Below are 56,165 nucleotides of genomic sequence, written 5' to 3'. Positions count from 1 at the left end.
CAGCGAAACAGAGACTATCGCCAAGGCGGTATTCAACGTTTTCGTGATCCTTTTCGCTCTGGCTCTCGACTACCGCAGAAGGCAGCGTTGAGGCGAAACGGACGGCGGCGAGCGCTCTGGATGTGCCGCCGCCGATCCAGGCGATGGTGTTCCGCTCAACTGCAGGAGCGCCCGCCCAGGCATTGTCAGTGTCTCTTTAGCAATTCCCGATCGGGATCTCTCGACGCTTGACACAGAAGATAGCCTGCGAAGTGGCACCGACAGATGGATGGCTTGTGTTGATCGAGGGGATTTCGAAGTAGAACGATCGGTAACAAGGAACGCAACGCCGAGTGCGCTATCGCCAGCTCTGCAGGCCAACATCGATCGATTGACAAAAGAATGGATGGATCAGCCCATTCGTGAGGACCAGGGCTCGGTGCCGCATGAGCTGAATAGTCCGGTGCTTTGGAATTCCACGATCTCGTCAGTTGCGTCGCTGATCGGTGCCCTGACAGCAACGTTTATCGCGGTGCGAAAGGAGAGGCGCGAAAGCACGCGCGCCTCGCTTGAGAACGAGAAGCTAGAGCTCGAAAACACCAGGCTGCGCCGGGAGCTGGAGGCGAAAGGGGCAGCCGACGAGCCGCCAGCATGACGGCTTGCACATTCGGGAATTGACGCGGCGGATTAATCCGAATCCCACTTTGTGCAGAAGCCGTTTTTGTCGACCGCTAGACACTTCTTTTTGCTTATCGGGAGTGAATCATTCCCGCCGTAAATTATCACGTCCGAATCGGCGGCGGGTTTCTCCTGAACATTGGCGCTGGCCGATACACGCTCCGTTTTGACGGTAGAGCCTTGATCGGGCTGCGCTGCGAGGGCGATGACCGGGAGTATCGCGGGCAGGACGAGAAGTGCTAGCTTCATGACCAGATCCCTCATTTGAATGGGGATCCAAGTGTAGCGGCGCCTGCTTACGCCTCCCCTACGCTTTGTGCGCTGCCGCACGATACGCGGCTCTTACCCGGCTGCGGTCGACGAATTCGTGAAGAACGAAGACGGTAGCGACCGGCTGCAGATCAACGCGCAAAAACAGCGTGCACTGTAAGACCTGTGACATAAGGACCCGACGCAGAACATTGTGTGGGTCACGCCGGAAGGCGGCGGCGGACCGCCCACGTTGCGCGATTTCGCTTCCGCAGCGGCGGTCAGTCTCGTGCGTAGCGAAAGTCATACTGCCTGTGGGGTGGCGGACGGTCGGCATAATTTAAATTTGTTTTCCTAAATTTTTCTGGCTGATAGACGTGGACTCCCGTGTAGCTCGTGATTGATTTCATCGTCTGATTGCTACACGAGTGATGCTCCCGTCGTATCTGCGAAGCCCGGCAGGTGGATAAGAGGGCTGGTGCACCGATCGCGTTGGAGCAGGCGAAGTGCAGTGCACCCATCGACGCACGTTAGAATAGTCGCGCGTGACCCATGTCGTGACGCGAGCGACGCATGGGCACAGCGAGTTTCGACCCTCGACCCTCGTCGCGCACATGCGCCATGCGAACCCATGCGGAAACTTCCCCCACTGAGTGCACTCAGGGCCTTCGAGGCCGCCGCGCGCCACCGCCACTTCGGCCGGGCCGCCGAAGAGCTGTGCGTCACGCACAGTGCAATCAGCCATCAGGTGCGTGCGCTCGAAGAGGCGCTCAAGACGACGCTCTTTGAAAAGCAGGGCCGCCAGGTTCAACTCACCGACGCGGGCCTGCGCCTGCTGCATTCAGTCGAGCAAGCACTCGACATGATGGCCGAAGCATGCAGCGACGCCGCGCACCCGGGTATGCGCGGCTCGCTCAAGATATCGGCGCCCGCCGAGCTCGCGCATCGCTTCTTCCCGCGTGTGATCGGTGAGTTTGCGCAGCGCTACCCCGGGCTTACGGTGCATCTGCTGGTGCATGACAGCGAGTCCACAGAAGTCAATCCGGCGGCAGATATCACGATTCTCTACGCGATGAGCGACGCCGACTGGACACGCTACTGGGTCGCGCCGTTTCGAGCGATCGAATTCTTCCCGGTGTGTCACCCCGGTCTGGTCGAAGGGGCCGACAGCCTTCAATGTCCTGCTGATCTTGCACGCTTCTGCCTGCTGCACGACGACTCCGACGGCAAGACCTGGGCCACCTGGCTCGGCATACACGCGGCCGCACTATCTGCGCCGTCGCGCAACCTGCACTTCGCCCACTCGGGCATCGCCATCGAGGCCGCGCTGCAGAAAGTCGGCGTGTGTCTCGCCGACGTGCTCACCGCCGGCGAGGAACTCAAGACCGGCCGCCTGATCCGGCCGTTCGCCATGACGGTGCCTTCGCCCGGCAACTACTACCTGGTTGCGGAACGGCGCAAACGCAAGGAACCTCGGCTTTCGGCGTTCATGCAGTTCGCCGGTCTCACGCCATTCTTGTGTGAATTCAACTCACCTATTACAGAGAATTGATCATTAGTCGGCAAAAAAATCTCAACCTACGATGACGCCATGCATGCCGGTCTTTCACCGGCACGCCTTCCACCACATGGAGCGAACGCATGGCACGTACCCTCAGCACCCTTCCGCGCAACGACGGCTTCCGCTGCCCCGGCGAGTTCGAGGCCAAGGCCGGCTGCTGGCTCGGCTGGCCCGAACGCCCCGACGTCTGGCGCAATGGCGGCAAGCCCGCGCAAAAGGTCTGGGTGGAGATCGCGACGGCCATTGCCGAAAGCGATCCTGTTACCGTGTGCGCGTCGTCGCGCCAGTACGCGAACGCGCGCGCCATGCTGCCGCCACACGTCCGCGTGCTCGAGATGACCGTGAACGATTCCTGGTTTCGCGACAGCGGCCCGGCCTGGCTGCTCAACAACCAGGGTGAGGTGCGCGGCGTGGATTTCCAGTTCAACGCCTATGGCGGCCTGAACGGCGGCATCTACTTTCCGTGGGACAAGGACGACCAGATCGCCCAGAAGATACTCGAGGCCGAACGCACCGACCGTTACCGCGCACCCATCATCGCGGAGATGGGCGGTATCCAGTGCGACGGCGAGGGCACGGTCCTCACGACCGAGCAGTGCCTCCTGAATGTCAATCGCAATGCGCCTATGGGCAAGGAAGCCGTGACGCAGCATCTGCTCGACTACCTTGGCGCGAGCGAGGTCATCTGGCTGCCGCGCGGCTGCAAGTTCGACGAAACCGATGGCCATATCGACGATCTCGCGTGCTTTGTCAGCCCGGGCGAGCTCGTCATGCAATGGACTGACGATCCCGCCGATCCCCAGTTCGAGATCTATCAGGAGGCCTGGGCTATCCTCAGTCAAGCGACGGACGCGAAGGGGCGCAGGCTGAAAATCCACAAGATGCAGGCTCCGGCGGTGCTGGAGTGGACCGGGGAAGAGGCCGCGGGCCTCGATCACGGCGACGCCGCCATGGCACGCGTGGCGGGCACCCGCATCTGTGCCTCGTACATCAACTACTACGTGGGCAATAGCGTCGTCGTGGTGCCCGAGTTCGGGGACCCCAACGATCTGCCGGCACAGCGACTGCTGGCCGCACTCTTCCCGAAGCACCGGATAATCGGCATCCCCAATACCCGCGAGATCCTGCTGGGCGGCGGCAATATCGCCTGCATCACCTCGCCTCAGTACGCCGCGCAATTGCGCTAAGGGCGGCGCTAAAAGGCCACGTCGGCGCGTGAGACGCGTGAACCTCACGCGCGAGGAGCACGGCCACGCGCTGATGAAACAGCACGACATTCGGCCGATCTGGCCACCCCTGGGAGAAGGTCATGAATCAGTCTCTATGCAAGGCTGCGGTTTGCTGCGCGCTGCTGGGCTCGAGCGCAATAGCGATGAGTGCGGGGCAAGTGCTCAACGTCTATAACTGGTCCGATTACATCGGCGAGAACACGGTTGCCAATTTCGAATCGGAAACGGGAATCAAAGTGAAGTACGACGTTTACGACAGCAACGACACGTTGCAGACCAAGCTGCTGGCCGGCAACACGGGCTACGACGTGGTGGTGCCTTCGGCGAACTTCATGGCGAAGCAGATCAGCGCGGGCATTTACCAGCGGCTCGACAAGTCGAAGCTGCCGAATCTCGTCAATCTCGACAAGACCATCATGGCGATGGTGCAGGACGCCGATCCCGGCAACCGGTACGGTATTCCGTGGGCGTGGGTGACGATCGGCCTCGGCATCAACGTCACACGCGTCAAGGCCGTGCTCGGCAACGACGCGCAGATCGACGACTGGAACCTGCTCCTCGATCCAAAAATCGCGGCGAAGCTCAAGCAATGTGGCGTCTCGGTGCTCGACGAGCCGACCGATGTCTTTCCCGAGGTGCTGCACTACCTGCATAAGGACCCGGCCAGCACGAATCCCGCCGACTATCAAGCCGCCTTCGATGTGCTCAAGCAGATTCGTCCGTATATCGCCCAGTTCAACTCGTCGGGTTATATCAACGATCTTGCGAGCGCGGACATCTGTCTCGCGCTCGGGTACTCCGGCGACGTGAACATCGCGAAGCACCGTGCGCTCGAAGCGCACAAGCCCTACCAGATCAGCTATGTGATTCCGACAAGTGGCGCGCCGGTGGGGTTCGACATCATGGCGATCCCGAAAGACGCACCGGACCCCGAGGCGGCTCTCGCGTGGATCAACTTCATCGAGAAGCCGGAAATCAATGCGGAGATTACGAACAAGGTTTATTACCCCACCGCCAACCTCGCGGCGCGCAAATACGTGAATCCGGAGCTCGCGAGCGATCCGGGCATCTATCCGCCGGAGTCGGTGATGAAAACGTTGTATCCGCTCAAGCCAATGCCAGCTGAAATTCTTCGGCTTGAACATCGGTTATGGAGTCAACTGAAGTCGGGGATCTAATGTCCGGAGCGAATAGCGGCCGCGGGCGACCCGGCGCACGAAGTCAGCGTGCAACCGAACGCGCAAACGAACGCGGCCGCAGCCCCGCGTGGAACCACTCGATCATCGTGACGATGTCGAACACGGGCACGCCGAAGCGCTCGCTGAGCAGTGCTGAGTAAGGCGCAAAGTTGCTGCATTCGCTGACGATCGCGCCGGTCTCCGGATGCGCGCAGAGCAGCCGCTGCGCGCACGCGAGCAGATCTGCAGCCTGTTCGTCGAAGCTGACGCTCGGCGCATTGGTGAGACTGTTGCGAAAAAAACGGCTGTCCTCGTCCAGCCCCGCGACCGGCAGATCCTCCGGCGCGTGCGCGGCGCGCAGGTGCAGCGGTGTCAGCGACGCGGCGCGCGCGGTCAGGATGCCGACCCGCTCACGTTTTGGCAGCAGCGCCGCGATCGACGGAATCTGCAGCAGTGCGGAGGTTGCGACCGGCACCGCACAACGCTCGGCGAGCGCCGCCTGAAACGCGACCAGGAAGCCGCAACTGGTCGCGATGCCGTCGACGCCCAGCGCAACGAGTTGCGCTGCCGCGTCGACGAAGCGCTCGAGCAAGGGCGCGGCGGCCTGCGCGTCGCCGCCCGTCGCGGCCATCACCTGTGGGCCGGTGACGCCCTTCATCAGTCCATACTGCACAGCGAACGGCCAGGTGGCGCCGTGGCCGATGTCGCCCGGCAGTCGCTGGAAACCCGTGTCGAGCATCAGGATGCCGATCCCGACGCCGTGAATCGTGCGCGACCGCCTGTGCGTCGCGCGCGCTGGCGTGACATTGCCGCAGGCTTTGCCGGCCGCGCAGGACGGTTCTCCGGCAGAGGCGTCCGGGTGGCCTGGATGCGATGGCGTCATCATGGTCAGTTCACGAAGCAGGCACAGCTGTTGAGCGAGGCCGGCACCGGCAACCGGAGATCGGCCATCTTGCGGCGGTTGATCAACGTTTTGTAGTCGGCCGGCGCCGCGCGATTGATCGGCAGGGCGTTGTATAGCATGCCGAACTTCTTTTCTCTCGAGAATACGCGCTTTGCGCAATCGAGCACTGCGCGATAGTCGGTGACGCTCGACGCACCGTTGATCCGGTTGCTGCCGTGCTGCCAGTCCGACACGATGCCCGCCTTCACCGGGTCGGTGACCTGCGAAAACGCCGGTGGAATCGCGGCGTCGCTGACGTTATGTACGCCCGCCTGCGTGACTGGCGTCTGCGCACTCGCTTTGCTGGACGCGAGCGCGGCGAGCGACAGCGCGGTTGCGGCGACGCATGCAGCCGGTGCGCTGAGACGCCGGACGATCTGACGTGCTCGGATGCGGCTCGAATTCATGGCGTGCAGGTCTCGAAGGGAAGGGGCGATGCGCGGGGCAGTCGCGGCGGCGGCCTGCTACTGCCACTCTCGCCCATGTGGGTGCCGGCGCCCATCTCGCCAAAAAAGCAGTTCCGTTTGCCTACGATTTCCGGCTGTTTCACTCTGTCTTCGCATTCGCAGTCGAAGCAGGCAGGCAGGACGCCGCGCCATCTATTGCGATCACCTCATCTCTCCACCGACGATAAAAACCGCGAAGAGTGAATTGACACCCGGCGCAGGAGATGGCGTCGGCAAACTCCTAGTGAAGCGATTCTCAAATGAAGGAAAACGGTTCTAACTATTTTGATGCGATTGTCATGGATGGCGTCACTTTCTAGGCTCTGGTCCTGCGAACGCGTTCGTGCATGAACGCGCCGTGCACGACCCGAACCATGCAGTTTCCGTTCCTCAGCGCCTTATCACCGGACTATCGAGATGAAACGTATCTGTACCACGGCCTTGCTACTTTCAGTGGCCTGTGCCGCCCACGCGCAGAGCAGTACGACGGGTTCCAGCGTCACCCTGTACGGGGTCATCATGGAGGGCCTCATCTATTCGAACAACTCGCTCAAAGGCGCGTCGCTGGGAACGGCAAACGGCCCGAGCCGCTGGGGTTTCCGCGGTGTCGAGGATCTGGGCGGCGGCACGCGCAGCGTGTTCGTGCTCGAGGGCGGTTTCAATCCGAACACGGGGGCATCGGCGCAAGGCAATCGCGAGTTCGGCCGCCAGGCATTCGTCGGCCTGCAGGACGACGGCTTCGGCGCGTTGACCTTCGGACGCCAGTACGATCTCACCCAGGACTGGCTCGCACAGTATTCGTCGCCGCTCATGTGGAACGGCTACACCGCGACTGTGGGTGACAACAACAACTTCAACTACCAGTTCCGCACGAACAATGCTGTGAAGTATGTGTCGCCGTCGTACCGGGGCCTGCAGGTGGGCGCGATGTACAGCTTCGGCGGCGTGGCGGGCAGCTTCGGCAATCAGAGCGCGCTCGGCTTCGGCGTGAACTATGCGCAGGGCAGCGTCAAGCTGTCGGCCGCGTACATGCGCATGAATCATCCGGCGGCGGCGGCCAGCGAGGGGCTCTGGAATACTTCGCAGTTCGCCTCGATTTCGCCCGCCTCGCCAACCCTCTCCTATGCGATCTCGCCCTCCAGCATGGAAATCTACGGCGCGGGCGGGCAGTATGCATTCACGCAGAGCACCTTCGCTGGACTCGTCGTGACGCACAGCCGCTACGACAACCTCGGCGTCGCGCAGCTCGGCCTGAGCAACGGGCGGGCGAGCTATACCAACATCGAAGCGAACGTCAGTCACTTCTTCACGCCGGCGTATCAGGTCAATTTCGACTACGTGTATACCCTCGGCGACGTGCAGCCGACCGACTTTCGCCCGCAATATCATCAGTTCTCGTTGATCAACAACTATTTCCTCTCGAAGCGCACCGCACTGTACCTCGTCGGCATCTTCCAGCTGGCGGCGGGCGATGCCCAGCACGCCAATATCGAGTATGCGAGCGGTGGCGGTGGTGCATCGTCGAGCAATCGCCAGGTCGCGGTCACGGCGGGGATTTACCACCGGTTCTGAGCGCGTCGCGCCGGGTAGCTGCGAAGCCGTATGCATCCCGCGTCGGCCTGGGCGGGATGCGCATTGGAGGATGAGTCACATGCCGAGGAGCAGATGAATCAAGAAAGAACAGCAGGCGACGCCCCGCGCAACGGCACGGCGCCCGTTGATGCGCAGCCTGCAATGAGCGGTGCGCGAATCCTGGCCGATACGCTGGCAGCCTTCGGCGTGCCCGCCGTCACGTACATTCCAGGCGAGGGTGTGCTGGAAGTCATCGATGCACTGGCGGTCCACGCACCGCAGATCGCGCTCGCGAGCTTTCGCCATGAAGCCGGCTGTGCCTATGCTGCACAGGCGATCGGGCAGTTAAGCGGGCAGCCGGGCGTATGTGTCGTCGCGCGCGCGCCAGGTGCACTGAACACGACGCTCGCGGTACACACCGCCTTTACCGACAGCGCGCCGATGATCCTGATCATCGGTCAGGCGAGCCGCGCGATCTCCGGCCGTGAAGCGATGCTCGGCTACGAAGACTTTCCTGAAACATTCGGACCCCTGACAAAATGGGTCGGCACGATCGATGCACCGGAGCGGATTGGAGAGATGCTCGCACGTGCCTGGAGCATCGCCATGAGCGGACGACGTGGACCGGTGGCACTCGTGCTGCCGGAAGACGTGGCGCAGGCGCATGCGCGCGCGCCGGTGCCGATGTTGCCGTCCGTGCCACGGCCTTCCATCGGGGAGGAGGACCTCACTACGCTGCGCGACCTGCTGCGGCAAGCGAGCCGGCCATTGCTGGTCGCGGGCGGCACCGGCTGGCAGCAGCGTTCGCTGGCGCGGCTCGCCGAGCTCGCACATCGGCACGCGATACCGGTGGCGACCACGTATCGGCGGCGCGATCTGGTCGATCACGACGACGACGCCTTCATCGGCGAAATCGGCATCGGTATCGATCCGGCGCTTGCGGCGCGTGTGGCCGAAGCGGACCTGCTGATCGTGCTCAATGGCCGCCTCGGCGAGCTGAATACGCTCGGAGAAGGGTTCAAGGGCTACGCGCTGATCGATCCGGATCCTGCCCGGCGTGAGCATGCCCAGCGGCTCGTGCATGTCCACGCCGACGCAGGCGAACTGAACGCCGTCTATCACGCCGATCTGGCGCTGCTTGCCGATCCGAATGCGGCGGTCGATGCCTGGTATCGCGAGAGCATGGCCGAGGCCGGGATGGCCCAGGCCGGGATGGCCCAGGCCGATCCATGGATCGCACCGGGCAGACTCGAGGATCGCCGGCAGTGGCTCGCGGACGCGCGCGCGGCACGGCTCGCTTTCGTGTCGGGCGGGCGCTGCGAAGGCCCCGTCGATCTGCGTGCTGTCTACGCGACGCTGAACGACGCGCTAGAGAACGACGCGATCATCACGTCCGGCGCGGGCGCGTACGCGGTCTGGCCGCAGCGCTATTTGAAGCATCGCCGCTACGGGACCCAGCTTGGGCCGAAGAGCGGGGCGATGGGTTATGGCCTCGCGGCGGCCATCGGCGCGGCGCTCGTGTCCGCGCCGGAACGCCAGATCGTTGCGATTGCCGGCGACGGCTGCCTGACGATGCACGTGGAGGAGCTGGAGACGGCAGTGCGCCTTGGCGTGTCGCTGCTCGTGCTGGTGGTCAACAACTGCGCGTACGGCGCGATCGACGGCGCGCAGCGTCGCATGTTCGGTCGCAGTGTCGGCACCGAACTCGGCATGATCGATTTCGCTGCGCTCGCGAAGGCTTTTGGCGCACAGGGATGGGTGGTCGAAGAGACGGCCGGGTTCGCCCCTGCGCTTGCCGAAGCGCTCGCGCGGCCAGGCGTGAAGCTGATCGAACTGCGTGTGCCGCGCTCTGTCGGCAAGCCGCTCGTGTAAACCCTGAACGTAATTTCGTGTGAGATGACTGAAAAACTCTATTCAGCGGACACGCTTGCGCGCAATCCGTCCATCGTCGCCGAAAGGCAACGCGGCAATGGCGCGAGCGTTGTGGTGATCGGCTCCGGCATTGCCGGCCTCACGGCGGCGTACCGGCTCCATCAGGCCGGTCTGCGTGTAACGGTGCTCGAGGCCGCCGATACGGTCGGTGGCCGCATGGGCGACCGGCGCTCTGGCGAGATCGCTTTCAACAGCGGCGCACGGCTCGTCTATCCTTTCGGGCGCGCATTCAACCGTCTGATTGCCGATCTTGCGCTGGGCGACGCGCTGATTCCCCTGCGCAAACTGAGTGCGCGCTGCGTGACATCGCGCGGCGACCATCTGATCGAACTGATGCCGACGGCGCGTTCGTTGTTGACGCCGGGCCTGCCCATGGGCGAGCGCCTCGCGCTGATCGCACATGCCATGCGGATGCGAGGACAGAGGGGCCGCGTCGATCCGGACTGGGCGATCAGCGCGCTCGATGTGGATCCCGCTGCCGACCAGTTGACGCTCGCCGATTACATACGCGGCGAAATTGGCCCGCATGCGCTTGCGAGCCTCGTCGAGCCGGTGTTTCGCTCGACACGCAGCTTCAATCCGGAGACGCTGTCCTCGCTGTTTTATCGCACCACGGTGCCGCATCTCGTGGGTGAGGACACGGTCCATACGCTGCGAGGCGGCATGGGGCTCGTCTGCCATACGCTCGCCGGGCAACTGGAGGTGCGAACCGGCGCGCGCGCGGTCTCGGTCGAGCACCGGTGCGAGGCCGATGTCGTGCGAGTTGCGGTGACGCTTGCGGACGGCGCGACGCTCGAGGCCGACCACGTGGTCTGCGCGGTTGAAGGCTCGCTTGCGGGCGCGCTGATCCGTACGCCTCAGGGCGCGGAGCGCGAGATGCTGGCCGCAGTGCGATACAACGCGCTCGGGGTCGTCCACTATGGCTTCGCACAGCCGCTGCCCGCGCTGATGCAATTCGCGTCGCGCGACTTGCCGAGCCGCATCTCGACGTTCCAGCAGATGCCCGCCGCGCCCGCGAGCGGTCGTCCGCTCACGCAGCTGTATTGCCAGTTGACGCCCGAGGCCGTGGAGGAGGCGCAACAGCGCGGCTGCACCGACGACATCGATACGTTGATCCGCGCGGAGTTGCGCGCGCGCATTCCGGATTTCGATCGCCACGTCGTGGCTGTTGTCAATCAGTGGATACCACGCAAGCTGCCGTTATTCGCACCGGGTTACGGCGAGCGACTGCGCGCATTCTGGCGCTGGCAGGAAGACCCCGCGCGCGCGTCCGGGCGGCCGGTCGTCTACTGCGGTGACTGGACTTCGCAGGCGCTCCTCACCGGAGCCTGCGCGAGTGGCGAGCGCGCCGCGGCAATTGTGCTCGAGCGCGTCGCCAGCCAGGCAAAGCGAACGATTTCTTAGCGAAACGGCAATAGCTGCGGCTTGAATAAGTTCAAACGCAGTCTCGATGCTACAAATTCCCCACCTAGGACAGCGACTGGACCCATGCTATGAACGAATCGACCTCTCCATCTTTTCACACGCCCTTTCCGCAGCAGGCATGGCGGACGGCGCTCATCGCGGGCCTGGCTGCATTTGCCGGCTGGCTGACTGCGCCCGCGCCAGCGAGCGCACAGGCCAGCCCGCCGGTGACGGTCGGCATTGCAAACCTCGGACCGCATCCGTCGCTCGCCAGAACCATCCAGGGGTTCAAGGACGAGATGGCACGCGAGGGCTACGTGGAGGGCAAGACAGTGAACTACGCGTATAGCGATGCGAATTTCACGCAGGCGCTCATGCCGCAGATGTTTTCGCAGCTCCAGTCGAAGCATCCCGCCCTGATCCTGACCCTGACGACGTCCGTGTCGCAGGTCGCGTTGTCCGCCGTCGCCGATCGCCGCATCCCGCTCGTTTTCGCGGAGGTCACGGACCCGGTCGCGGCAGGGCTCACGCCGGCCTGGACCCACGGCAGCGACCGGTTCACCGGCGCGTCCGATCTGCAGGACTTCGATGCGGTTCTTGCGTTCGCGAAAAAACTCTTGCCGGGCGTGAAATCTTTCGGAGTGCTTTATGACTCGGGCGAGGCCAATGACGTCGTGACGACGCGGGCGCTGCAGGCAGCCGCCGCGCGCGCCGGGCTCGAGTTCAAGCCGGTCAGCGTGGACAGCGTGAACGACATCACGCAGCGCGCGCAGTTGCTGAACGGAGTCGGATTCGTCTATCTCACCGGATCGAACCTTGTGCAATCGGCCATTCCCGCGGTGGCCGCTGCTATGCAACGGATGAGGGTGCCGGTCATCAGCTCGGAAACGGAGTTGATCAAGAAGGGCATGGCCGACGCATCGTATGCGGTGTCGTACGAGTCGGTTGGCGCAAACGCGGCGCGGGTGGCGGTGCGGGCCCTGAAGGGCGCGCCGACTTCGACGCTGCCGGTCATGAAACCAGCGAAGACAGACTACGTCACGTCGATCAGCCGCGGCCAGTTCGCAAAACTGGGCCTGTCCGTTCCCAAGTCTTTCGAGGATTGCCAATGCCAGATCAACTGAAACTACGGCGCTCTGCCAGGGTGATGACGATGGTTGAAAAGGATAGCCCGCTCCTGTCCGTCGAGCGGGTCAGCAAGACGTTCCATGCCGGCACTGTCGACGAGCGCATTGCATTGACCGACGTGTCGCTCAAGCTCATGCCCGGCGATTTTGCGGTGGTGGTGGGCGGCAATGGCGCGGGCAAGTCGACCTTCCTGAACATGCTCGCGGGCGAAGTGATTCCAGACGAGGGCGTGGTCTCGATCGATAGCCGCGAGATTACCGCGCTGCCAACGCACCGGCGGGCGAAGTACATCGCCCGCGTGTTCCAGGACCCGTCGATCGGCACGGCCGCCGCGCTGAGCCTCGAGGAAAATCTCGCCGTCGCGAACCAGCGCGGTCTTGCGCGCAGCTTCGGGCGTGGGCTCACGCGCGCACAGTCCGAGGCGTTTCGCGAGCGCATCGCGTCATTCGACCTGGGTCTGGAAAAGCGCATGAAGGCTCAGGCGTCGCTGTTGTCCGGCGGCCAGCGACAGGCGCTTTCGCTGCTGATGGCGGTGCTGCAACGACCGCTGTTGCTATTGCTCGACGAGCACACGGCTGCACTCGACCCGCGTACCGCCGCGACCGTGATGCGCGTGACCGAGCAGGTCGTGCGCGAAGCGAAACTGACCACGTTGATGGTGACGCACAACATGCAGCACGCACTCGATTTCGGCAACCGTCTCGTGATGATGCGCGACGGGCGCATCGTCGGCGATCTGACTGGCGAGGCGAAACGCGCGATGACGATGGAGCGCCTCATGGCGACCTTCAACGAAGAGCCCCCCATGACACGAACGGTGAACGCATGAACCTGATCAGTGGCTTTATCGGACTTTTCCCCGTTGGGATGATGCAGGGTCTGACCTATGCGTTGATCGCGCTCGCGATCATGATCCCGTTCCGTATTATCAACTTTGCGGACATGACGGGCGAGGGCTCGTTCCCGTTCGGCGCCTGCGTGTGCGCGAAGCTGCTGATGATGGGCTTCAATCCGGTGATCGGACTGCTCGGCGGCACGCTCGCCGGCTTCATGGCAGGGCTGCTTACCGCCTATATCCACGAGAAAGCGAAGATCAACACACTGCTGTGCGGCATTCTCGTGCTCTCGATGCTGTACTCGGTCAACATCCGCGTGATGGGGCAGCCGAACTCGGCACTGTTTGCCTATGCGAGCGTCTTCTCGTGGCTGCCGGACGCGGGCGGCGGCTATCTGCCGCGTATCCTGATGCTCGGTGCGATCGATACGGTGCTCGGCGCAGGCGTGCTCTGGTTCCTCGACACGCAGCACGGGATGGCCATGCGCGCAATCGGGTCGAGTCCGTCCATGGCCAAGGCCCAGGGCATCAACGTCAAGGTTTATACGCTGGCGGGTCTGGGTCTCGCGAATCTGTTCGCGGCGCTGGGTGGTGCGCTGCTCGCGCAGAACCAGGGCTTCGCCGACGTGAACATGGGCTTTGGCGTGCTGGTCAACGGGCTCGCGGCGTTGCTGCTCGGCGAGGCGATCATTGGTAACCGGTCGATGGTGCGCCAGGTGCTCGCACCGATCCTGGGCTCGATCGTCTACTTCCAGCTGATCTCTATCGTGCTCGTGATCGGCTTCCAGCCGTCGGACCTGAAGCTCGTCACGTCGCTGTTCGTACTCGGCACGCTGCTCACGATGGCGCAGCGCAAGAAGCGTGGCGGCAATCGCCGGAAATCAGCCATGGCGAGGGTGCAGGCGGGTTGACGGCACACACGGCGGGCTTGCACCGAACCTGCCATTACGTCTGATCAGCAAAGCCCGGCATTGCAGAAAGGATCTGCAATGCCGGGCTTTTCGTGTTGTGGGGAAGTGAAGGGAATCGGTGTGCGTGCCGGCCGTCCACGCGCTTAGCGGCCATAATGCGGCCCAATGCGCGCGTGACCGGCTCGAGAAGGCTAGCGAGCGGCGGACAGTCCTTGCCAGCGCAGCATGGCCGCGGGCGGCTCGATATGCAACTGGTCGAGCACGCGCATGACGGTGTAGTCGACCATCGCATCGAGGCTGTCGGGCTTCGCGTAGAACGCCGGCAGCGGCGGCATCACCGTCGCGCCCATCTCGACCGCAAGGGTCATGTTACGCAGATGCGCGAGCGTGAGCGGCGTCTCGCGCGCGAGCAGGACGAGCTTGCGGCGCTCCTTGAGCGTGACGCTCGCAGCCCGGGAAACGAGGTTGTCGTCGAAGCCGTGCGCGACGGCTGCCAGCGTCTTCATCGAGCACGGCGCGATCACCATGCCGTCGTGCTGGAACGAGCCGCTGGCGATGCTGGCGCCAACCTCGTTCTGATCGTGATAGACGCTCGCCATGTCGCGCAGCGCGTTGCGCTCGAGGCCGGTCTCGTCGAGCAGCGTCATCCAGCCCGCGCGCGACACGACGAGATGCGTGGCCACGCCGCAGCGGCGCAGCATCTCGAGCAGCCGCACGCCATACACGGCACCCGTCGCACCCGTGATCGCGACGACGACGCGTTTTTGCGCGGCGCCGGTCACGTCGCCGCCCGCGCCGAGAAATGCGGCAGGTAGTCTTCGAGGACCACCTGCTCAGTTCCGGGAATGGTCTTGCGCTCGAACTCGGCCTCGCGGCCCCACGGACGCGTGGCGTCGATCGCGAGACGGCCCCAGTGGTCCTTGTGCGGATCGCGGTAGAAGCCCGGCACGTCATGGAGCACCATGGTGCGCGTATCGGCGCGCCCGCGCGTGAGAAACGCCCAGATCACGTCCTCCATGTTGTAGATGTCGACGTCCTTGTCCACCACGATGACGAGCTTGTTGTAGTCGAGGTGCGAGCCGAGCGCGGCCAGCAGCGCGTGTTGCGCGTGGCCTTCATACTGCTTGTCGAGCTTGATGACCGTGTTCATCACGGTGGGCCGGCAACTCACATCGAGCACGCCGCGCACCTGGCCTGAAATGGCCTTGTAGATGCGCGCGGCGGTGGCGGCCTCGAGCGGGCGAAGATCCTCATGCGAGCCGCAGATCAGCCCTTGAAAGACCGCGCCTTCGCGCCAGCCAACGTGGGTGACTTCGAATACATGGTTCTCGCCGACTTCGACGTAGTAGCCCATGAACTCACCGAATGGACCTTCGGGGCGTCGCACGTTCGGCAGGATGCGCCCTTCGATGACGATCTCGGCCGAAACCGGCACGTCGAGATCGATCGTGCGCGCCGGGCGCATCGCAATCGGGCCGCCGCGCATGGCGGCAGCAAGCGCAAGCTCGTCGCCGTCGGGCGGCAGCGACACGCATGCGCTCATGAATATTTCCGGGTCTGCGCCAATCAGGATGGCCGCTTCGAGCGGTTCGCCGCGCGCTTCGGCCTGCTGCTGAAAGCGCGCGAGATCGTGGGTGCTGCCGAGCCGGATGCGCAGTTCGTCATCCGAAATGACCATCGAGCGATGGAACGACAGATTCGTACGGCCGGTATTGGGGTCTTTCGCGAGGAATACCCCGGCGGTGATGTACGGCGCGCCGTCGCGCGCGTGATACGTCGGGATCGGCAGATCCGAGAGCTTGCCCGTGATCCAGTCGGTTGGGGGCGCGGCGCGTTCGGTTGGCGCCTCGAGTGTCGTGGCGAGCGAAATCTCGCGATCGAGCCGCGCGCAAAACGTTTCGTTGGGTTCGCAGCGGATGATCTCGCACAGGCGCTGGTGGTCGGTGTAGAGGTTCATCAGCACGGGCAGGCGGCTGCCCCGAACGTTTTCGAATAGCACAGGCTTCGTCGTTTCCTGCTGCAGCCGGCGGGCGACCGCGGCGATTTCGTAGCGCGGATCGACCTCGCGCTTGACGCTCAGCAGTTCGCCGCGCGAGCGCAGGCGGGAGAGGTAGTGTCTCATCGTGTGGCGGCTTCCGTTCAAAGAGGGGGCGAAATCATTGACGGCACACCGCGCGATGGCAAACAGGCGTCCTGTCGCCGGGCGGTGAGGCCGATCTTCGACTTATACCCGCGGTGATGCGGCGGCAATGCATCGATCGGGGCGCCGAGCTAGGAAATGCGGTTTTTATCTGCGAGATATTCGCCGGGTCCGCGTTGCGCACCTATCCGGCGAGCGGGATAATGCCAGACGGCCGAGCCGGCCTTTACCGGGAGCCCGATATGCCGACGTCATCTGGTCTGTTCCGTACCACGCTTGCCGGACCCGAGTCTCGCCTGACCGAGGCGTTCGACCATTTGCGCACGCGGCCCGACTGCATCAGCGTGCCGGAATTCGGCCTGTACGGCGCCGTGGTGCCGGTGCCGGGCGACGCGGAAGAGGGTGTCTGGCGCATGGCCAGCATTCGGGACGAGATCTTCCTCGTGATTTCCGACTGCAATTACGCGCACAGCCGCTCGGAGAGCGTGCTGCCCGAGTCCTTCGTGGAGTTCCACTTTTCGCTGGCGGGGCCGGCAAGCGTCGACTTCTCCGATACGGGCACACTGCAGGTCAACGCGCCGAATCTGCTCGTGTGCCGGCAGGGCGCCGACGTGCGCTACGAGGTGACGTGTGGGCCAGGCCCGTGGCAATCGGTCGGGCTCTATGTCACCCAGCGCTATTTCGACCGCTTGCTGCACGCGCTTGGCAGCGAGGCCGACCGTATTCGCGCGGAGCTGGCAGCAGTCAGGTTCGATCAGATCTATAACCGCCAGATGCCGTTCAGTGTCGAGGCGCTGCAAATTGCCGGGCAACTGCTCGCCTCGCCGTACCGGGGTGCCAGACAGATGCTCTATCTGGAAGGCAAGTGCACCGAAATCCTTTGCGCATGCATCGAGATGTGGCTGGCGCACGCGCACGCCGATAACCCCGGTGAGACGCTTTCGGCCCGCGATTTACGATTGATCGAGCAGGCGCGGGAGATGATCGTCGGCGACATGCGTCTCGCGCCCACGATTCCCGAACTTGCGCGCGCGGTCGGGACGAACGCCTCGAAGCTCAAGCGCGGGTTCAAGTTCCTCTACGGGATGACGATCTTCGAGTATGGTCACCGCTGCCGGATGAATCACGCGCTGCGCCTGCTTGTTGAGGAACGTCAGCCGGTCGGGCAGGTCGCGCTGGCGGTCGGCTATCAGCACCAGACGAGCTTTACAGCGGCATTTCGCGACTACTTCGGCTTCGCGCCGAAGGATGCGCGCCGGCTCGCCAGTCCGATCGCGCCCGGATCATCCCAGGCCGTGTTGCCGCCGGCGAACGGGGTTGCGGCAGTACGCGAGATTGCGCATCGCGGACCGGAGAATGACGTGCCGCGCAGGGCTGCGGGAACGCGCATGCCGTCTGACGAGGCGTGAGCGCTGCCGATGCGTTTGCATCGCGCATTTTGATTTAGGAAAACGGCTGTATTGCCCCTGCGCGCGTATTCTCCGCGTTCTTCCGTTGCTAGCATGAATCGACATCGCCTGAGCCGCGCAGTCGACCGCGCGTGTCTGGCGATCATTTCGCAACGGAAGGAAAATACGATGACCTCTATTGCTGTACGCAATCCTCGGACTGGCGTGTCCGACTACGAAATCGAGAATATGGGTGCCGCGCAGATCGGCGCGGCGGTTGCCGAAGCGCGCGACGCGCAGCGCGCGTGGGAGGCGGGTGGTTTGCCACATCGCACGGCGGCGCTGCTCGAATGGGCCGCCCAGCTCGAAGCGCATCGTGACGACATCGTCACGGCGCTGTCGATCGATACCGCGCGCCATCGCATCTCCGCCGAAGAACTGGGCGCCGTGGTGCACTTCATCCACGGCTTTTGCGAACACGCCCCGAACGTGCTCGCGACGCCGTTTCGCAAGCTCGACGCGCATCCGGACGTCGTGTTCAAGGTCACGTATCCCGCCTACCCGGTTGTCGGCGTGATCAGCCCCTGGAATTTTCCGCTGGTGCTGTCGTTCATCGACGCGATTCCGGCGCTCGTGGCAGGCGCAGCAGTCGTGATCAAGCCGAGCGAAGTCACGCCGCGCTTTGTCGAACCGCTGCGTCGCACGATCGAAGCCGTGCCGGCGCTGCGCGGTGTGATCACGCTCGTCACCGGCGCAGCGGAAACCGGGGCGGCGCTCGTCGCGCAGTCGGACGCCGTGGTGTTTACCGGCAGCGTGCCGACGGGGCGCAAGATCGCGGGCACGGCGGCACAGGCGTTCATTCCCGCTTTCCTCGAGCTAGGCGGCAAGGACGCGGCCGTGGTCCTCGCGGGCTCGGACGTCAAGCGCGCGGCCACCAGCATCCTGCGCAGTGCGCTCTACAACTCTGGTCAGGTGTGCTACGCGATCGAGCGGGTCTATGCCCACGAATCGCTTTACGACGCGCTCGTCGACGAACTGTGCACGCAGGCCGCGAGCCTGCGGCGCAGCTACGCGGTGGGTGATGGCGGGCATTATGGTCCGATGATCTTTGAGCGCCAGGCCGCGATCATCGACGCGCAACTGCAGGACGCGCTCGACAAGGGCGCCTCGATCAAGCTCGGCGGCAAGAGCGAAACGGTGGACGGCGCCGTCTGGATCGATCCGACCATTGTCACGAACGCGGATCACCACATGAAGCTGATGACGGAAGAGACGTTCGGCCCGATCGTCCCTGTGATGCGTTTTTCCAGCGACGCGCAGGCTGAGCAGTTGATGAACGATTCTATTTATGGCCTGAGCGGCGCGGTGTTCGGTCCCGACACGCATACTGCCGGCGACTTCGCAACGAAGATGGAAGCGGGCGGCGTCAGTATCAACGACACCGAATTGCCGCGCGTAATGATGTTCGATGGCGAGAAAACGGCGTTCAAGCAATCGGGCATGGGCGGTTCGCGTTATGGTGCGACGAGCATCATGCGTTATGTACGCAAGCGTGCGCTGCTTGCGAATGAAGGAGCGATTGCCGGCCTCGACAAGCTCTCGGAAACGGCAGACTAAAGCGCGGGCCGGGCACGATTCGATCGTGCCGATTCTCCCTGGACCAGAATCGTTGAAACGGTTCTGGTTTTTTTATTGGGCGCTCGAGCAGGCAACTGAGGGTGCCATGGTGGCGTGTGGAGTCCGTCATGAGCTACCGAAAACGAAACAGCCCGATCAGCATTTGCTGATCGGGCTGCCTGGGTCCAGCTCGCTAGATCGAATACCGGCCTACATCGACTTGACTGGCACGTCGTGCATGTAGCGCAGGCCGACTACGAATGCCACGGCCAGCGTCACGATCGGATAGGCCACGCCGGCAATCATATTGCCCGTGCTGGCTGCAAGTGCGCTCATCACCAGTGGCAGGAAGCCGCCGAACCAGCCGTTGCCGATATGAAACGGGAAAGAAACCGCGGTGTAACGGATGCGTGCCGGGAAGAGCTCGCTCAGGTAAGCGGCCATCGGACCGCTGATCATCGCCGTGCAGGCTAGCAGGATCATCAGCAGCAAAGTTACGGCAACGTGATTGATGCGGGCAGGATTGGCCGATGGCACCCAGCCGGCCGCGACCAGCGTGGCCTTGTAATGCGCTTCGTCGAACCCCGTCAGGGTGGTGGTGCCAACGTGCGTGACGACGTCATCGGTCCCTTCTGCGGGCAGGCTGCTGTAGTTCACGCCGGCGCGGGACAGAAACTGCCTGGCCTGGTCGCAGGCCGACAGCTGTGTGTTCGGCGTAACGAAGAAGTGCACGTGACAATCGCGGGCGGCGACCGTGATGGGCACGCGCTGCTGAAACGCCACCAGGTCCGGATTCGCATAACGACCCAGCGACGCAAACACGGGATAGCACGTCACAAGCGCCAGGAAGCAACCGCATAGCATGACTTTGCGCCTTCCGATCCGGTCAGACAAACTGCCGAATACCACATACAACGGTAGCGTCACGATCAGGGCGATTGCCATCATGCCGTACACCTGCAGGGCATCGACATGAAGCGGCCCCGATAGCAGGACGAGCGGTGCGACCGATGCGGCGATGGAGGTCACGCCGAGCGGCATGGTGCCTCCAAGCAGCGCGACGAACATGGCCCTGAGGTTACGCGGCTCCGCGAAGGCTTCGGTGAGCGGGGCTTTCGACACCTGACCCGCGGCCTTCATTTTCAGGTAGACAGGTGACTCGTCGAGCTTGAAGCGAATCCAGATCGAAATGGCCAGCAGGATCAGGGAAAATCCGAACGGTATGCGCCAGCCCCATTGCGCAAACTCCTGGGGGCCGATCAGGGCGCGCGCGGCGAAGATCACCACCGTGGCCAGCAGGAATCCCGCGGAACCTGTGATCTGAATCCAGCTCGTTTTGCAGCCGCGTACGCGCGGTGCGCAATGCTCGGCGATGTACACGGTCGCGCCACCGAATTCGCCGCCCACCGCGAGTCCCTGTATCAGGCGCAATGCGACCAGCAGTACCGGTGCGGTCCAGCCGATGTGCGCGAAGGTCGGGAGCACGCCAACTGCTGCCGTGGAGACACCCATCAGGATGATCGTAAGCAGGAAGGTATTCTTGCGTCCGGCCATGTCGCCCAGCCGGCCGAAAACCAGTGAACCCAGTGGGCGCACCGCGAATCCTGCGCCAAACGTTGCGAGACTCGCCAGCAAGCCGGCAGTCTGGTTGTCCGGCGGAAAAAACCAGGCACCGAAATAGGTTGCAAGGCTGCCGTACAGGAAGAAGTCGTACCATTCGAACACGGTACCCAGCGATGCGCCGAGCACGACCCATCGGGATGCGTGGGCTTCCTCCGTGGTGTATCGCGCGGGTGCGGTTGAGTCCATCTCGTTGCTCCTCGTCTCCATGTGATTGATCACGACGGATGTCGTGTTGCGTTGACACGACTATGATTGCCCTGGGCCTGCACGCACAACCCCCGCGCGGACCTTACACCCGAATCCCTAGCTTTCTGGTCTGATCGGATGTGCGGCGTCACTCCTGCTGCTACCAGAGCAGGCCCCACTTCGAGGATTCGCAAAGGGGAGACACCGTAATTAATTGGCTCTGCCAGGCAACATCGATATCAATGCACGCAGATCGCTGGGTGCTTGCCCACCCGCGTTACAGCTCCCAATAGCGATCCAGCCCGGACAGATCGGAGTAAAAGTCCAGAAACGCCCGAACTTTGGAGGATGTCGTCTTCTTCTGTGGGTGGACGCCCCATATGGCGGGAGGAGTAAGCGTCGCCCGCGGATCGCAACATCGATCCCCGTGGTCACGAAATTCAGAATTTCGTCGGTGACGACGACGTCCGAGTCGATGTCCGGATAATGAGGCGTCAGGACTGTCGCAGCGCGTCCAGCCCAGAACGGGCGAAGTGCCAGCGTTTTTGCAGGCGGTATCTGCACAAATCGGCTGCCCGCGCGCCCGTTCCCCAGTTCTACACCGCTGTGACTGCGGACATCAAACGACAGGGCTCGCGATGGTCGCCGCCACGCGCACGGCGAGAATGCGCCGGATGGTCGCCAGGGACTGTTCCGCCACCGGACTCGGGCCTTGCCGCCGCGGCAAACGAAACTCGGGAGTTTTGACGCCCAGCTGCCTGCAGACCGCGGAAAGGTACGGTTTGCCTGGTCCCGCGCATCGTGCGACGGCGGCGGCAAAGGCTGCGTCGCCGACATGCCGGCGCAGCCATTCGAGCGTTTGACGGTCCTTTTCGTTATAGACCCTGACCAGATGCTCCATTCTCGCCTCCCGAGAGGACTGTATAAAAACACAGTTACCTGTAAATTTATACAGGTTTTAGGCTGATTGCAACCACCGGTGATCGGCTATGAGGGACGACGGCCGTGCCACGTCCCAGCGCATGACCTTAGCCGTGGGCGGTAACGAAAATATGAAATGGGCTCGCGCAGCCATCGCCCAGCTCCGTGAGCGAACCCTGTGATGGCCGGGACCGGGATCTCCCCGGGGGCCAATTCGCATTGATGCCTTGCGCGGTTAGCCAACGGTGCAGCCAGAAGCCGTTGCGGCCCGCCTGTTAGCAGCCCAGCACCAACGCGACCGCGTGCGGATGGCAGTGGGCTCTGGCCCTGGTAATGCTGTTCGGGACGCAAGCGGTGTCGCCGGCCGGCACCACGCACTGGCTGGGCGCACTTACGCCATCACCGAGTGACAGCTTCCGGTTCCTTTCACCGGAAAGCAGGGCGCGGTCACCGGGATGTTGTAGAGCCTCAGTGGACCCAGGTCATCCGTGGTGCGGCAGGGTCGGGCGCGTCGGGGTCGTCGACGATTGGCACGAGGCTCTTCGCGTTGACGGGGATGCCCGACAATGCGCGCGGCGGCGAGACGTCCGCGCCCTTGCAGGTGTAGCGCCGGGGAATCTCGCCGCCTTCATGGAAAACCTGTGAGGTGAGGGTGAAGGCCATTGTGTGCCGCCCGGCGTCAGTCCGCGCCGCCCGCTAGTGCCTGCGATGCATCCAGCGCATATGATGCGCGTCGAGCCAACGGCTCAGGCTCTCTCCGGGGTGATCGCGCCGGTAGCGACTGGAGAGGGCCCATGCAACGACAACCAGAACCACCAGGCCAACCCAAAAGCTGATCATTGACTGAGTCATGGCAGCCTCCTTCTGGAATGCGACCATGCCTGAATTGTAGTCATTGCTGGCCAGACTGGCTCAACCCGGATTCGGCGGGTCATTCTGGAGGAGGTGCGATGCCGGACGAGGAGGATCCGGTCGATGCCAAAGCCCTGGTGGCGCCCTGACCGGAACGCATGAACGCGTGGCGACCCTGCTGGCCAGAGCGGGAATGACCAACCCGTGCATGCGGCTCGGCGAACTAGCTGAAGCACTCGATGCCATGCGGGTGGCCATCGCGCCGTTTGCGCTTGCGGGCCTCGGCCACGCGCGTCGCGTACCGCGAGTCACGCCATCGCGCGTGGCCGATAGCCGTTGAAATACAGGTTCAGCAGCAACGCGCTGACTGAAGCAAGCACGATGCCGCTGTGCGTGAACGGAAACAGCCAGTGCGGCAACCAGGCCAGCAGGCCGGGATTGATCAGCGGCACCATGCCGATGCACACGCTGACCGCCACGATCAGCAGGTTGTTGCGGCCGCTCTCGTGCCGGTAGTCGACGTCGACCAGCACCTTGATGCCGGTCGCCACCACCATGCCGAACATCACCACACCCGCGCCGCCGAGGACGCAATGCGGAATCAGCGCGAACAGCGTCGAGAGCTTCGGAAAGAGGGCGAGCACGATCATGATCGCGCCGGCGCACACGCAGACCCAGCGGCTTTTGATGCCGGTGACGCCCACGAGCCCGACGTTCTGCGAATACGTGACATAGGGAAACGTATTGAAGATGCCGCCGATCAGCGTGCCCAGGCCGTCCACGCGCAAGCCCCTCACGACGTCGGCCTGGTCGACCGGCTTGTCGACCATTTCGGCGACGGCCAGCATCATGCCGGTGGTCTCGACCATCACGACGATCATCACGATCGAGAGCGCGACAACGGGTATCAGATGAAACGTCGGCATGCCGAAGTGAAATGGCGTGACGAATTCGAACCAGCTCGCGCGCGAGAGCACCGAAAAATCGACCTTGCCCGCGAAAGACGCGATGGCGAATCCGATCAGGATGCCGAGCAGCACGGCAATATTGCGCAAGAAGCCGCGCGCGTAGCGGGTAATCGCGAGTATCGTCACCAGCACGATGAGCGAGATCGTCAGGCTGAGCGGATCGCCCACCTTCGCGCCGCCCGCCATCCAGTTGATGCCGACCGGCACGAGGTTGATGCCCGTGACGGTGATGACGGTGCCGGTGACGACCGGCGGAAACAGTGCGACCATGCGCCCGACCAGCGGGGCCAGTGCGATGGTGACCACGCCGGCCGCAATCACCGAGCCGAACAGGCCGGTCAGCCCGATGGCGGGGTCGGTCGCCATCACGGTCATGGGCGGCACCGCCGCAAACGTCACGCCCATCATCAGCGGCAGGCGAATGCCGAACTTCCACAGGCCGGCGGACTGGATCACCGATGCGATGCCGCATGCGAACAGATCGGCGCTGATGAGCATGGCGATGGCGTCCATCGGCAACTTCGCCACGCCGCCGATCAGGATCGGCACGGCAATGGCGCCCGCATACATCACCAGTACGTGCTGCAAGCCAAAGGCGAGGAGCTTGTTGGCGGGCGGCACCTCGTCCACGGGCGCCGTCCCGGTGCGGGGCGGCGCGCTGCTGCGGGCGGCAAGATCGGATTGCTCGGCTGCTGTTTCCATTTGCTTCGTCCTCCTGATAGCTGCTCCCTACGACGCGAGCGGCGTCGCGGCGCCGCCCGTCGTCGATGGGGCTGTCTCCTGATGCCGCGTTCAGACAACGGCTCCTCGTGCGGCGCTTATTGAACGGCTGCCAACTCCCGTTCGAGCTGGTCATAGGTGTCGCGAATGAAACGCGCGACCGCCACGCTGCTCTCGAACGTGTTGTAGCCCACGCCGAGCCCGTAGTCGGGGAGATTGATGTAGTCGACCGTCATCAATTCGAGCGGGCTGTCATCGTGCGTCAGGTGATGGCGGATGGTCTTGCGCACGACTTCCCGTGTTGGCTCGAGCAGCCACGCATGCCAGTCGTCGTACCATTCGCCGGGATTGGGCCGCACGTAAGGGTATTGCACGCCGCGCCCCGGTTGGCCGTCGTCGCCCTTGGCCCAGCGGTTCAACGGCCCGTTGGGCACGGCGGGGCGGTTCTGTTGCCACCAGACCATGTTCATGCCGAGCCAGCTATCGGCCAGGTTGCCGGGCTCGAACGGGTCGAGCACCACACGTCCGTACTTGACGTCGTCGACGATGCCGGAGATGGCTTGTTCATCAGGATTGCCAATCTTGAAGATGCAATGGCTATAGTCCATCACGAAGCGGAACGGCACGCCCCGTTCCCGAACTTTCTCGGCCACCACCGCGACGCGCCGGAAGTCCTCCGACCACATCAGGATATGCACTTCGAAGCCGATCTGGATCCCGCATCGCTCGCCCGCCTCGTGCGCGCGCAGATATAGATCGACGAGTTCCTCGTCGGTCACCACGTGGCCGTCGGCATGATGCGTGAGCACCATCATGTTGTGATAGCGCACGCCCGCGGCCGCGGCGTTGGACAGGTTGTGCGCGAGCACGCCGAGCGGATCCTCGCCGATCCGGTAGGTCCACGCGGAGCCGAGCACCGGGAAGTCGTATTTCTCGACCGCCGCAATATACTCGCCGACCTTGTCGGCCAGCGGCAGCCGGTCGAAAAAGTCGAATACGCCCGACTCGACCACCATGCGAAACTGGGTGTCGACGGGCAGTTCCTGCAAAGAGACTGGGCGCGATGGCGACGAAGGTTGCACGCCACGGCCGGCGCAACCGAGCTTGATGCGAGGTTTCATCTGGCTTGTCTCCATCATGCGGCCCGCACGGCAGCCGTGTTTTGTTCGTCGCGTACCAACTCTATCAGCCAGCGGCGGTACGCCTGGGTCACGGCATCGGCACCGCGCACGGGCAACTCGAGTCGTACTTCGTCGCCGACGATCGGCACGAGCTTGGGCTGCTGCGATTCGATCACGGGCTTGTCCTGCTCGAGGACTTCGGCTTCGAATGCGAGGAAGAAGTCGTCGTGCTCGGGCTCGGTGCCGAAGTCGCGCGCAATCCACCAGAAGCTGCGCGTCTGGGTGGCGGAGATGGGGCAGGCAGCCATCAGCAGTACGTAGTGCTTGCCGTTCTCGAAGGTGCGGCGCAAATGCACCGTATGGGGCATGGTGACGTGGTACGAGTTCGCCACCGAGATCCAGTCCTCGCCTTCGATGCCGAGCAGTGCGCGCTTGCGGCCCACGCTCGGCTCCTTGAGCGCGGCCCGCTCGAAGCGCAGCACGTGGTCCGCCCGCCACGGCTCGACCGTGTCGACCTCGGGCCGCGAGCGGCTGCCGATGCTGCCGTCGTGCACGAACGCGAAGTGGGAGAAGTCCACGAAATTCTCCAGCCGGCGCGGCGCGCTGGTTTCCCAGTCGTAGGCGGGCCCGCGAACGAGGCGATAGGCGGGGTCGTCGAATTCGGGAAACTCAGGCACCGGGAATTTCGGCTCGGCGTCGAGGCATACCCAGACGATGCCGGCCGATTCGCTCACCGGAAAGGCGGGCACCGTGGGCTTCATGACAGCGGTCAACGAGTCGCACGCGGGAATCTTCACGCAGTGGCCTTGCGAATCGTAGCGCCAGCCGTGGTACGGGCATTCGAGACGGCCGTCGACGATCGCGCCGTTGGACAGCGCCGCGCCCCGGTGGGCGCAGCGATCTGCCAGTGCAACGAGCGTGCCGTCGAGCCGTGCGAGCACGACGTGCTGGTCGAGCAGCGTCACCCGCACGGGCTTGTCGGTTACTTCGCCGCTGTACGCGACCGGATGCCAGAAGCGGTGCAGGGTGCGGTAAAGGGGATGCTGGCTGTAGTCGCGCAACAGGTATTCTGCCTTCATGCTACGTTCTCCTCCATTTTTCAAAGGTCAAGCTTGATGCGTTCGCCCCGGCAGCGCGATACGCAGATCATCATCACCCGGCCCGCTTCACGCTCCGCGCGGCCGAGCACGGCGTCGCGGTGCAGCGGGGCGCCTTCGAGCACGGGGACTTCGCAGGTCCCGCAGGTGCCTTCCTTGCACGAGTACATCACGCTCTCGCCCGCGTCGATCAGCACATCGAGAATCGATTTGCCGGGCGGCACGGTGTAAAGCCGGCCCGAGTTGGCCAGCTCGACCTCGAAAGGCCTGCCTGCCTGCTCATCCGCTGGACTGCCCGCGGCCGTGGCGCGGAACGATTCGACATGGACCCGGCGTGCGTCCAGCGAGGCTGTAGCGGCCTCGAACGCGCGCAGCATCGGCTGCGGCCCACAGCAGTAGAAATGTGTGTCGCCGCCGTGGCGCCGTACTACGTCGTGGAGGTCGAGCATCGCCTGGCCGGGCTCGTGGTCGAACACGCAAACCAGTTCGCCATGCAGGCTCTTTGCCGCGAGCGCTTCCAGCTCGGCCAGGAACGCGGCATGGCCGCGCGTGCGCGCACAGAAGTACAGCGTCCACGGTCTGCCGTCGCGCTCGAGCCGCTGAACCATCGACCACAGCGGCGTAATGCCGATACCGCCAGCCACGAGCACCGTGCGTGCAGCATCGGTATGCAATCCGAAATGATTGCGAGACCTGCCGATTGCGATGGCGTCTCCGATGCGCAGGTGTTCATGCACGTATGCGGAGCCGCCCCGACTCTGGCTGTCATGGGCAACGGCAACCACATACCGGTGCCGCTCGCCCTCGTTGACGAGCGAATACGAGCGGCACAACCCGTTTGGCAAGTGCAGGTCGATGTGTGCGCCAGCTTGCACCGGTTCGAAGACCGCCTCCGGCTCGGCAGGCCGCAATTCGATGCGCAGCACGCCTTGTGCAATGGGCTCGATGGCCGCGATGCTGGCGCACAGCGTGTTTTGAAACGGTGCAGTCAAACGATCCATGAAGGGTGCCTCGTCGATATCTAAAGCGTTTGCGCGACGGCCTCCGCGCTTTATCGCAGCCCGGCGCGGCTGGCCGGGTGGTGTCGTCGGTTGTATTTGATACGATCGCGATCTATCATTCAAATTGTTAATTTCGATATATTCATCGACTGAAATGATGAATCTGACGCTGCGCCAATTGCAGGCATTCGTGCTGGTTGTGCAGACCCGGCAATTCACGCTCGCCGCGCACAAGATGCACATCACGCAATCGGCGCTGAGCACGCTGGTGAAAGAACTGGAGTCGAGCGTCGGCCTGAAGTTGCTCGACCGCCATACGCGGCGCGTCGAGCCGACCGAGGCGGGGCTTGGCTTCTACGTGATGGCCGAGAAGACCTTGGCGGATCTGGAGAACGCGGTGTCCCATGCGCACGACCTGGCGTCGCTGCGCGCGGGGCGCGTGAGCGTTGCGGCTTCGACGGTGTTGTCGGCCGGCTTGCTCTCGAAGGTGTTCAAGGACTTCAAGGCGAGCTACCCGGAGATCCGCATCGTGCTGCGCGACGTGGCCGAGGAGCACATCGTCGAGATGGTGCGTGCGGGTCACGTCGATCTGGCGGTGGGCACGTCGGCCGATCCTGATCAGGAGGTCGAGGAAGCGCCGTTACTGGACGACCGCTTCATCGCGCTGTGCTGCGAAGATCATCCGCTCTCACGGCGGCGCCATATCGCGTGGCGCGACCTGGAGGGGTTTCCGTTTATCGCGCTCGCGCCCACGAGTCCGATCCGCCAATTGATCGACGCCACCACGCGCGAGGCCGGCGTCACGCTGGACATCGCCTATGAAGTGTCGTTTGCCACGACGGTGCTCAGCCTCGTTGGCGTCGACCTCGGCGTGAGTGTGTTGCCGATGAACAATCATCCGTCGCTGCCGGCATTTCGCATTCATGCGCGGGAGGTGATCGCGCCGGTGGTGACGCGGCAGATTTCGGTTTTCACGCGACGCCATCGTGCGCTGTCACCGGCCGCGGCGCAGTTCGAGGCGTTTTTACGCGCTTATGTGACCTCGCATCCCGATGCGGCGCCGAACGCGATTCGCGAGCAGACGGCGGGCAAGGCACGCCGGAAACGGAGCCAATAAAAAGACCCGCGCTGCCGCGGGTCCGCAAGCCGTGCCGCACGACAACCGGCTTGGCTCAAACTCATTTCGTGCGCGTGATGTGCGCGGCGGCCTCGGTGCGGTAGAGCGTCTCGACCAGGTGCCCTTCAGGCGGGGGTGAAGATCTGCGAGAACACACCGTTGGTATTCTGGACTCCATGCTCTGGTGGCTCATCCCGGTCACGGTGGCTTACCCGTCGCTCTGGTTCTTTCTGTGTGACTGTCCCATCATCGGTCGAGCTCTCATTCGTTGAGCGCCGCCGACGGGGCCGTCATCAATCACAACGGTATTGGCTATCCGGTCGTGCAGCGTCTGCTTTCGCTGGTTGAACAGCACCCACAAGAATCCGGCACCGCACGTCGCGAAGGTCAGCAGGTAGCCTAGTGTGCGCAAACCGGCTTGCTGCACTGTCATTGGCCGTCCGGTATCGGCATCGACTATCCGAAGATGCAGTGCCCGTTTCCCGGGTGAAGTGCCCCATGTTGCCCACAGCAGGCCGGTTATGAGGATGGGAATACATTGCCCGATCGCCAGCCACAAGACGATGGTGGAAGCGAAGGAGTCTGGCGCCGTGAGGATTTCCTCAGTGGATGGACCGAGCGGGACGAAAAGCACGATGACGGTCCACCAGATTGAATCGATGGCCAACGCGCTGGCGCGTCGCGAGCAGGAGGCATATCGCATCTGAACCTCAGGCCTGGTTGATTGACATGATGAACGTCCACGCGGTACGCGCCGACTTGCCGCGAATCTCCCGTATGCCGTCCGTTAGCTTCAGCTCGAGAAAAAGGCTGAACCAGCGAATCAGAACACAGGCTTGTTACGGGCAGATATGACGAAAAGAACGTTTGTAAGCAATTGTCAGAGGCTCCGCAAGCCGTTCCTGGACCGTTGGCCGAGCAAACCCGGATTCTGGCAACGCGTGCAAGGATGTTCTCCAAAGATAACCGGTGATTCGTTCGCCGGAATGGCAAACACTTGGACATCGTACGGGTCTGGCGCTGGCTGGCGCGATGCCGAACGCCTCATTCGGCCGACCCGTTGCCTTGCTCCCACGCGACTGATTTCGGAGCCGTGAGCCGTAGCGTCACCCGAACCTTTCTGCCTCACTCGCTTGCGCGGAGCATGGTGCCTTCGCTGGTCGCGCCGACCCGCCTCGCAACACATGGTGGCGCGGGTGTTGAGTGCGTCACGTCTCGTTACACACAAAAACACCCGTAATTCTCCGTCGCAATATAGTGCGTTCACAACTGACAAGTGAGGCAACTATGAAAAGAATTTTCGCGCTGACGCTGATGGCCGTATGTCTCGGAACCGCGCTGAGCGGCTGTATCGTGGTACCGGCTGGCGGCTACTATCACCGCTATTAACAGCTGACTTTCTGCACATTCAGCTCACAAAGCATACATATCACGGAAAGAAAATCATGAGCTTTACACCTCGCCGCTGGTACGCGATGGCACTGGTTGCAGGTATCGGCATAGGTGTATCTGCCGCCGCCTCAGCCCACGTCGATGTCGGCGTGGACATTGGCGTCCCCGGTGTTGCAGTTGCACCCGCACCCGTCTACGTTGCGCCGCCGCCGGTGTATGAGGCGCCTCCGCCTCCTCCCGCTGTTATCGTCAGTCCGGGCTGGTATGGCGACAGATACTACGATGGGCATCGCTATTGGGAACGCAGGGAGTGGGAGGAGCGCCATCATGATGAACGGGAATGGCACGATGCCCGTGACCATTACGATGGGCATCGCGGTGACTGGGGCCGTTACCATGACGACGGTGGCCCGCGAGGCGACTGGCATCACGAGCACGGGGACGACGACGAGCGGCATGACCATTGATACGAGCCATGCCCGTTAGCGGCACCTTCGTGGACCCAATCGGTTGCCGAAGGCCGTGAGCAGGCGAACAGCAGCCCTGTTCCGCCAGGAACAGGGCTGGACAGGATTGAAGGTGGCAGCACATATCAACGCCCTGCAACAACGCTGCTGCTACTTCGGCGAATGCCCAGTCATAGCTCCCACTGGACGCAGCCAGGGAAGAACTTCAAAGCCGCTGGGGATGGTTTTGGTGGAAGAATCTCGCAGCCAGAATGCCGCCAATCGCGCCCCCAAGATGGCTCTGCCAGGACACGCCGGGTGTTAGCGGCAGCACACCAAATAGCATGCTGATGCCGTAGCTGAAGGCAACGAAAAGCGCGATGAGCAAGGGGATGGGCTTTCGGCTGTAGAGTCCATACGCAACGAGATAGCCCGCGTAGCCAAAGACGACTCCGCTCGCGCCGATGTGGACCGTATACGGCGAACCGAGGAGCCACGCGCACAAGCCCGCGCCCAACATCCCGCCGGCGGTGGCCTGCCAGAAGTTGGCGATTCGCGGCTACATGCACAGCCACCCGAGCACCAACAGGCCCGGCGTATTCGAAGCGATATGGAAAAGACTCGCATGCAGCCAAGGGGCGAACAGTACGCCCTGGAGGCCGCTTGGCGTCCGCGGCACTACACCATGTCGAGTCAGGTGCAGGAAGGGGAGGGCCGCCGAGACGAGAAACGTTACCCACATCGAGCCGACGAACAGTCCGAGCAACACGATGCGGGCCTTCAACGGGTCGAAGAGCGATGCGCGCCTGGCACCGGAGGGAGGGTCAAGGGCTAACATGCGTTATCTGGTGTCGACGCTGTAATTCCGGACACAGCATCACACTATAGACGGCTGAATCCACTGAGGATGCTGAAAGCAGCGCTGTAGCGTGCCGGCATGACTTGCGCTGAGCACGGCATGATACAAATCTCAGGCAGCTCCGAGGCGTGCGGTTTTGATTGTCGCCAGTCTGCTGCCAGCGAACGGGTCATTGCCCCAATCTACGCTGGCGCGCTTTCCTGACTCGAGTTCCGGAGTCCCGCCGATTGCAAAGTGCTCCAGCGATTGTCCGGCGCTGGTCGCCTGAAGCACCCACTGTGGAGTGTCGCCTTTGCCGTCCCAGGTGTTGCCACTGGCGTCGCGGTAACGTGCCGCTCGCGTTCTGGCCTGGTCTGCCGCGATTGACGCGGCTACATCGTCGGGTTCGATTCCCAATTCGGCCATTCTGCGACGCAGGTAGGCGACGATGCTGTCTCGTTTTCGTTCGTCCATCTAGTTGTGCTCCGCTCTGAATACCATTCTTGAGCAGATAGGTGCATGTCGTATGTGACCACGATAACACAACTTGAATCTGCATCCCCGGCTGCGGCTGTTGGAGCCGCAGCCGGGTGTCACGTGGTTAGCTTCTGCGAACGGATTGCTTGTGGTTGTGCAGCCCGTTCCTCCGCATGCTACTTCGCGGTGTTATGACCGACAATGCAACCGCCGACTGCTGACGCTTCCCGCCGACGCCTTCCGGTCCGCGGGTTTGTAACGCGATAAGATTGGATTTTGCGTGACTTATCGGCCTCCCACATGAAGCTCGACCCGGTGTCCCTCAATCTGTTCATCGCCGTAATCGAGGAAGGCAGCATTGCAGCCGCAGCTGAGCGAGAGCATATTGCTGCGCCAGCGATAAGCAAGCGCATAGCGGCACTTGAAGAGACGTTGCGCACCCAGCTCCTTACCCGTCGTCACAAAGGGGTCGAGCCCACCGCCGCCGGCTATGCGTTGTTGAACCTCTCGCGCCGGGCGGTCAATCTTCTCGATGACATCCATGCAGAGATGCTCGACTTCGCGTCGGGCGTCCGTGGGCAGGTTCGCGTCTTCTCCAACATCTCAGCCATTACCCAGTTTCTGCCGGACGACCTCGCAACATTTCTCGAGGCTCATCCGGCAGTCGAGATTCGCCTCGAAGAGAGAAACAGTCTCGTGACCGTGAGGTCAGTAGCAGAGAACGCTGCAGATGTTGGCATCTTTACCATCGACCCGCACGGCGAAAATGTTGAGACATTGCCCTACGAGGAAGATGAGTTGAGCGTTATCGTTCGCCGCGACCACCCACTTGCGGGCCGAAAGAGCGTTCGCTTCGAGGAAACGCTTGCTTGGGATTTTGTGGGGCTGCGCACGGGCAGCGCGATTAACACCCAGCTCACGCAGACGGCGATTCGGCTTCAGAAGGACTTCCGTTTGCGTATTCAGGTCACGGGTTACGACGCGTTGTGCCTGATGGTGTCATCGGGACTGGGTATCGGCATCGCACCGAGGAATCTCACAAAGCTGTTCGTCAAGCGACTCGGTATCACGGAGGTTCCGCTTGCTGAGTCTTGGGCGAAGCGCAGACTTGGCATCGCAATCCGCAAACGCGAGAGTCTGTCGCCGGCAGCGGAGAGTCTCGTCGCGCACCTCCAGGCCCGAGCCGCCGCACGTCGCGCTTCGTGACTCTGGCCAGCCATAACGGTTCGTTACGGCTGGCTGGCAAATGGTTAATTCACGAAAGCGTCTCGCTTGCTCATCATTTGACCCATCGGCACCGCATCGGCGCCGCATCAAAATGGAGACAATTGATGAGCAAATCCACTTATCAAATCGCGTTGTTGCCTGGTGATGGCATCGGTCCCGAGGTCGTCGACGCGGCAGTCCGGGTGTTGCAGGCCGGGGTAGCCCGAGAAGGCATCGAGCTCGAACTGAAGACCTACGAAGCAGGCGCGGGATTGTACCAACGCACCGGCGAGTCGATGGCCGAAGCCGACGCGCAGGCGGTAGGCCGGGCCGATGCCGTCCTGCTCGGGGCAATGGGCCTTCCGACGGTGCGAAAGGCCGATGGCACCGAGATTGCCCCCCAAATCGACCTGCGTGAGCGTTACGGCCTCTTCGCGAGCCTGCGGCCGTGCGAGCTGTTCCCCGGCGTGCCCACCCGCGTCAAGGCGGAAAAGGTGAACATGCTGGTCATCCGCGAGACGACCGAAGGTCTGTTTGCCGGCCGGCATGACAAACAGGAGCCGAACGACGAAGCCGTTAGCGACCGGCTCACTATCACCCGCGTCACCAGCGAGAAGCTGTTCGAAGTCGCGTTCCAGCAGGCGAAGCAGCGCCGCGCTACGCACGGCACGCCCGGTCACGTGACGCTGCTGGACAAGTCCAACGTCTTGCGCAGCAACGCTTTCCTGCGCAAGGTGTTCGACGAAGTCGCCGAGCGTCATCCCGACGTCGAAACCGCACGACTTTATATCGACGCCGGTTCGATGATGTTCGTGACTAACCCGGAACGCTACGACGTCGTAGTGACCGAAAACGTCTTCGGGGACATCACTTCGGAAATCGCAGCCGGTGTCGTGGGGGGTCTCGGTGTCGCTCCGTCCGGCGACGTCAGTCTCAAGCATGGCATCTTCCAGCCGAGCCACGGTAGCGCTCCGGACATCGCCGGCAAGGGCGTAGCGAACCCGGTCGCGACCATTCTCTCGGCAGCCATGATGCTCGAGTGGCTCGCGCAGCAGCATGACGACGCGCGCTGCACAGAAGCCGCGACCGCTATCCGCCGCGCCACGGCCGCGATCTTGCAGGATGGTCCGCGTACGCCCGACCTCGGCGGCAAGGGCACGACCGAGAGCGTCACCGACGCTATCGTCACCGCCCTGAAGAACTGAGGAGCATCAAAATGGCAAAAGTAGCGATTGTTGGCTGCGGCGCCATGGGTTCTGTGTATGCGGGGCTCATGGTCAGCGCGGGACACGAGGTTCATGCGGTCTGCCTTTGGCCGGACCACGTGGCGGCGATGCAGGAAAAGGGATTGCGCGTCGAGGGCGCGAGTGGCGACCGGACAGTGCAGATTCACGCCAGCACGACGACGGACGGAATCGGCGAATGTGACCTGGTCATCATTGCCACCAAGGCTTTCGATGTCGAAGCTGCGGCTCGTGCATCGGAGCGACTGCTCGGACCGAAAACGGTCGTCCAGACCATCCAGAACGGCCTGGGCTCTGCGGAAAAGGCCGCAGCCATTCTCGGGCCGAACCGCATAGCGGTAGGCGTCGTCGGTGGGTTCGGGGCCTCGATCCGCGCGCCTGGTCATGCTCATCACAACGGCATGGAGATGATTCGGTTCGGCGCCTATCGAGGTCTGCCGGCCGAAGACCTCGAAGCATCGGCTGAGATCTGGCGCTCTGCAGGCTTCAAGGTAGCCATCTTCGAAGACCTCGAACAGATGGTCTGGGAAAAGCTGATTATGAACGTTGCATTCTCGGGAACGACTTGCGCAACGGGCATGACCATCGGCGAAGTGATGTCGAATCCTGATGCGTGGAGCGTTGCGCAGGGTGCCGCGCTCGAGGCCATCGCGGTAGCCAAAGCTGCCGGAGTACGCCTCGATGTGGGTGACCCCATCGAGCATATCCGCAAGCTGGGCAGCAAGATTCCGAACGCTCGCCCGTCGATGCTGCTCGACTACAACCTGCGTCGGCGCGGCGAAGTGGAGGCCATCAACGGGTCAATTTCGCGGGAAGGTCGCAAGTATGGCGTCCCTACGCCCGTCAACGATACCGTCGTGGCGATTATCAAAGCGCGCGAGGTCGGTTTTAAGGAATAGGCCGGTAGCTGCCGCTTTTCCGATTAGCTGAGCCTTGATTGACCGGGCCCACTCGGGTGTGAGCCTTGCGGAGTAGTCCTGCGCGAACACCTGGGTTGCCACACGACATAACAAGAAAAACAGGCACTCAGTTTCTTCGCGAGACGAGTCATCTTGCCGGCAGCACCTGCCGGAAAACACCTCATGGTCGCCACGTTATTCACGTAGGCGTGCCTGCCCTTTACCAGAGACATAAGGGGATGTTCATGCAAACCAACAAGGCATTGACTGGAGGCGCAGCAATGCGCGATGCCGAGTCAGCACTCATGCGGAAGGTCAAGCTTCGCATTATTCCGCTCATCGTCATTTGCTATCTATTCGCCTGGTTTGACCGGATCAACATTAGCTTCGCCAAGTTCCACTTGCAGAAGGAACTCGCACTGAGCGACACCGCATACGGACTCGGCGCGGCGCTCTTTGTCGTCGGCTACGTCGCGTGCGAGGTTCCGAGTAATCTGTTCCTCTATCGCGCCGGACCCAGGAAGTGGATCGCGCGCATCATGATTTCGTGGGGCATTGCGACAGCCTGCATGGTGTTCGTGAAGACCGAGTGGCAGTTCTACATCGCACGCTTCATTATCGGCGCGATGGAAGCCGGCTTCGCACCTGGCGTTCTGTATTACCTCTCGACCTGGTTTCCCGCGAAGCACCGTGGCCGCGTAAGCGGGTTGCTCTTCCTCGCGCTCGCGTTTTCCGGGATTCTCGGCGCGCCGCTTTCCGGATTCATACTCGGGCATTTCGAGGGGGTTGGCGGGATGGCAGCGTGGCACTGGGTGTTCCTCATTGGAGGCCTCCCTTGCGTGCTGCTTGGGTTGATCGTGCTCGTGCGTTTCGACGACAAGGTCGAAGACGCGCGCTGGCTGACGACAGAAGAGAAGAAGCTGTTGCGGTCCCAGCTCGATTCAGACGCCAGGAAGGCGGAAAGCCACTCCTTCCTTGGTGCGCTGAAGTCGAAAGCATTCCTGATTTTGGCACTCGCGTACTTCCTCGTGCAGATTGCGTCCTATGGCATGAATTTCTGGATGCCGCAGCTTATACGGTCCTCTGGGCTACGTGACGCAACAATGATTGGCTTGCTCACCGCGTTGCCTTATTTGTTCGGCGGAATCGGCATGCTTGTAGTGGGCAAGCTGGGGGACCGCACCGGTAATCGTCGAATCGTGTTCGCGTGCTGCCTTCTTCTGACGGCCGCGGGATTTTTGGGTGCCGGATTGTTCGCTCACGATACGTTCTTTCTCGTCATCTCGTTGATTGTGCTGGGCACGGGAATGCTGACGACCATTCCCGCATTCTGGACGCTGCCGCCCAAGGTCGTGACAGGCGCAGGTGCGGCTGGAGGAATCGCCCTGATTAACTCGATTGGCCAACTCGGCGGGATTGTGAGCCCAGTCATGGTTGGCCGCATCAGCGATATGACGGGAAGCACCACGCCTGCGCTCTATACGATTGTCGCGATGTGCGTTCTCTGTGCGGCTCTCGCTATCTGGGCTTTTCCCGCTCAACTTCGCGCAAAGGATGTCTGAAGGCGAGAGCAAGTGTCAATCATTCACTTCAACACGGCGAGTGGCAATGCAAACCGCGCTCTCCTGGTGTCCGGCTACGACTGGTTGCGCAAAGCATCCACAACGATGGAGAGTGCCTTTGAATACTCGCGGCGGCTTGCAAAGAAGATGTGCAAGCCCGGAAACGTGGGATACCAGTCGGGAAGCACCCAGCGAAGGCGCCCAGCCAAGACGTGTTGCCCGGCAAGGTCCTCGGGGACGAATGCCAGGCCAGCACCATCAATAGCGGCGTTCAGCATTTGGTACGCACCATTGAACGTGAACTGACCATCCACACGAACCTGCATGTTGCGTGAGCCCTTCTTCAATTCCCACGCGTACACCCCGCCCAATGTCGGCAGGCGTAGCTTGATGCAGTTGTGATTCAGCAAGTCCTTCGGGTGCTTCGGAGCAGGGTGCTTCGCAAGATACTCTGGTGACCCCACGATTGCGAGGCGCGCGTCCTGGCCTATCCGGACTGCAATCATGTCCTTGGCTACCTGGTCGCCCCATCGCACCCCGATGTCGAAGCGGTCGGCCACGATGTCCGTGAGGCCGTAGTCGACCACGAATTCCACCTTGATGTTCGGATACGCCGGAAGGACTTTCGATAGCCTTGGCCATAGGACCGTATCGATTGCGTAATCGGTGGCCGTAATCCGGATCGTGCCTGTGGGGTTGTCGCGCGTCTCAACCACGGCGGCGAGTTCGCTTTCGATTTCCTCGAAACGAGGAGCGACTGTTTGCATCAGGCGCTCGCCCGCGGCAGTCGGCGCCACGCTCCGGGTGGTACGGTTGAGGAGCTTGACCCCCATGCGCGCTTCCAATGCACGCATCGCGTGACTCAGCGCGCTTTGAGACATGCCTAGCCTGGCCGCGGCGCGCGTGAAGCTCCCTTCCTGCGCCACTGCAATGAAGGCCAGGAGGTCGGTGACGTTCTCGCGTAGCATTTATGCACCTCATTCATAGGTCCTTGCCAATTCTACTGGCTAGCCAGTCGTGGCGCAGACAGACAGAATGTTCCGTATCGCAAACCTTCGATGTCTATCGGGAGCACTATGTCCGGCAAACCTACCGCCGCGCGCCAGGCGTTTGGTGCAATTGCGCCAAAACTTGCTGAAATCAGTGATGAAGTCCTCTTCGGCGATGTCTGGGAGCGCCCGCAGCTGTCGAAACGAGACCGAAGCCTCGTGACCTGTGCGGCGCTTATCGCGCTAGGCAAGACGGAGCAAATGAACTACCACATGCCATTGGCAATCAGGAATGGCGTTACTCAGGACGAACTCGTCGAGATGACGACGCATCTTGCCTTTTACGCTGGATGGCCAAGCGCCATGTCGGCGGTGACGAAGCTCAAAGAGCTTTTCGCCGTCGCCAATGAATGAAAGCGGAACGCATCGAACGCAGCAGGTTGTGACAAGAAGTGGCGATGCGCTATGCTGCCTTGCAGACATCCGCGGGCTCCGCTGCCGAAGACCCGCGGACAAAGCATACGCACGACGCCTTTAGCTATCGACGCGTTGCTGAAGATGGGCAGGGTAACGGTCGCCCACGACCTTGATTGCGGCAAGCGCTGCCTCAATGGAGTTCAGTTCGTCGGTCGTCAGTGCAATCGCGTCGGCGCCGATATTCTCTTCGAGTCGCGCAATCTTTGTCGTGCCAGGAATCGGCACAATCCACGGCTTTTGCGCGAGCAGCCAGGCGATGGCGATTTGCGCTCGCGTTGCGCCTTTGTCGTTCGCAATGGTGCCGAGGACCTCGACAAGCTCCGCATTGGCCCTGCGGTTTTCCTCCGAGAAGCGCGGAACGACGTTACGGAAATCGCTCTTGTCGAAGGTCGTGTTCTCGTTGATTGCGCCGGTAAGGAAACCCTTGCCGAGCGGGCTAAATGGCACGAAGCCAATGCCAAGCTCCTCGAGCGTTGCGAATACCTTGTGCTCGGGTTCACGCCACCAGAGCGAGTATTCGCTTTGCAATGCGGCAACAGGCTGGACGGCGTGCGCGCGCCGAATCGTTTGCGCACCGGCTTCCGACATGCCGAAGTGCTTGACCTTGCCTTGCGCAATGAGGTCCTTCACCGTGCCGGCGACCTCTTCAATCGGCACGTTCGGGTCGACGCGATGCTGGTAGAGCAGGTCGATGCGGTCCGTTTTCAGGCGCTTGAGCGCGGCTTCAGTGACCGCGCGGATACGCTCGGGGCGGCTGTCGAGGCCCGCCATGGCTTCACCGTCCTTGAAGCCAAACTTGGTTGCGATGACGACCTGGTCGCGGAACGGGGCCACCGCTTCGCCGACGAGTTCTTCGTTCACGAATGGACCATACGCTTCGGCTGTGTCGAAGAACGTGACACCCCGTTCAAATGCCTTGCGGATCAGCTCGATGCCTGCGGACTTCTCCGTCGCCGGCCCGTAGCCGAAGCTCAGTCCCATGCAGCCGAGTCCAATCGCCGAGACTTCCAGACCCCTGTTGCCGAGTTGACGTGTTTTCATGCGCTTCTCCTGTGATGTGTCCGGCGGGAGCGTGCTGTCTTCATCACTCGAAAAATTCTTCCGCCGGCCTGAACGAGATGTAGTGTATTTTTCGGAGGCTGGCTCAACAATAGGCCTACAATTGCATGAACCTGTGAGCAGAATTCATCAATGCGCAAAGCTGGCCTTTCCGAACTCAATGCATTTGTCGCCATCGCCGAGCACGGCAGCTTTTCAGCGGCAGCCCGCGTTCTGGGACTCTCGCCGTCCGCTCTGAGCCACACCATGCGCGCGATGGAGGCCCGCCTCGATCTGCGGCTCTTCAATCGGACGACGCGCTCGGTCGCGTTGACGGAGGCGGGTGAGCGCCTGCTCAAGCGTGTTGCTCCTGCGCTGGCTGAGCTCGAGGGCGCCGTCGACGAGGTATCGACGGCTGGCAACAGGCCCTCGGGCACCGTACGAATCAGCGCGTCGGAGGCATCGGCCAGGCAACTCGTCAGACATGTGCTGCCGGATTTTCTTGCGACCTATCCGGAGATTCATATCGAGTTCGTGGTGGACACACGCCTAGTCGATATTGTGGCGGAAGGGTTCGATGCCGGCATACGCGTGCTCGAGGATGTGCCGCGCGACATGATTGCTGTGCGCTTCGGCAAGGACATGCGTTTCGTTGCAGTGGCTTCGCCGGATTACCTCGCGCGCCACGGCGTGCCGAAACAACCGCACGACTTGATGAAGCATCGTTGCATCCGCTTCCGGTTCGACAGCGGTACGTTGTATCGCTGGGATCTGACTCAGCGCGGAAAGACAGCCAGCATCGACGTCGATGGGCCGATGACGCTCGGCAATCTGAACCTGATGATTGAATCTGCCCTGGTGGGAATCGGCGTGGCCTGGGTGCCGGAAGAGCAGGTCGAAGACCACGTTGCGGCTGGCCGGCTCGTTAAAGTGTTGCCTGAATGGGGGCCGGTTTTTCCGGGGCTTTGCCTCTACTACCCGGCTAATCGCCACCAGCCCATTGCTCTGAAGCTCTTCGCAGACGCAGTCCGTGTCTGGGCTGAACGCGAGGGTGCACGCTCCGTCAAGGGCAAGGTGACGACGCGGCAGACGGCGGTCGCGAAATTGCCCAGGCGTTAAACACCGACCTAAAACTTCATGGGCAACGCAGCAGGTTGAAATCACGTCCTAGACTGATGTCATGGCCCCAGCCCGCGCCGCGACATCTCCAGCCCTTTCCCACTATCGAAAGAAGCGGGACTTTCTAGTCACGCCCGAACCGGCGCCATCGGCTTCGAGCCCTTCTGCCGATGACCAGAATTTGAGCTTCGTCGTGCAGAAGCATTGGGCCGGCCGGCTGCACTATGACTTTCGGCTCGAGCTCGATGGGGTGATGCTGTCCTGGGCCGTCCCGAAGGGGCCCTGTTACGACCCGAAGGAAAAGAGGATGGCCATCCATGTGGAGGACCATCCCGTCGAGTACTCGAGCTTCGAGGGCAAAATTCCGCCCGGTCAATATGGCGCCGGCACCGTGCTCGTATGGGACCGCGGAACGTGGGAGCCGGTCGGTGACCCGCAAGAAGGTTTGAAGGCCGGCAAGCTGGTATTCCGGCTTCACGGTGAAAAGCTCGCCGGCTTATGGGAGCTGGTACGCATAGCAAAGCCGGAAGACAAGCAAGACGCGTGGATGCTCTTCAAGAAGCGCGACGAGTGGGCGCGGCCACTGGCCGAATACGATGTCATCAAGGCGCTACCCGACAGCGTAGTGACCCGCCCGCTCGGGCACGTGGAGGAGCGCGAACCTAAAGCGCCCCGGCGCGAGCGCAGTGACGACACCGAAATTGACCTGTCTGCGGCCGTGTCGGCGCCACTCCCCGCCAAGCTCGAGCCACAACTCGCGACGCTGGCGACTTCGCTCCCGACAAGCGGCGACTGGATAGCCGAGGCCAAGCTCGATGGGTATCGCCTGCTTGCCCGTGTCGACAAGGGGCGAGCGCGGCTCATGACGAGAGGCGGGCAGGACTGGACAAAGAAGTTAAAGGGTCTCGCGGCAGAGGTCGAAAAGCTTCCGGTTGAGAACGCCTGGCTGGATGGTGAAATCGCCGTGCTGAAAGATGGCCTGCCGAATTTCGCTGCACTGCAGGATGCGATCGACGCGGCGGCGAATCGGGACATCGTCTATTTCCTCTTTGACCTGCCATACGTCGACGGCAAGGACTTCCGGCGGGTGCCGTTGTGGGCGCGGCGTGCGCGGCTTTCGCGGCTGCTCGAAAACGCGGGCGACAGGATTCGCTTCAGTCAGGATTTTGCGGCGCCGCCGGCCCAGGTATTCGAAGCCGCCGCGGGCTTGGGCCTTGAAGGCCTCATGCTCAAGCGCCGCGACGCGCCCTATGAAGCGGGCAGGACACAGACGTGGTTAAAGGCGAAATGCCGGTTGCGGCAGGAATTCGTCATTTGCGGCTTCACCGCTCGGGCAGACAAGGACGGTGAAATTGGCAGCATGCTGCTCGGATACTACGCGGGCGACAAACTTCACGACGCCGGCAGCGTGGGGACCGGCTGGGACGCACGTGCGGCCCGGGACCTATGGGCGCGCCTCGCTCCGCTAGAAGCCGATGCGGAACCATTTGATGTCACCGTCGCCAGGCAACGCCGGTGGTCACGGCGCGCGGCCGGTAGTGAACGCTGGGTTCGCCCCGAGCTTGTCGCGGAGGTCGAGTTCGCGGATTGGACCGCGGATGGCCTGATCCGACAAGCGTCGTTCAAGGGACTGCGCACCGATAAACCCGCGAGCCGTGTCGTCCGGGAAGGGGGTAAGACGCAGGTGCCGAGCCCTCAGCCGCGCCTGAAGATCACCCACCCGGAGCGGGTCGTTGACCCATCGACCGGCATCACGAAGGCCGACCTTGTGCACTACTACGCGAGTGTCGCGGAGTGGATGCTGCCCCACCTGCAGGCCCGGCCACTCGCAATGGTCCGTGCGCCCGAGGGCCTCGCGGGCGAGCTCTTTTTCCAGAAGCATGCCGACAGGACGGGCATGCCGGGCCTGACGGCCCACGACCGGGCGCTTTGGCCGAGGCATCCGCCGTTGCTAACCGTCGATACGACCGATGCACTGCTGTCGGCAGCGCAAATGAATGTCGTCGAGTTCCACACATGGAATTCGACGGTGCGAAAACTCGATAAGCCTGACCGGGTCATTTTCGACCTTGACCCCGGCGAGGACGTGAAATGGGGGCGCGTTCAGGAGGCGGCACTTCTCGTTCAAACGCTGTTGTCGGAACTGGGCCTGGACGCGTGGTTGAAGACGAGTGGCGGGAAAGGTTTGCACGTCGTCGTGCCGCTGACGCCACGCCTTGACTACGCATCGGTCAAGGCATTTTCGCAGGCATTCGTCAGGCATCTCGCGAAGACCATTCCGGAACGCTTTTCGGCGACCACCGGGGCTGCGAACCGCATTGGCAAGGTCTACGTCGATTATCTGCGCAACGGCATGGGGCAGACGACTGCAGCAGCATTTTCCGCACGGGCGAGGCCAGATATGGGGGTGTCGATGCCGGTCTCGTGGGACCAACTGACCGAGCTGAAAAGTGGCGCGCAGTGGACGGTGCAGACGGCGCGCGAGTACCTCAGTTTCCAGACGCAGGACCCGTGGGCGGCGTATTGGTCGGCGGCCCAGTCGTTGGCTTCAGCGATAAAGCGCCTAAAATGAAAACTCCGCTGGTCGGCGGCGGCAGGTGCTTTGTGGGAGCGACGCGCTGACCGCGCACTTGTGCGAGGAGAAGTCCATGGCTGCCCGCTCAATCGCCTCCCTGTCGCTTTCTTTCGGGCTCGTTTCGATTCCTGTGAAGCTTTACACGGCGACCGAAAGCTCGTCTGACGTCAGGTTCCACATGCTCGCGCCCGACGGCTCCCGTGTGAAGCAGCAGTACGTCTCCGAGAAAACGGGCGAGGTCGTTGAGCGCTCGAGTATGAACAAGGGCTATGAGTTCGAGAAAGACAAGTTCGTGGTTTTTACTGGCGACGAACTCAAAGCCCTGGAGGAGGGCGCGAGCCATGTGGTTGAGATACTGGCCTTCATTCCGGAGAAGGCAATCGACCCGGTTTACTACGACAAGGCGTATTACATCGCGCCCGACAAGCGCGGCGGCAAGCCCTATAGTTTGCTGCAGCAGGCGCTGGCCAAAAGCGGCCGCTGTGCGCTGGCCCAATGGGCATCCAAAGGAAAGACGCGAATCGTTCAGGTGCGACCTGAAGAAGACGGGCTCGTTTTCCAGCAGCTGCTCTACGCAGACGAGGTCCGCTCGCTGAAGGAGCTGAATATCGAACACGTTCAGGTGTCCGAAACCGAGATGAAACTCGCACTTCAGATTATCGAGCAGGGCGCTGAAGACCATTACGAGCCGGCCGCGTACGAGGACGAAGAGAAGAAGCGCATCCTCGCCGCCATCGACGAGAAGATTGAAGGCAAGCAGGTCGTGACTCACGAGCCTGCGGAAGCAACGGCGGGCGGAGGGCAGGTCATTGATTTGATGGAAGCCTTGCGCGCCAGCCTGAAGGGCGACGCAAAGGCGAAGCCCGCGTCGGCACCGAAGCGAAAGAGCGCGGAACCCGTCACGGAGATTCCGGTGGCGCCGAAGACGCGCAAGCCGGCGACGCGCGCAACCAAAACGCCCACTGAAGCGCCCGCAAAGGTCCGGGCCCACAAGTGACGTCACAAGGCGCAGCGCGCGAGATTTCGATGCGCGAGTTGCAAGCCATGCTGGGGGTCTCCCGTAGCGTGGTTTCTGGCCTGATCGCTGCGGGATTCGTGAGGCCGTCGCGCGGACCGCGCAACGCATATCGATTCACGTTTCAGGACGTCGTGCTAATGCGTACGGCGTTGCAGTTGCGCGATGCCCATATATCGCCGCGCAAAATCCTCAAGGCGCTCTCGCGCCTGAGAGATGAGTTGCCCGATGAGTTGCCGCTTACCGGTATTCGCGTGTCGGCGGTCGGCAATGATGTGGCGGTGCGAACGGGTCCTGCGCAATGGGACGCTGTTACGGGCCAGTTGTTACTGGATTTCGAAGTCACCGAAATCAAGGGCGATGTCGTGTTTCTCGACTCCGCGCCCGCGCAGAACAACCTGGCGCACCAGGCGCACGAGTGGTACGACCTGGGCGAGCAGCTCAGAACATCCGACGTGAGTGGCGCGGAACGGGCATACAGGAAGGCTATAGCGATGTCGCCGCAGCCCTTCTATGCAGCCTACGTGGACCTGGGCGCGTTGCTGTGCGAGCTTGAAGCGCGCTGTGCCGATGCGCTGCACGTGTTCGACGAGGCTCTCGAGCACTTTCCGGAGGATGCCGTCATTCACTTCAACCGGGCTATTGCGTTTGAAGAACTCGGCCAATTCAACGACGCTGAGACGAGCTATAGACGCTGCCTGGACCTTGACCCCTCGTACGCCGATGCCCACCACAATCTGGCCATCCTGCTTGAAAAGCGGGGTGATTCACAGGGTCTGGTGCGCCACCTGAATGCCTATCGCAGACTGACCACCTGACACGCTCGTTGTCGGCCGCGCCAGGATACCGGCGGTCAAACGCGGCGCTCTGGGACGAACTGCACCCTTTTTGAGGTTTCCGGCAGTTCTCCAATCAATATGGCTAGCGAAGAATTCGGCTTCGATCCATGCAAGCCGGAATTTCCTGTTGCGCTTCGATGGGGCGCATTTCGCATGAAGGGTACTGAGGGACAAGGAAGGCCGGTCGCCATTGGGGCATCTGTCTTGCCGGATCGGTTGTGCGTGCAACGAATATTCGGGTTCTGTGTGAGCGTCGCGTGCTCAATCCAAAGCGTATATCGGCGGAAGGGTAAACCCCCTGCCGTTTTGGCCAAAGTTTTAATTCTGACGCGCGAAACTCGCTCCTATAATGACCATTAGAAGAACGTTGATTCATATGTGGAACACATCAGAGGTGTCGGATGCTTTGGTTTTCCAGGCTTGAGACAAATTCCGAAGCGCTCGCCAGCGGCAGTGAGGGGCGTCAAGTGGAATATGCAATTGAGTTTCGCCATGTGACCCGCCGTTTCCCGGCGAAGCATGGGAAGACGACGATGACGGCAGTCAACGACGTATCGCTCGCCATCCGCACAGGCGAGGTCGTATCTCTGATTGGTCCCAGTGGCTGTGGCAAGAGCACGCTGCTCAACATGGGTGCGGGCTTGTATGCGCCGAGCGAAGGCGAGGTCTTCGTCGCGGGGCGGCGCGTAAGCGGGCCATCGCAGCAAGTCGCGTTCATGTTGCAGAAGGACCTGCTCATGGCGTGGCGCACGATTGCGCAGAACGTGGAGCTGGGGATGCAGATTCGCGGCGTGCCGGCGTCGATGCGCCTCACGCGCGCGTTCGATCTGCTCGAACGCTGCCATCTCAAAGGCTTTGAGGCGCACTACCCGCACCAGCTATCGGGCGGCATGCGCCAGCGCGCGGCGCTTGCCCGCACGCTGGCGGTCGAGCCCGATGTATTGCTGATGGACGAGCCCTTCTCCGCGCTTGACGCGCAAACGAAGATGGTCCTCCAGCAAGACCTCGCCCAGATGCTGGCGGCTGAAGGCAAGACGGCGCTGCTTATCACGCATGACCTTGCCGAAGCCATCGCGCTGTCCGATCGCGTGTTCGTCATGAGCGAGCGGCCCGGCACGATCATCGAGGAAATTGTGGTTGATCTGCCGATGCGCAATAACCCGCTCGAGCGCCGCAAGCTGGCGGCCATGAACGATTACGTGGCGCGTCTCATGGAACTGCTCAAGGTGGGACGCGAAGAGCACATTGGCTAATGTCGGCCGTATTCCTGGTCCGGCCGCGTGCGGCCCCTCAAACAGACAGAAAACAATCATGATCCTCAAGTTAAAGATGGCGCTCGGCAGCCTGCTGCTGTTCGTGCTCTTCCTGATCGTTTGGCAATGGGGGCCCACTGCGCTGGGCATTCCCGAATTCGTTTTGCCGCGCCTGTCGTCGACCTTCGGCGAAGCGCTGCGGATGTTCGACACGGAGAGCCTCATGATGCACGCCGGCGTGACCGCGCTGGAGGTGATCGCGGGATTCGTGCTGGGCTCGGCGCTCGGCGTGACGATCGGCGTGTTGCTGGGGCTCTCGCCTGCGACGGAAACCGTTCTCTCTCCGTATATCCTCGCGCTGCAGATTGCGCCGAAGGTGGCTTTCGCACCGCTCTTCGTGATGTGGATGGGCTACACGGTCTATCCGAAGATCGTCGTGGCGATTCTGATCGTGTTCTTTCCCGTGATGATCAATGTGCTCGGCGCGGTGCGCACGGTCGATCCCGATATGGTCAATCTCGTGCGGGCGATGTGCGGATCGCGGTGGCAAGTGTTTCGTCTCGTTGAGTTTCCTTCGGCGATGCAGGCGCTCTTTGCCGGTCTGCGCATTGCCTCGACGCTTGCCGTGATCGGCGTAACGGTGGGCGAGCTCGTCGGCGGCGACAAGGGACTGGGCTATCTGCTCGTGTACGGCGAAGGGCAGGGCAATACCGCGATGGTCTTCGTATCGATCGTGGCGCTCACGCTCATTGGCGTGCTCGCCTATGCCGTCGTGGTGTGGCTCGAGAAGCGTGTACTGCACTATCTGCCGCGCGCCAGCATGCGCACTGTTTGAGGGGGCTCATGGGCAGTCGAGACTTGAATCGGCAGGGGAGAGGCGGGTGAAGCGTGAAAAATCAGGTCACCAATGACTTCGTGGAGTGATATGGACCAGACACAATCAGCGGCGCCCGCGGCCGGCGCCGAGACGATGCTGTTGACGATATTTTTGCGGCACGATCAATCGAACAATCTGGACGCGTTTCAGTCGCGTCTGAAAGAGGTGGACTGGTGGGAGCGTTTTCCGCCTGAGGGCGCCCGCGTGGTGTCCTGGACGGTGGCGATGGGCTTTGGCCAGATCGTCACGCTCGAATTGCCGCCGGCTTTGCTACCGATCGTGAACGTCGAACTCGAGCGTTCGGCGTGGGGTGTTTTTCGTACCGAGTGTTATCCGACATATGACTTCGTACCCGTGCGCGAACGCATTCGCGAACGGGTGCGCCAGGGAGGGCAGTAATGGAGAGTTATCTCGAACCACATCAGGCGCGCCGGCGCGAGCCGACGCAATACGAAAGCCTGCTCGGCGACGCCATCGAGCGTGCGTACGCGCTGGGCTTCGACGATCTCGGCGCCCTCGTGCGCTACCTGAACGAGACGGGACCCGGGCCGCAGGACGGCATGGAGTGGACCGAGTCGGTCTTCGAAAAAGAAATGGCGCGACTGGCGGCCGACTGAGCCGCGGGCAGCGTTGAACGGAAGGTACTCATCATGAGCATTCAAGAGCAACAGACAGCCGAGACCGTCCTGCGCGACGGTTTGAAGAACCTCTGGTATCCGATCTGCCCGTCGGGCTTCGTCGGCAGGAATCCCGTTTCGATGCGCCGCCTGGGCAAGAAGCTCGTGCTGTGGCGCGACACTGACGGCAAGGTGCATGCGCTGGAAGACCATTGTCCGCACCGCGGCGCGCCGCTTTCGAAGGGCATCGTGCTGGGCGATCGCATTGCGTGTGGCTATCACGGCGTGCAGATTCGCGCCGATGGCGTGGTGACGAGCGTGCCCGGCAGTCCGGGCTGCAAGCTGGAAGGCTCGCGCGCTGTGCATGCGTTCCACACGACCGAAGCGAACGGGGCGATCTGGCTCTACAACGCCGAGTGCAACATCGAAGAAGCGCCGCCGCTGCGGCTGCCTGAAGCGCTGACGTCCGACGCGTACTCGTCGTTCTTGTGCTACACGGAGTGGAAGGGCGACTACCGCTACGTCCTCGACAATGTGATGGACCCGATGCACGGGACCTATCTGCACAAGCAGTCGCATTCGATGGCGCTGGGCAATCAGGCTGCGAGCTTCCGCGTGCGCGACACCGAAACGGGCTTCGTGTTCGAGAAGGAAGGGCAGCGCGACGTGAATTTCGACTGGACCGAATGGGCCGATACGGGCATGCACTGGATGCGCCTCGAAATTCCGTATCCGAAGACGGGTGGCCCCGGTGGCAACTTCATCATCATCGGCAGCTACACGCCGATCACTTCGGAGCTGGCCGCGGTGTTCCACTGGCGTTGCCGCAGACTACAGGGCTGGCAGCGCGATACGTGGCGCTTCCTGTACAAGAACCGCCTCGAAGCGCGCCATTGGGCGGTGCTGGAGCAGGACCGCGAGATGCTGGAAGACATGGAGCCGGACGCCAACCGTCGCGAGCATCTCTATCAGCACGATATGGGCATCGTCAAACTGCGCCGCCACCTGAAGGGACTGGCCCAGGCGCAACTCGACAAGGCGGCACAATGAACAGCGTGAACGAGATGGCGGCCAGGGCCGAACGCATCGTTGCGCCTACGGTGGCGGACCTGCCGCAGGCCACGTGGACCAATGGCATTCGCATCGGCGACGAACTCATCCTGTCGGGCATGACGGCGCATCCGAAATCGGCCGACCCCGCGAACCCGCTCTCGACGTATGAGCAGACGCTCGTGGTCCTCGGCAAGATTCGCGCGCTGGTGGAAGCGGCGGGCGGGTCGATTGCGAGCATCACGAAGCTGACCGTGTACGTGACCGACATCGCGGACAAGGACCCGGTGGGGCGCGCCCGCCGCGACTTCTTCGCGGAGCTGGGTGCGTATCCGGCCTCGACGCTCGTTGCCGTTGCCGGGCTCGTGTTCCCGGAGCTGACCGTCGAGATCGATGCGACCGCGAGGCTCGATTTCGATCTCAGGCACATTCGTGCGGCCCAGTAGCACCGCACCGTTTCTCACTTTGAGGCCGCGCGGCGTATTGCACGCCGCGCGCTATGAATCATGAGCAATACTGATCTTCTGCAAGCCCGCATTCGCACGCTGCGCTATGAGGCGCAAGGCGTGATGAGCGTCGAACTGGTGCCGGAGAACGGCGCCGAATTTCCTGGCTTCAGCGCCGGGGCGCACGTCGATCTGCATTTGCCGAATGGCTTGACGCGCAGTTATTCCCTGCTCAATGCCTCGACCGATGCGAACCGCTACGTGCTGGGGATACTCTCGGATCGACAGAGCCGGGGTGGTTCGCGTTACGTGCACGAGAACTTCCGGTGCGGCATGACCTTGCCCATCGGCAAACCGCGCAACAACTTCGCGCTCGACGAAACGGCGCAAGAGACGGTGCTGGTCGCGGGCGGCATCGGCATCACGCCTATCCTCTGCATGTACCGGCGGCTGCGTGAAACCGGGAAGTCCGTGTGCGTGGTCTACTGCGCGCGCAGCCGCGCACAGGCCGCGTTCCTCGACGAACTGGCGGCGCTGGGCGGCAACGTCCATCTGCATTTCGACGAAGAGAACGACGGCAAGCCTTTCGACCTCGCCGGATTCTTCGAGACTCAGCCGAAACACGTGCATGCGTATTGCTGCGGACCCTCGGTGATGCTTTCGGCGTTCGAAGCCGCGTGCGAAGGGGCCGGCATCGCCAACGTGCACATCGAGCGCTTCGCGGCGGACACGACCGTGGTTCGCGCACCGAGCGAGGGCTATAGGGTCGAACTCGCCAGGAGCGGCAAGACGGTGGAAGTCGCAGCGGGCAAGAGCCTGCTCGATACACTGATCGCGGCGGGCATCGACGTGGAATACAGTTGCGCGGAGGGCATTTGCGGCGCGTGCGAAACGCGCGTGATCGAAGGCGTGCCCGACCACCGCGATTCCGTGCTCAGCGCCGCCGAAAAATCGGCGAACAAGACCATGATGATCTGTGTCTCCGGCGCGAAGTGCGGCAAGCTGGTGCTCGACCTCTGAACCTCCTCGCCTGATCGGCGTGCCGTTGCGGCACGCCGTTTTCCTATCTCACCCCTGCCTACGATTCCGCCTCCGTCTGCTTGCCAATGGGACGCGACACCCACGCGCTCGGCGCCACGCCGCACCACCGCTTGAATGCGCGCGTAAACGACTTTTCCGACTCGTAGCCTGCGCGCGTGGCGATGGTGGCGATGCGCGCGCCCGGTACGGCCAGCGCCTTGGTGGCGGCATACATGCGCACGTCGGTGACGTGCGCCATCGGCGCCACGCCCACCAGTTCCGTAAACCGTGCGGCAAAACGCGAACGCGACATCGAAGCGAGATCCGCCAGTTTCGTGAGGTCCCACGGTGCGCCGGGATCCTTGCGTACGGCAACGATCACCTTGCCGATCTGCGGATCGAACAGCCCGCCTAGCCAGCTCGTGCTGGCGTGGCTGTCCTCGAGCACGTGTGCGCGAATCATCTGGACAAACAGCACGTCGGAGAGCCGCATGGCCGCGATGGACCAACCGGGCCGGCAACGCATGGATTCCTCGATGAAAGTCTGTAGCGTGAACTTCAGCCACGCAGAGATGGCCGGGTCGTTATCGCGCACGAGGATGACCTTCGGAAGCACGGCGAAGAGTGGATGGCGCGTTGCATTGGGAAACCCCACGATCGCCGTGTGCAGCTCGCACGTCTCGCCCGTTCCCCCCGCTTCGATGGCAAGCGGCTTGTTGTACGACGGCACGACGCCTCGCTCTTCGAGCAAGGTGAAGAACCGCGTGGGCGGCAGGTTCGGATCGGAGCTCATGCGATGCTGGTCGCCGTGCGGCAACAGGACGATGTCGCCGGGCTGCACGAGCAGCGGCGCTTCTCCATCGACCTCCAGATAGTAAGGGGCGCCTCGGCAGATGCGAAACGGCACGCCCATGACGGCCTCTTTGTCGAACGACCACGGCGCGTGCAGCGTGAAGTGTCCCGTCACGACAGCCGTCGCGTGGAAATCGGCGAGGTATTCGCTCAGTTGGTCTGTGCCGGAGTCGTCTTCGGTATGCAATTTCACTTCTCGTGTTCTGCGGGGTGTGCGTTCTGCTTCGCCTCGCGTGCGTCCTGCGCGATGTCGCGTTCGGCCGATTTTGAGGCCCGATCTACGCGTTTACGCGAACGGCGCGCAGGGGGTTTTACGGTGTGGGACGTACTGCAACCTTTTCTGCGATTTCTGCGGTTCCCGCAAGAATATGCGCGACGAAGAATGCACTCCATACGCCGCGTCGAACAAGGCACTTCATCCGGCATGACAGGACGGATGGCAGATGCAAAAAAAAGCGCGGCGGTTTCACAGGCGAACCCGACCCGAGGTCCGCTTCGCCTTTTGCTGCAGCCGTTATTTACCGGAGTCATTACCCTATGTTAAGCGACGAAAAAAACAAGCTGCTCACGCAAGTGGGGCCAAACACGCCGATGGGCGACTATCTTCGCCGTTATTGGCACCCCATCGCGGGTGTCAGTGAGTTCGACGACAAATCGGTACGGCCTATCCGCTTGTTTGGCGAAGACCTCGTGCTTTACAAGGATCTCTCCGGCAATTTTGGCCTCGTGCAGCGTCGCTGCCCGCATCGAAACGCGGACCTGGCTTTCGGCTACGTCGAAAAGTGCGGCTTGCGCTGCGCCTATCACGGCTGGGAGTTCGACGCGGAGGGCCAGTGCACGCATCAGCCCTACGAGGAAATTGTCGATCCGGAGGCGAAGCTGCGCAAGAAGATTCGCGTCACGGCCTACGAGGTTCGCGCGAAGTCCGGGATGCTATGGGCCTACATGGGGCCCGCGCCCGCGCCGGAGTTGCCCGACTGGGAGCTGTTCAACTACGAGAACGGCTTTGCGCAAGCGGTGTTCGCCGAGGTGCCCTGCAACTGGTTCCAGTGCCAGGAGAACTCGATCGACCCGATTCATTTCGAGTGGACGCACAACAACTGGACTGCCCGCCTTCAGTCGGACGACGCGCAATACGTGCCGACTCACCTGAAGACGCAGTACGAGGAATTCGACTTCGGATTCATTTACAAGCGGCTGCGTGCACAGGAGAGCGAACTGAACCCGATGTGGACGGTGGGCCGCGTGACGCTGTGGCCCAACGCCTTTTACCTCGGACACCACTTCGAATGGCGCGTGCCGATCGACGATGAAAGCACCCTGAGCGTGCTGTGGGTGTTCAACCGCGTCCCGAAGGAGCAGGAGCCGTATGTGCAACAGCACATTCCGTCCTGGTACGGCCCGCTCTACGACGACGAAGGGAAGTGGATCACGTCGCACGTGGCCAATCAGGACTTCGCGGCGTGGGTGGGGCAGGGGCGCATCACCGACCGGTCGAACGAGACGCTGGGCGCGAGCGACCGCGGCGTGACGCTGCTGCGCCGCCGCTTCTTCGAGGAACTCGAAGCGGTTGCCGCGGGCAAGCCGCCCAAGGGACTCATCACGGACAAGGAGGCCAACCGCAATGTCTTCCTGCCGTCGGCGTGCCGCGACGAATTGATGAACGGCATGTCGCGGGCAGAGCTTGCGGCTCACCCGCTCCTTGGGCCGTATCTGCGTGACTTCATCGGCCAGGCCGGGCAGCCCGCGAGCGTGCGCGAGGCCTACGAGGCCGCCATCGGGCAGAAGCTCGAGGGCGCACAGTTCTTTTCGGTCCACGGCGCGCGAAATGAGCCGGGCGACGAAAGCAGCACGAAGTAAGGCTATAGCACTTCGGGGATGCGCGGCGCGAGGCTCGTACGCACGCGTGTTGCGCCGTACTCAACCCCGGTTTCACCCCGCATTTACAATGACGCAAGGAGGGACACATGAAGAGAACATCGCGCAGGACCGCTCAATTCGTGAGGGGCGCAGTGACCGCGGCGCTGGTATTGGCGGGCGCCTGCCTCACGACCCAGGCAGCTGCCCAACAGGCACCCTTGAAAGACGTGACCTTCCTGCTGGCCGCGCCGCCGGGGGAACTGGCGTTTGCACCGTTCATGCTGGCGCAGAGCAAGGGGTATTACACGAAGGCGGGGCTGCGGGTACGGTGGGTTGCCGTGCACGGCGGCGTGGACGCGGGCAAGCAACTGGCCGCCGGTAACGGTGACCTCGGCGACGCGCTCGGCGATACCGCGATCATCCTGCGCGCCAACGGCGTCAATGTGAAGGGCGTGGCGTTGCTGGGGGGACACCCGCTTCACCAGTTGATGACCCGGGTTGACCGTAAAGTCGACTCGCCGGCCGATCTGAAGGGCAAGACCCTGTCGGTGATGTCATATGAAGACACGTCGTACTTCGCCGCACTCGGGATACTTGGTAGTGCGAATCTAACGAAGGCCGATGTGGATATTCAGGCTGGCGGTCCGGGAGTCTGGAAAGAGGTCGCGGCCGGCAAGTCGGATGGCATCGTCGGCACGCCGGAATGGGGCGCGGACATCGAAGCGGCGGGCGTCAAGGTCAGCTATCGCCCCACCGATCAATTCACGCCTGGCATGGGGCAGGCCATCATCGCCTCCGACAAGATGATCGCCAGCGATCCGGCAACCGTGCGCAAGTTCGTGCAGGCCACGCTGCACGCGATGAACGACATTCAGGCCGACCCCGACCAGGCGTCGAAGGACTACGTCGCGGCCGTGCCTTCTTATCAGGGCAAGCTCCCCTTCGTCACGAATGTCCTGACGTACTACGCAAAGAACGTGTTCCCGAGCCGCCTGCGTCCGGGCGAGTTCGATCCGGCGATCGTCGCGAAGGTCCAGGACGTGTACGTCGATCAGAAGATCGTGCGCGTCAAGCAACCGGTGGGCAGCCTCTATACCAACGCCTTCATTCAGTGAACGCGGACTTCGGCCATTCAGACAACGATATTTAAGACATGACCACCAAACACCTGAAGATTGGAATCGGGGCAATGCTGATCGGCGCCAGCGCCTGCAGTCACGCGCAAAGCTCGGTTGACCTGTACGGGCTCATCGACGCCGGCATCACGTATGTGAGCAACCAGGGCGGCCAGAGTCTCGTGAAGTTCGCGGACGGCATCAATTTCGGCAACCGTGTGGGCTTCATGGGCACGGAAGATCTGGGTGGCGGCTACAAGGCCGTCTTCAAGCTGGAAAACGGCTTTTCATTAGGCACCGGCGCACTCGGACAGGGCGGGGCGATGTTCGGCCGGCAGGCGTATGTGGGGCTCGGGAATGCATACGGCACGCTGACACTGGGCAACCAATATGACTTCGTGTTCGACTACATGACGGAGTTCAGCGCGACGGGCTACGCCTTTGCCACCGGCGGACATATGGGCGACGTCGATCGCCAGGGCGGGGACCGTCTGAACAACGCGGTCAAGTTCTCCAGCAACAGCTTCGGCGGCCTGCGTTTTGGTGCGATGTACTCGTTTGGCGGCGTGGCCGGCAGCCTGCATGAAAACAGCGCATTCAGCGCGGGCCTGCGCTATGACGGCGACAAGCTGTCGATGGCCGCGGTCTATACGCAACTGAACAATCCGCACGGCATTGCAGGTCTCGACCCGTATAACCAGCTCGGCGTATTCACGTTCCTCAACCAGACGGTGGCGGTACGCAATCCCGCGACGGGAGCGGTCACCGACCTCTATCCGTATGGCAACGCGTTTCCCGTCGACCGTCAGTCGATGACGGAGTTGGGCGCATCGTACAAGCTCGGCAAGTTGACCGTGACGGGCAATATCACGGCGACCCAGTTCAAGGGTTACGGCACGAGTGAGACGCTCTGGGTGTACGAAGTCGGCGGGCTCTATTCCGTGACGCCGGAGCTGCTCGGCATTGTCGGCTACCAGTACGAGAAGATGGACAACGTTCACTGGAACCAGCCGACCGTGGGCCTCTACTATTTCCTCAGCAAGCGCACGAGCTTCTACGCTGCCGCGTCGTACCTGTTCGCTTCGGGGCCGCTTGTCGCAACCCAGGGCCAGGGGTTCTTTAACGATCCGTCCTCGAACCATGAGCAGGCGTCTGCGCGGATCGGCATCATTCATAAGTTCTAGGTTCCCATGCGGCGCCGGTCGTCGCTTGCGTCCGCATGCGGACGCGCAACGAGGGTGGACGGCGCCGCGCGAGGGAGCAGCCATGACATACAAGCAGGACAGGAGTGGCGCCGTGCCGATGAAGGATAGCGGAGCCAGGACGGCACAAAAGCTGGACGCCGTGCCGGCACTGGATCGCGGGCTGCGCGTGTTGCTGGAGTTCTCGACGCGCGAGGCCGAACTCAGTGCCCCTGAACTGGCGAGACGAACGGGCATACCGCGCACGACAACGTTCAGGTTGCTGCAGACGCTGGAGAGCCTTGGTTTTTTAGTACGCGGCAACGCAGAGCACACCTTTCGGCTGGGGGCCGCTGTATTGCGGCTCGGCTTCGAGGCGATGAACGGTCTTGAGCTGACCGATTTCGGTCAGCCGATACTCGATCGCCTTCGCGATAGAACCGGCCTCGGTACACATCTGTTGATTCGGGAAGGGCGCGACGTGGTGTTCATTGCGCGCGCGCGTTCGCTCGACCCGCTTCAGATCTCGACCAAGGTTCAAGTGGGCAGCCGTTTGCCTGCGCACGCGACCGTTCATGGGTTGGTGCTCATGGGTGACCTGACGTCGTCTGATCTCTTCAAGCTTTACCCGAGCATCCTCCTCGAGCGCTTTTCGGACGACACGCCGGCAACAGTCGGCGATCTCTACGCGCGCATCAAGGCAGCTGCCATAAGGGGGTACGCCGTGAGTGAGGCCTGGCTGGAGGCAGACGTATCGGTTGTCAGCGCCCCGGTGCGCGCACACGGCGGACGCGTCGTCGCTGCAGTTAGCGCGGCCGTGCCGGGTCCGAGGCTTGCCGCCGACGTCTCCGTGCTCACGTCGCAGGTCTGCGCTGCAGCGCTCGAGCTTTCGTCGTACCTCAACTATCGGCCGTCGCCGGTCGATCCCGCTGCCGCACAGGGGCACGCGCTCAGGTAGGCCAGGCATGCTGACTTCCGTTGG

53 protein-coding genes and 2 pseudogenes (1 of these 55 only partly in view) are annotated in these 56,165 nt (G+C 62.5%); 35 read left to right on the top strand and 20 right to left on the bottom strand.

The genetic code is table 11. From position 1 onward, the window contains the following. A protein-coding gene (locus tag E1956_RS46940; protein ID WP_232071522.1) for a hypothetical protein crosses the window boundary here: on the bottom strand, positions 1-36 show its beginning. It extends 306 nt beyond the left edge of the window; the window shows 36 of its 342 coding nt (coding positions 1-36); its start codon is at positions 34-36; its stop codon lies beyond the left edge, outside the window. A 349-nt stretch (positions 37-385) separates the two neighbouring features. On the opposite strand from E1956_RS46940, the gene E1956_RS22095 reads away from it, so the two are divergent. Next, positions 386-634 carry a hypothetical protein gene (locus E1956_RS22095; RefSeq protein WP_134752926.1) on the top strand — a complete coding sequence of 83 codons (249 nt, stop codon included), beginning with the start codon at positions 386-388 and terminating at the stop codon, positions 632-634. A gap of 32 nt (positions 635-666) precedes the next feature. Here the strand turns inward: E1956_RS22095 and E1956_RS22090 are convergent, their stop codons facing one another. Further along, positions 667-906 (bottom strand): hypothetical protein, encoded by a 240-nt coding sequence (locus E1956_RS22090; protein WP_134752924.1) that lies wholly within the window; start codon positions 904-906, stop codon positions 667-669. 97 nt (positions 907-1,003) lie between these two features. Between E1956_RS22090 and E1956_RS22085 the strand changes: the two are divergent. From E1956_RS22085 to E1956_RS22070, 4 genes and pseudogenes are all read left to right on the top strand, one after another. Continuing rightward, positions 1,004-1,153, top strand: a pseudogene (locus E1956_RS22085) (4Fe-4S dicluster domain-containing protein); the annotation flags it as partial. Positions 1,154-1,537: 384 nt separating this feature from the next. Further along, positions 1,538-2,458 (top strand): LysR substrate-binding domain-containing protein, encoded by a 921-nt coding sequence (locus E1956_RS22080; RefSeq protein ID WP_134752922.1) that lies wholly within the window; start codon positions 1,538-1,540, stop codon positions 2,456-2,458. 89 nt (positions 2,459-2,547) lie between these two features. Beyond that, complete coding sequence (gene aguA / locus E1956_RS22075; protein ID WP_134752920.1) at positions 2,548-3,654, top strand: agmatine deiminase; 1,107 nt, start codon at positions 2,548-2,550, stop codon at positions 3,652-3,654. A 122-nt stretch (positions 3,655-3,776) separates the two neighbouring features. Beyond that, positions 3,777-4,874, top strand: coding sequence for a polyamine ABC transporter substrate-binding protein (locus E1956_RS22070; RefSeq protein WP_134752918.1), 1,098 nt, complete (start codon positions 3,777-3,779; stop codon positions 4,872-4,874). A 43-nt stretch (positions 4,875-4,917) separates the two neighbouring features. On the opposite strand, the gene E1956_RS22065 is transcribed toward E1956_RS22070, so the two are convergent. Both E1956_RS22065 and E1956_RS22060 read right to left on the bottom strand, forming a co-directional pair. Further along, positions 4,918-5,760: an aspartate/glutamate racemase family protein gene (locus E1956_RS22065; protein ID WP_232071520.1), complete on the bottom strand. Its 843-nt coding sequence runs from the start codon at positions 5,758-5,760 to the stop codon at positions 4,918-4,920. Between the two features lie 2 nt (positions 5,761-5,762). After that, the gene (locus E1956_RS22060; protein ID WP_134752916.1) at positions 5,763-6,224 is read right to left on the bottom strand and encodes a type 1 periplasmic-binding domain-containing protein; all 462 of its coding nucleotides are present in this window, start codon (positions 6,222-6,224) and stop codon (positions 5,763-5,765) included. 456 nt (positions 6,225-6,680) lie between these two features. Here E1956_RS22060 and E1956_RS22055 point away from each other — a divergent pair, with 456 nt between their 5' ends. The 6 genes from E1956_RS22055 to E1956_RS22030 all read left to right on the top strand — a co-directional run bounded on the left by E1956_RS22055 (position 6,681) and on the right by E1956_RS22030 (position 14,045). Further along, positions 6,681-7,835: a porin gene (locus E1956_RS22055; protein WP_134752914.1), complete on the top strand. Its 1,155-nt coding sequence runs from the start codon at positions 6,681-6,683 to the stop codon at positions 7,833-7,835. 93 nt (positions 7,836-7,928) lie between these two features. Continuing rightward, positions 7,929-9,707 carry a thiamine pyrophosphate-dependent enzyme gene (locus tag E1956_RS22050; protein WP_134752912.1) on the top strand — a complete coding sequence of 593 codons (1,779 nt, stop codon included), beginning with the start codon at positions 7,929-7,931 and terminating at the stop codon, positions 9,705-9,707. 24 nt (positions 9,708-9,731) lie between these two features. After that, a complete protein-coding gene (locus E1956_RS22045) occupies positions 9,732-11,171 on the top strand; it encodes a protoporphyrinogen/coproporphyrinogen oxidase (RefSeq protein ID WP_134752910.1) in 1,440 nt (479 codons plus the stop codon). 89 nt (positions 11,172-11,260) lie between these two features. After that, the gene (locus tag E1956_RS22040) at positions 11,261-12,295 is read left to right on the top strand and encodes an ABC transporter substrate-binding protein (protein WP_134752909.1); all 1,035 of its coding nucleotides are present in this window, start codon (positions 11,261-11,263) and stop codon (positions 12,293-12,295) included. A gap of 29 nt (positions 12,296-12,324) precedes the next feature. Then, positions 12,325-13,128 carry an ABC transporter ATP-binding protein gene (locus E1956_RS22035; protein WP_232071518.1) on the top strand — a complete coding sequence of 268 codons (804 nt, stop codon included), beginning with the start codon at positions 12,325-12,327 and terminating at the stop codon, positions 13,126-13,128. Next, a complete protein-coding gene (locus E1956_RS22030) occupies positions 13,125-14,045 on the top strand; it encodes an ABC transporter permease (RefSeq protein WP_134752905.1) in 921 nt (306 codons plus the stop codon). Before E1956_RS22035 ends, E1956_RS22030 begins: the two co-directional genes overlap by 4 nt. Positions 14,046-14,236: 191 nt before the next feature. On the opposite strand, the gene E1956_RS22025 is transcribed toward E1956_RS22030, so the two are convergent. Both E1956_RS22025 and E1956_RS22020 read right to left on the bottom strand, forming a co-directional pair. After that, on the bottom strand, positions 14,237-14,827 hold the full coding sequence (locus E1956_RS22025; protein WP_134752903.1) for a UbiX family flavin prenyltransferase: 591 nt from the start codon (positions 14,825-14,827) through the stop codon (positions 14,237-14,239). Next, complete coding sequence (locus tag E1956_RS22020) at positions 14,824-16,167, bottom strand: UbiD family decarboxylase (RefSeq protein WP_134752901.1); 1,344 nt, start codon at positions 16,165-16,167, stop codon at positions 14,824-14,826. The genes E1956_RS22025 and E1956_RS22020 overlap by 4 nt, the downstream gene beginning before the upstream one ends. A gap of 260 nt (positions 16,168-16,427) precedes the next feature. Here E1956_RS22020 and E1956_RS22015 point away from each other — a divergent pair, with 260 nt between their 5' ends. Both E1956_RS22015 and E1956_RS22010 read left to right on the top strand, forming a co-directional pair. After that, positions 16,428-17,594: a helix-turn-helix transcriptional regulator gene (locus tag E1956_RS22015; RefSeq protein ID WP_232071516.1), complete on the top strand. Its 1,167-nt coding sequence runs from the start codon at positions 16,428-16,430 to the stop codon at positions 17,592-17,594. A 168-nt stretch (positions 17,595-17,762) separates the two neighbouring features. Further along, positions 17,763-19,190 (top strand): aldehyde dehydrogenase family protein, encoded by a 1,428-nt coding sequence (locus E1956_RS22010; protein ID WP_134752897.1) that lies wholly within the window; start codon positions 17,763-17,765, stop codon positions 19,188-19,190. A 210-nt stretch (positions 19,191-19,400) separates the two neighbouring features. On the opposite strand, the gene E1956_RS22005 is transcribed toward E1956_RS22010, so the two are convergent. The 7 genes and pseudogenes from E1956_RS22005 to E1956_RS21970 all read right to left on the bottom strand — a co-directional run bounded on the left by E1956_RS22005 (position 19,401) and on the right by E1956_RS21970 (position 27,679). After that, the gene (locus E1956_RS22005; RefSeq protein ID WP_197732850.1) at positions 19,401-21,032 is read right to left on the bottom strand and encodes an MFS transporter; all 1,632 of its coding nucleotides are present in this window, start codon (positions 21,030-21,032) and stop codon (positions 19,401-19,403) included. A gap of 586 nt (positions 21,033-21,618) precedes the next feature. Continuing rightward, complete coding sequence (locus E1956_RS21995) at positions 21,619-21,900, bottom strand: CppA family protein (RefSeq protein ID WP_134752895.1); 282 nt, start codon at positions 21,898-21,900, stop codon at positions 21,619-21,621. 459 nt (positions 21,901-22,359) lie between these two features. Then, positions 22,360-22,583 (bottom strand): annotated as a pseudogene (locus E1956_RS21990) (YbhB/YbcL family Raf kinase inhibitor-like protein); the annotation flags it as partial. 497 nt (positions 22,584-23,080) lie between these two features. Beyond that, positions 23,081-24,442: a nucleobase:cation symporter-2 family protein gene (locus E1956_RS21985; RefSeq protein ID WP_134752891.1), complete on the bottom strand. Its 1,362-nt coding sequence runs from the start codon at positions 24,440-24,442 to the stop codon at positions 23,081-23,083. 116 nt (positions 24,443-24,558) lie between these two features. Then, positions 24,559-25,581, bottom strand: coding sequence for a xylose isomerase (locus E1956_RS21980; RefSeq protein ID WP_232071514.1), 1,023 nt, complete (start codon positions 25,579-25,581; stop codon positions 24,559-24,561). A gap of 14 nt (positions 25,582-25,595) precedes the next feature. Beyond that, positions 25,596-26,660 carry an aromatic ring-hydroxylating dioxygenase subunit alpha gene (locus E1956_RS21975; RefSeq protein WP_134752888.1) on the bottom strand — a complete coding sequence of 355 codons (1,065 nt, stop codon included), beginning with the start codon at positions 26,658-26,660 and terminating at the stop codon, positions 25,596-25,598. A gap of 20 nt (positions 26,661-26,680) precedes the next feature. After that, positions 26,681-27,679: a PDR/VanB family oxidoreductase gene (locus E1956_RS21970; RefSeq protein ID WP_134752886.1), complete on the bottom strand. Its 999-nt coding sequence runs from the start codon at positions 27,677-27,679 to the stop codon at positions 26,681-26,683. A gap of 154 nt (positions 27,680-27,833) precedes the next feature. Between E1956_RS21970 and E1956_RS21965 the strand changes: the two genes are divergently transcribed. After that, entirely contained in the window at positions 27,834-28,796 is a 963-nt protein-coding gene (locus E1956_RS21965; RefSeq protein ID WP_134752884.1) for a LysR family transcriptional regulator, read from the top strand. A gap of 208 nt (positions 28,797-29,004) precedes the next feature. Here the strand turns inward: E1956_RS21965 and E1956_RS21960 are convergent, their stop codons facing one another. Next, on the bottom strand, positions 29,005-29,499 hold the full coding sequence (locus E1956_RS21960) for an RDD family protein (protein ID WP_134752882.1): 495 nt from the start codon (positions 29,497-29,499) through the stop codon (positions 29,005-29,007). A gap of 742 nt (positions 29,500-30,241) precedes the next feature. Here E1956_RS21960 and E1956_RS46935 point away from each other — a divergent pair. Continuing rightward, on the top strand, positions 30,242-30,655 hold the full coding sequence (locus E1956_RS46935) for a hypothetical protein (protein ID WP_134752880.1): 414 nt from the start codon (positions 30,242-30,244) through the stop codon (positions 30,653-30,655). 205 nt (positions 30,656-30,860) lie between these two features. Here E1956_RS46935 and E1956_RS46930 read toward each other — a convergent pair whose 3' ends face one another. The 3 genes from E1956_RS46930 to E1956_RS21945 form a co-directional block, all read right to left on the bottom strand. After that, positions 30,861-31,187: a rhomboid family intramembrane serine protease gene (locus tag E1956_RS46930; RefSeq protein ID WP_256377794.1), complete on the bottom strand. Its 327-nt coding sequence runs from the start codon at positions 31,185-31,187 to the stop codon at positions 30,861-30,863. A 6-nt stretch (positions 31,188-31,193) separates the two neighbouring features. Further along, complete coding sequence (locus E1956_RS46925; RefSeq protein WP_232071508.1) at positions 31,194-31,472, bottom strand: hypothetical protein; 279 nt, start codon at positions 31,470-31,472, stop codon at positions 31,194-31,196. 132 nt (positions 31,473-31,604) lie between these two features. Next, positions 31,605-31,946, bottom strand: a complete 342-nt coding sequence (locus E1956_RS21945; protein WP_134752879.1) for an H-NS histone family protein — start codon at positions 31,944-31,946, stop codon at positions 31,605-31,607. 303 nt (positions 31,947-32,249) lie between these two features. On the opposite strand from E1956_RS21945, the gene E1956_RS21940 reads away from it, so the two are divergent. The 4 genes from E1956_RS21940 to E1956_RS21925 all read left to right on the top strand — a co-directional run bounded on the left by E1956_RS21940 (position 32,250) and on the right by E1956_RS21925 (position 36,860). Further along, complete coding sequence (locus tag E1956_RS21940) at positions 32,250-33,155, top strand: LysR family transcriptional regulator (protein ID WP_134752877.1); 906 nt, start codon at positions 32,250-32,252, stop codon at positions 33,153-33,155. A gap of 125 nt (positions 33,156-33,280) precedes the next feature. Then, the gene (locus E1956_RS21935; protein WP_134752875.1) at positions 33,281-34,360 is read left to right on the top strand and encodes an isocitrate/isopropylmalate dehydrogenase family protein; all 1,080 of its coding nucleotides are present in this window, start codon (positions 33,281-33,283) and stop codon (positions 34,358-34,360) included. An 11-nt stretch (positions 34,361-34,371) separates the two neighbouring features. After that, positions 34,372-35,298: a ketopantoate reductase family protein gene (locus E1956_RS21930; RefSeq protein ID WP_134752873.1), complete on the top strand. Its 927-nt coding sequence runs from the start codon at positions 34,372-34,374 to the stop codon at positions 35,296-35,298. 245 nt (positions 35,299-35,543) lie between these two features. Further along, on the top strand, positions 35,544-36,860 hold the full coding sequence (locus E1956_RS21925) for an MFS transporter (protein WP_134752871.1): 1,317 nt from the start codon (positions 35,544-35,546) through the stop codon (positions 36,858-36,860). A gap of 74 nt (positions 36,861-36,934) precedes the next feature. Here the strand turns inward: E1956_RS21925 and E1956_RS21920 are convergent, their stop codons facing one another. Continuing rightward, on the bottom strand, positions 36,935-37,828 hold the full coding sequence (locus E1956_RS21920) for a LysR family transcriptional regulator (protein WP_134752869.1): 894 nt from the start codon (positions 37,826-37,828) through the stop codon (positions 36,935-36,937). Between the two features lie 108 nt (positions 37,829-37,936). Here E1956_RS21920 and E1956_RS21915 point away from each other — a divergent pair, with 108 nt between their 5' ends. Continuing rightward, the gene (locus E1956_RS21915; RefSeq protein ID WP_134752867.1) at positions 37,937-38,263 is read left to right on the top strand and encodes a carboxymuconolactone decarboxylase family protein; all 327 of its coding nucleotides are present in this window, start codon (positions 37,937-37,939) and stop codon (positions 38,261-38,263) included. Positions 38,264-38,383: 120 nt separating this feature from the next. Here E1956_RS21915 and E1956_RS21910 read toward each other — a convergent pair whose 3' ends face one another. After that, positions 38,384-39,367, bottom strand: coding sequence for an aldo/keto reductase (locus tag E1956_RS21910; RefSeq protein WP_134752865.1), 984 nt, complete (start codon positions 39,365-39,367; stop codon positions 38,384-38,386). A gap of 150 nt (positions 39,368-39,517) precedes the next feature. Between E1956_RS21910 and E1956_RS21905 the strand changes: the two genes are divergently transcribed. From E1956_RS21905 to E1956_RS21855, 11 genes are all read left to right on the top strand, one after another. Further along, the gene (locus E1956_RS21905; RefSeq protein WP_134752863.1) at positions 39,518-40,483 is read left to right on the top strand and encodes a LysR family transcriptional regulator; all 966 of its coding nucleotides are present in this window, start codon (positions 39,518-39,520) and stop codon (positions 40,481-40,483) included. Between the two features lie 61 nt (positions 40,484-40,544). Further along, positions 40,545-43,055 (top strand): DNA ligase D, encoded by a 2,511-nt coding sequence (gene ligD / locus E1956_RS21900; RefSeq protein WP_134752861.1) that lies wholly within the window; start codon positions 40,545-40,547, stop codon positions 43,053-43,055. 76 nt (positions 43,056-43,131) lie between these two features. Continuing rightward, positions 43,132-44,055 (top strand): non-homologous end joining protein Ku, encoded by a 924-nt coding sequence (gene ku / locus E1956_RS21895; RefSeq protein WP_134752859.1) that lies wholly within the window; start codon positions 43,132-43,134, stop codon positions 44,053-44,055. Positions 44,056-44,084: 29 nt separating this feature from the next. Beyond that, positions 44,085-44,891 carry a tetratricopeptide repeat protein gene (locus E1956_RS21890; protein WP_197732849.1) on the top strand — a complete coding sequence of 269 codons (807 nt, stop codon included), beginning with the start codon at positions 44,085-44,087 and terminating at the stop codon, positions 44,889-44,891. Positions 44,892-45,445: 554 nt separating this feature from the next. After that, the gene (locus tag E1956_RS21885; RefSeq protein WP_197732848.1) at positions 45,446-46,165 is read left to right on the top strand and encodes an ABC transporter ATP-binding protein; all 720 of its coding nucleotides are present in this window, start codon (positions 45,446-45,448) and stop codon (positions 46,163-46,165) included. A 58-nt stretch (positions 46,166-46,223) separates the two neighbouring features. Continuing rightward, positions 46,224-47,000, top strand: coding sequence for an ABC transporter permease (locus E1956_RS21880; RefSeq protein ID WP_134752853.1), 777 nt, complete (start codon positions 46,224-46,226; stop codon positions 46,998-47,000). Positions 47,001-47,090: 90 nt separating this feature from the next. After that, positions 47,091-47,441, top strand: a complete 351-nt coding sequence (locus E1956_RS21875; RefSeq protein WP_134752851.1) for a hypothetical protein — start codon at positions 47,091-47,093, stop codon at positions 47,439-47,441. Next, positions 47,441-47,659, top strand: a complete 219-nt coding sequence (locus E1956_RS21870; protein WP_134752849.1) for a recombinase-like helix-turn-helix domain-containing protein — start codon at positions 47,441-47,443, stop codon at positions 47,657-47,659. Before E1956_RS21875 ends, E1956_RS21870 begins: the two co-directional genes overlap by 1 nt. 33 nt (positions 47,660-47,692) lie before the next feature. After that, positions 47,693-48,709, top strand: coding sequence for an aromatic ring-hydroxylating oxygenase subunit alpha (locus E1956_RS21865; protein ID WP_134752847.1), 1,017 nt, complete (start codon positions 47,693-47,695; stop codon positions 48,707-48,709). Further along, a complete protein-coding gene (locus tag E1956_RS21860; RefSeq protein ID WP_232071506.1) occupies positions 48,706-49,155 on the top strand; it encodes a RidA family protein in 450 nt (149 codons plus the stop codon). The genes E1956_RS21865 and E1956_RS21860 overlap by 4 nt, the downstream gene beginning before the upstream one ends. Before the next feature lie 60 nt (positions 49,156-49,215). Further along, positions 49,216-50,175: a PDR/VanB family oxidoreductase gene (locus E1956_RS21855; protein ID WP_134752845.1), complete on the top strand. Its 960-nt coding sequence runs from the start codon at positions 49,216-49,218 to the stop codon at positions 50,173-50,175. A 58-nt stretch (positions 50,176-50,233) separates the two neighbouring features. Here E1956_RS21855 and E1956_RS21850 read toward each other — a convergent pair whose 3' ends face one another. Then, the gene (locus E1956_RS21850) at positions 50,234-51,220 is read right to left on the bottom strand and encodes an AraC family transcriptional regulator (RefSeq protein WP_232071504.1); all 987 of its coding nucleotides are present in this window, start codon (positions 51,218-51,220) and stop codon (positions 50,234-50,236) included. 344 nt (positions 51,221-51,564) lie between these two features. On the opposite strand from E1956_RS21850, the gene E1956_RS21845 reads away from it, so the two are divergent. From E1956_RS21845 to E1956_RS21830, 4 genes are all read left to right on the top strand, one after another. Then, positions 51,565-52,887, top strand: coding sequence for an aromatic ring-hydroxylating dioxygenase subunit alpha (locus E1956_RS21845; protein ID WP_134752843.1), 1,323 nt, complete (start codon positions 51,565-51,567; stop codon positions 52,885-52,887). Between the two features lie 107 nt (positions 52,888-52,994). Then, positions 52,995-54,002 carry an ABC transporter substrate-binding protein gene (locus E1956_RS21840; protein ID WP_197732847.1) on the top strand — a complete coding sequence of 336 codons (1,008 nt, stop codon included), beginning with the start codon at positions 52,995-52,997 and terminating at the stop codon, positions 54,000-54,002. 38 nt (positions 54,003-54,040) lie between these two features. Next, on the top strand, positions 54,041-55,186 hold the full coding sequence (locus tag E1956_RS21835; RefSeq protein ID WP_134752841.1) for a porin: 1,146 nt from the start codon (positions 54,041-54,043) through the stop codon (positions 55,184-55,186). 82 nt (positions 55,187-55,268) lie between these two features. Further along, on the top strand, positions 55,269-56,141 hold the full coding sequence (locus E1956_RS21830; RefSeq protein ID WP_134752839.1) for an IclR family transcriptional regulator: 873 nt from the start codon (positions 55,269-55,271) through the stop codon (positions 56,139-56,141). Positions 56,142-56,165: the final 24 nt, after the last annotated feature.

Source organism: Paraburkholderia pallida (genome assembly GCF_004524855.1).
Classification (GTDB): Bacteria; Pseudomonadota; Gammaproteobacteria; order Burkholderiales; family Burkholderiaceae; genus Paraburkholderia; species Paraburkholderia oxyphila.
Note: the sequence above shows the minus strand (reverse complement) of the source record. Positions and strands in the feature narration are given on the sequence as shown.

Excerpts from the sequence above, each read along its gene's own strand:
- E1956_RS22095 (WP_134752926.1), top strand. The coding sequence starts at position 386 with ATGGATCAGCCCATTCGTGAGGACCAGGGCTCGGTGCCGCATGAGCTG.
- E1956_RS22090 (WP_134752924.1), bottom strand. The coding sequence starts at position 906 with ATGAAGCTAGCACTTCTCGTCCTGCCCGCGATACTCCCGGTCATCGCC.
- E1956_RS22080 (WP_134752922.1), top strand. The coding sequence starts at position 1,538 with ATGCGGAAACTTCCCCCACTGAGTGCACTCAGGGCCTTCGAGGCCGCC.
- aguA (WP_134752920.1), top strand. The coding sequence starts at position 2,548 with ATGGCACGTACCCTCAGCACCCTTCCGCGCAACGACGGCTTCCGCTGC.
- E1956_RS22070 (WP_134752918.1), top strand. The coding sequence starts at position 3,777 with ATGAATCAGTCTCTATGCAAGGCTGCGGTTTGCTGCGCGCTGCTGGGC.
- E1956_RS22065 (WP_232071520.1), bottom strand. The coding sequence starts at position 5,760 with ATGATGACGCCATCGCATCCAGGCCACCCGGACGCCTCTGCCGGAGAA.
- E1956_RS22060 (WP_134752916.1), bottom strand. The coding sequence starts at position 6,224 with ATGAATTCGAGCCGCATCCGAGCACGTCAGATCGTCCGGCGTCTCAGC.
- E1956_RS22055 (WP_134752914.1), top strand. The coding sequence starts at position 6,681 with ATGAAACGTATCTGTACCACGGCCTTGCTACTTTCAGTGGCCTGTGCC.
- E1956_RS22050 (WP_134752912.1), top strand. The coding sequence starts at position 7,929 with ATGAATCAAGAAAGAACAGCAGGCGACGCCCCGCGCAACGGCACGGCG.
- E1956_RS22045 (WP_134752910.1), top strand. The coding sequence starts at position 9,732 with ATGACTGAAAAACTCTATTCAGCGGACACGCTTGCGCGCAATCCGTCC.
- E1956_RS22040 (WP_134752909.1), top strand. The coding sequence starts at position 11,261 with ATGAACGAATCGACCTCTCCATCTTTTCACACGCCCTTTCCGCAGCAG.
- E1956_RS22035 (WP_232071518.1), top strand. The coding sequence starts at position 12,325 with ATGGTTGAAAAGGATAGCCCGCTCCTGTCCGTCGAGCGGGTCAGCAAG.
- E1956_RS22030 (WP_134752905.1), top strand. The coding sequence starts at position 13,125 with ATGAACCTGATCAGTGGCTTTATCGGACTTTTCCCCGTTGGGATGATG.
- E1956_RS22020 (WP_134752901.1), bottom strand. The coding sequence starts at position 16,167 with ATGAGACACTACCTCTCCCGCCTGCGCTCGCGCGGCGAACTGCTGAGC.
- E1956_RS22015 (WP_232071516.1), top strand. The coding sequence starts at position 16,428 with ATGCCGACGTCATCTGGTCTGTTCCGTACCACGCTTGCCGGACCCGAG.
- E1956_RS22010 (WP_134752897.1), top strand. The coding sequence starts at position 17,763 with ATGACCTCTATTGCTGTACGCAATCCTCGGACTGGCGTGTCCGACTAC.
- E1956_RS21995 (WP_134752895.1), bottom strand. The coding sequence starts at position 21,900 with ATGGAGCATCTGGTCAGGGTCTATAACGAAAAGGACCGTCAAACGCTC.
- E1956_RS21985 (WP_134752891.1), bottom strand. The coding sequence starts at position 24,442 with ATGGAAACAGCAGCCGAGCAATCCGATCTTGCCGCCCGCAGCAGCGCG.
- E1956_RS21980 (WP_232071514.1), bottom strand. The coding sequence starts at position 25,581 with ATGAAACCTCGCATCAAGCTCGGTTGCGCCGGCCGTGGCGTGCAACCT.
- E1956_RS21975 (WP_134752888.1), bottom strand. The coding sequence starts at position 26,660 with ATGAAGGCAGAATACCTGTTGCGCGACTACAGCCAGCATCCCCTTTAC.
- E1956_RS21970 (WP_134752886.1), bottom strand. The coding sequence starts at position 27,679 with ATGGATCGTTTGACTGCACCGTTTCAAAACACGCTGTGCGCCAGCATC.
- E1956_RS21965 (WP_134752884.1), top strand. The coding sequence starts at position 27,834 with ATGATGAATCTGACGCTGCGCCAATTGCAGGCATTCGTGCTGGTTGTG.
- E1956_RS21960 (WP_134752882.1), bottom strand. The coding sequence starts at position 29,499 with ATGCGATATGCCTCCTGCTCGCGACGCGCCAGCGCGTTGGCCATCGAT.
- E1956_RS46935 (WP_134752880.1), top strand. The coding sequence starts at position 30,242 with ATGAGCTTTACACCTCGCCGCTGGTACGCGATGGCACTGGTTGCAGGT.
- E1956_RS46925 (WP_232071508.1), bottom strand. The coding sequence starts at position 31,472 with ATGTTAGCCCTTGACCCTCCCTCCGGTGCCAGGCGCGCATCGCTCTTC.
- E1956_RS21945 (WP_134752879.1), bottom strand. The coding sequence starts at position 31,946 with ATGGACGAACGAAAACGAGACAGCATCGTCGCCTACCTGCGTCGCAGA.
- E1956_RS21940 (WP_134752877.1), top strand. The coding sequence starts at position 32,250 with ATGAAGCTCGACCCGGTGTCCCTCAATCTGTTCATCGCCGTAATCGAG.
- E1956_RS21935 (WP_134752875.1), top strand. The coding sequence starts at position 33,281 with ATGAGCAAATCCACTTATCAAATCGCGTTGTTGCCTGGTGATGGCATC.
- E1956_RS21930 (WP_134752873.1), top strand. The coding sequence starts at position 34,372 with ATGGCAAAAGTAGCGATTGTTGGCTGCGGCGCCATGGGTTCTGTGTAT.
- E1956_RS21925 (WP_134752871.1), top strand. The coding sequence starts at position 35,544 with ATGCAAACCAACAAGGCATTGACTGGAGGCGCAGCAATGCGCGATGCC.
- E1956_RS21920 (WP_134752869.1), bottom strand. The coding sequence starts at position 37,828 with ATGCTACGCGAGAACGTCACCGACCTCCTGGCCTTCATTGCAGTGGCG.
- E1956_RS21915 (WP_134752867.1), top strand. The coding sequence starts at position 37,937 with ATGTCCGGCAAACCTACCGCCGCGCGCCAGGCGTTTGGTGCAATTGCG.
- E1956_RS21910 (WP_134752865.1), bottom strand. The coding sequence starts at position 39,367 with ATGAAAACACGTCAACTCGGCAACAGGGGTCTGGAAGTCTCGGCGATT.
- E1956_RS21905 (WP_134752863.1), top strand. The coding sequence starts at position 39,518 with ATGCGCAAAGCTGGCCTTTCCGAACTCAATGCATTTGTCGCCATCGCC.
- ligD (WP_134752861.1), top strand. The coding sequence starts at position 40,545 with ATGGCCCCAGCCCGCGCCGCGACATCTCCAGCCCTTTCCCACTATCGA.
- ku (WP_134752859.1), top strand. The coding sequence starts at position 43,132 with ATGGCTGCCCGCTCAATCGCCTCCCTGTCGCTTTCTTTCGGGCTCGTT.
- E1956_RS21890 (WP_197732849.1), top strand. The coding sequence starts at position 44,085 with ATGCGCGAGTTGCAAGCCATGCTGGGGGTCTCCCGTAGCGTGGTTTCT.
- E1956_RS21885 (WP_197732848.1), top strand. The coding sequence starts at position 45,446 with ATGACGGCAGTCAACGACGTATCGCTCGCCATCCGCACAGGCGAGGTC.
- E1956_RS21880 (WP_134752853.1), top strand. The coding sequence starts at position 46,224 with ATGATCCTCAAGTTAAAGATGGCGCTCGGCAGCCTGCTGCTGTTCGTG.
- E1956_RS21875 (WP_134752851.1), top strand. The coding sequence starts at position 47,091 with ATGGACCAGACACAATCAGCGGCGCCCGCGGCCGGCGCCGAGACGATG.
- E1956_RS21870 (WP_134752849.1), top strand. The coding sequence starts at position 47,441 with ATGGAGAGTTATCTCGAACCACATCAGGCGCGCCGGCGCGAGCCGACG.
- E1956_RS21865 (WP_134752847.1), top strand. The coding sequence starts at position 47,693 with ATGAGCATTCAAGAGCAACAGACAGCCGAGACCGTCCTGCGCGACGGT.
- E1956_RS21860 (WP_232071506.1), top strand. The coding sequence starts at position 48,706 with ATGAACAGCGTGAACGAGATGGCGGCCAGGGCCGAACGCATCGTTGCG.
- E1956_RS21855 (WP_134752845.1), top strand. The coding sequence starts at position 49,216 with ATGAGCAATACTGATCTTCTGCAAGCCCGCATTCGCACGCTGCGCTAT.
- E1956_RS21845 (WP_134752843.1), top strand. The coding sequence starts at position 51,565 with ATGTTAAGCGACGAAAAAAACAAGCTGCTCACGCAAGTGGGGCCAAAC.
- E1956_RS21840 (WP_197732847.1), top strand. The coding sequence starts at position 52,995 with ATGAAGAGAACATCGCGCAGGACCGCTCAATTCGTGAGGGGCGCAGTG.
- E1956_RS21835 (WP_134752841.1), top strand. The coding sequence starts at position 54,041 with ATGACCACCAAACACCTGAAGATTGGAATCGGGGCAATGCTGATCGGC.
- E1956_RS21830 (WP_134752839.1), top strand. The coding sequence starts at position 55,269 with ATGACATACAAGCAGGACAGGAGTGGCGCCGTGCCGATGAAGGATAGC.